Annotated in this window: 55 protein-coding genes (2 of these 55 only partly in view); 26 read left to right on the forward strand and 29 right to left on the reverse strand. The window is 66.9% G+C overall.

Annotated elements, in window-relative coordinates:
- On the reverse strand, positions 1 to 863 hold the 5' portion of the coding sequence (gene argE, locus BKM74_RS03905; RefSeq protein ID WP_086464380.1) for an acetylornithine deacetylase. The gene continues 310 nt to the left of window position 1, outside the view; only the first 863 of its 1173 coding nucleotides appear in the window; its start codon is at positions 861 to 863; its stop codon lies beyond the left edge, outside the window.
- A gap of 106 nt (positions 864 to 969) precedes the next feature.
- Positions 970 to 2199 (reverse strand): eCIS core domain-containing protein, encoded by a 1230-nt coding sequence (locus BKM74_RS03910; RefSeq protein WP_086464381.1) that lies wholly within the window; start codon positions 2197 to 2199, stop codon positions 970 to 972.
- A 178-nt stretch (positions 2200 to 2377) separates the two neighbouring features.
- Here BKM74_RS03910 and BKM74_RS03915 point away from each other — a divergent pair, with 178 nt between their 5' ends.
- Both BKM74_RS03915 and BKM74_RS03920 read left to right on the forward strand, forming a co-directional pair.
- Positions 2378 to 2632 (forward strand): hypothetical protein, encoded by a 255-nt coding sequence (locus BKM74_RS03915; RefSeq protein WP_086464382.1) that lies wholly within the window; start codon positions 2378 to 2380, stop codon positions 2630 to 2632.
- A gap of 95 nt (positions 2633 to 2727) precedes the next feature.
- Positions 2728 to 3411 carry a tetratricopeptide repeat protein gene (locus BKM74_RS03920; RefSeq protein ID WP_176342385.1) on the forward strand — a complete coding sequence of 228 codons (684 nt, stop codon included), beginning with the start codon at positions 2728 to 2730 and terminating at the stop codon, positions 3409 to 3411.
- Between the two features lie 79 nt (positions 3412 to 3490).
- Here the strand turns inward: BKM74_RS03920 and BKM74_RS18470 are convergent, their stop codons facing one another.
- Entirely contained in the window at positions 3491 to 3697 is a 207-nt protein-coding gene (locus BKM74_RS18470; protein WP_140056014.1) for a hypothetical protein, read from the reverse strand.
- 139 nt (positions 3698 to 3836) lie between these two features.
- Here BKM74_RS18470 and BKM74_RS03930 point away from each other — a divergent pair, with 139 nt between their 5' ends.
- The gene (locus BKM74_RS03930; protein WP_176342386.1) at positions 3837 to 4259 is read left to right on the forward strand and encodes a helix-turn-helix domain-containing protein; all 423 of its coding nucleotides are present in this window, start codon (positions 3837 to 3839) and stop codon (positions 4257 to 4259) included.
- A 60-nt stretch (positions 4260 to 4319) separates the two neighbouring features.
- On the opposite strand, the gene BKM74_RS03935 is transcribed toward BKM74_RS03930, so the two are convergent.
- From BKM74_RS03935 to BKM74_RS03965, 7 genes are all read right to left on the reverse strand, one after another.
- Entirely contained in the window at positions 4320 to 5783 is a 1464-nt protein-coding gene (locus BKM74_RS03935) for a cytochrome P450 (RefSeq protein WP_176342387.1), read from the reverse strand.
- Positions 5773 to 5985 (reverse strand): hypothetical protein, encoded by a 213-nt coding sequence (locus BKM74_RS03940; protein WP_086464387.1) that lies wholly within the window; start codon positions 5983 to 5985, stop codon positions 5773 to 5775. The genes BKM74_RS03935 and BKM74_RS03940 overlap by 11 nt, the downstream gene beginning before the upstream one ends.
- Positions 5986 to 6022: 37 nt before the next feature.
- Entirely contained in the window at positions 6023 to 6745 is a 723-nt protein-coding gene (locus BKM74_RS03945; protein ID WP_086464388.1) for an acyl-homoserine-lactone synthase, read from the reverse strand.
- A 104-nt stretch (positions 6746 to 6849) separates the two neighbouring features.
- Positions 6850 to 7641 carry a LuxR family transcriptional regulator gene (locus BKM74_RS03950; RefSeq protein WP_086464389.1) on the reverse strand — a complete coding sequence of 264 codons (792 nt, stop codon included), beginning with the start codon at positions 7639 to 7641 and terminating at the stop codon, positions 6850 to 6852.
- Between the two features lie 243 nt (positions 7642 to 7884).
- Positions 7885 to 8634, reverse strand: a complete 750-nt coding sequence (locus BKM74_RS03955) for a creatininase family protein (RefSeq protein ID WP_086464390.1) — start codon at positions 8632 to 8634, stop codon at positions 7885 to 7887.
- A gap of 131 nt (positions 8635 to 8765) precedes the next feature.
- Positions 8766 to 9269 carry a type III secretion system chaperone family protein gene (locus tag BKM74_RS03960; protein ID WP_086464391.1) on the reverse strand — a complete coding sequence of 168 codons (504 nt, stop codon included), beginning with the start codon at positions 9267 to 9269 and terminating at the stop codon, positions 8766 to 8768.
- A gap of 190 nt (positions 9270 to 9459) precedes the next feature.
- Positions 9460 to 9816, reverse strand: coding sequence for an accessory factor UbiK family protein (locus BKM74_RS03965; protein ID WP_086464392.1), 357 nt, complete (start codon positions 9814 to 9816; stop codon positions 9460 to 9462).
- Positions 9817 to 9989: 173 nt separating this feature from the next.
- On the opposite strand from BKM74_RS03965, the gene rfaD reads away from it, so the two are divergent.
- From rfaD to dgcA, 6 genes are all read left to right on the forward strand, one after another.
- Entirely contained in the window at positions 9990 to 10973 is a 984-nt protein-coding gene (gene rfaD, locus BKM74_RS03970) for an ADP-glyceromanno-heptose 6-epimerase (protein WP_086464393.1), read from the forward strand.
- 36 nt (positions 10974 to 11009) lie between these two features.
- Positions 11010 to 11822: a prolipoprotein diacylglyceryl transferase gene (gene lgt / locus BKM74_RS03975; RefSeq protein ID WP_086464394.1), complete on the forward strand. Its 813-nt coding sequence runs from the start codon at positions 11010 to 11012 to the stop codon at positions 11820 to 11822.
- The gene (locus tag BKM74_RS03980) at positions 11819 to 12928 is read left to right on the forward strand and encodes a class I SAM-dependent methyltransferase (RefSeq protein WP_086464395.1); all 1110 of its coding nucleotides are present in this window, start codon (positions 11819 to 11821) and stop codon (positions 12926 to 12928) included. The genes lgt and BKM74_RS03980 overlap by 4 nt, the downstream gene beginning before the upstream one ends.
- 43 nt (positions 12929 to 12971) lie before the next feature.
- Entirely contained in the window at positions 12972 to 13733 is a 762-nt protein-coding gene (gene pgeF, locus BKM74_RS03985) for a peptidoglycan editing factor PgeF (protein ID WP_086464396.1), read from the forward strand.
- A 120-nt stretch (positions 13734 to 13853) separates the two neighbouring features.
- Entirely contained in the window at positions 13854 to 14861 is a 1008-nt protein-coding gene (gene dgcN / locus BKM74_RS03990; protein WP_245825786.1) for an N-acetyltransferase DgcN, read from the forward strand.
- Positions 14861 to 15841 (forward strand): N-acetyl-D-Glu racemase DgcA, encoded by a 981-nt coding sequence (dgcA, locus tag BKM74_RS03995; protein ID WP_086464397.1) that lies wholly within the window; start codon positions 14861 to 14863, stop codon positions 15839 to 15841. Before dgcN ends, dgcA begins: the two co-directional genes overlap by 1 nt.
- A 201-nt stretch (positions 15842 to 16042) precedes the next feature.
- On the opposite strand, the gene BKM74_RS04000 is transcribed toward dgcA, so the two are convergent.
- The 8 genes from BKM74_RS04000 to BKM74_RS04035 all read right to left on the reverse strand — a co-directional run bounded on the left by BKM74_RS04000 (position 16043) and on the right by BKM74_RS04035 (position 23893).
- Positions 16043 to 17497 carry a peptidoglycan -binding protein gene (locus tag BKM74_RS04000; RefSeq protein WP_086464398.1) on the reverse strand — a complete coding sequence of 485 codons (1455 nt, stop codon included), beginning with the start codon at positions 17495 to 17497 and terminating at the stop codon, positions 16043 to 16045.
- The gene (locus BKM74_RS04005) at positions 17494 to 18624 is read right to left on the reverse strand and encodes a flagellar motor protein MotA (RefSeq protein WP_086464399.1); all 1131 of its coding nucleotides are present in this window, start codon (positions 18622 to 18624) and stop codon (positions 17494 to 17496) included. The genes BKM74_RS04000 and BKM74_RS04005 overlap by 4 nt, the downstream gene beginning before the upstream one ends.
- Before the next feature lie 150 nt (positions 18625 to 18774).
- Positions 18775 to 19815, reverse strand: a complete 1041-nt coding sequence (locus BKM74_RS04010) for an OmpA family protein (protein WP_086464400.1) — start codon at positions 19813 to 19815, stop codon at positions 18775 to 18777.
- Positions 19816 to 19991: 176 nt separating this feature from the next.
- The gene (locus tag BKM74_RS04015) at positions 19992 to 20798 is read right to left on the reverse strand and encodes an inositol monophosphatase family protein (RefSeq protein ID WP_086464401.1); all 807 of its coding nucleotides are present in this window, start codon (positions 20796 to 20798) and stop codon (positions 19992 to 19994) included.
- Between the two features lie 47 nt (positions 20799 to 20845).
- Complete coding sequence (efp, locus tag BKM74_RS04020; protein WP_086464402.1) at positions 20846 to 21412, reverse strand: elongation factor P; 567 nt, start codon at positions 21410 to 21412, stop codon at positions 20846 to 20848.
- Between the two features lie 291 nt (positions 21413 to 21703).
- Complete coding sequence (thiE, locus tag BKM74_RS04025) at positions 21704 to 22375, reverse strand: thiamine phosphate synthase (RefSeq protein ID WP_217895440.1); 672 nt, start codon at positions 22373 to 22375, stop codon at positions 21704 to 21706.
- Positions 22372 to 23301 (reverse strand): class I fructose-bisphosphate aldolase, encoded by a 930-nt coding sequence (locus BKM74_RS04030; protein WP_086464404.1) that lies wholly within the window; start codon positions 23299 to 23301, stop codon positions 22372 to 22374. Before BKM74_RS04030 ends, thiE begins: the two co-directional genes overlap by 4 nt.
- Positions 23302 to 23452: 151 nt before the next feature.
- Positions 23453 to 23893 carry a hypothetical protein gene (locus BKM74_RS04035; protein WP_086464405.1) on the reverse strand — a complete coding sequence of 147 codons (441 nt, stop codon included), beginning with the start codon at positions 23891 to 23893 and terminating at the stop codon, positions 23453 to 23455.
- 100 nt (positions 23894 to 23993) lie between these two features.
- On the opposite strand from BKM74_RS04035, the gene BKM74_RS04040 reads away from it, so the two are divergent.
- From BKM74_RS04040 to BKM74_RS04060, 5 genes are all read left to right on the forward strand, one after another.
- Positions 23994 to 25286, forward strand: a complete 1293-nt coding sequence (locus BKM74_RS04040; protein WP_086464406.1) for an MFS transporter — start codon at positions 23994 to 23996, stop codon at positions 25284 to 25286.
- 156 nt (positions 25287 to 25442) lie between these two features.
- A complete protein-coding gene (locus tag BKM74_RS04045; protein ID WP_086464407.1) occupies positions 25443 to 26648 on the forward strand; it encodes an ABC transporter substrate-binding protein in 1206 nt (401 codons plus the stop codon).
- Positions 26649 to 26680: 32 nt separating this feature from the next.
- Positions 26681 to 29356 (forward strand): methyl-accepting chemotaxis protein, encoded by a 2676-nt coding sequence (locus tag BKM74_RS18930; protein WP_086464408.1) that lies wholly within the window; start codon positions 26681 to 26683, stop codon positions 29354 to 29356.
- Positions 29357 to 29550: 194 nt separating this feature from the next.
- Positions 29551 to 29757, forward strand: coding sequence for a hemin uptake protein HemP (hemP, locus tag BKM74_RS04055; RefSeq protein ID WP_086464409.1), 207 nt, complete (start codon positions 29551 to 29553; stop codon positions 29755 to 29757).
- 258 nt (positions 29758 to 30015) lie between these two features.
- Positions 30016 to 30222 carry a cold-shock protein gene (locus BKM74_RS04060; RefSeq protein ID WP_086464410.1) on the forward strand — a complete coding sequence of 69 codons (207 nt, stop codon included), beginning with the start codon at positions 30016 to 30018 and terminating at the stop codon, positions 30220 to 30222.
- Positions 30223 to 30292: 70 nt separating this feature from the next.
- Here BKM74_RS04060 and BKM74_RS04065 read toward each other — a convergent pair whose 3' ends face one another.
- Positions 30293 to 31057 (reverse strand): transporter substrate-binding domain-containing protein, encoded by a 765-nt coding sequence (locus BKM74_RS04065; protein WP_176342388.1) that lies wholly within the window; start codon positions 31055 to 31057, stop codon positions 30293 to 30295.
- A gap of 730 nt (positions 31058 to 31787) precedes the next feature.
- Here BKM74_RS04065 and BKM74_RS04070 point away from each other — a divergent pair.
- The 3 genes from BKM74_RS04070 (at position 31788) to BKM74_RS04080 (ending at position 35801) form a co-directional block, all read left to right on the forward strand.
- Positions 31788 to 33062 carry a type III PLP-dependent enzyme gene (locus BKM74_RS04070; RefSeq protein WP_086464412.1) on the forward strand — a complete coding sequence of 425 codons (1275 nt, stop codon included), beginning with the start codon at positions 31788 to 31790 and terminating at the stop codon, positions 33060 to 33062.
- Positions 33063 to 33148: 86 nt separating this feature from the next.
- Positions 33149 to 34579 (forward strand): homospermidine synthase, encoded by a 1431-nt coding sequence (locus BKM74_RS04075; protein ID WP_086464413.1) that lies wholly within the window; start codon positions 33149 to 33151, stop codon positions 34577 to 34579.
- An 88-nt stretch (positions 34580 to 34667) separates the two neighbouring features.
- Positions 34668 to 35801 carry a type III PLP-dependent enzyme gene (locus BKM74_RS04080; RefSeq protein ID WP_086464414.1) on the forward strand — a complete coding sequence of 378 codons (1134 nt, stop codon included), beginning with the start codon at positions 34668 to 34670 and terminating at the stop codon, positions 35799 to 35801.
- Positions 35802 to 35849: 48 nt separating this feature from the next.
- Here BKM74_RS04080 and BKM74_RS04085 read toward each other — a convergent pair whose 3' ends face one another.
- Complete coding sequence (locus tag BKM74_RS04085; RefSeq protein WP_086464415.1) at positions 35850 to 37271, reverse strand: class I SAM-dependent RNA methyltransferase; 1422 nt, start codon at positions 37269 to 37271, stop codon at positions 35850 to 35852.
- An 85-nt stretch (positions 37272 to 37356) separates the two neighbouring features.
- Between BKM74_RS04085 and BKM74_RS04090 the strand changes: the two genes are divergently transcribed.
- Together BKM74_RS04090 and BKM74_RS04095 are read left to right on the forward strand one after the other, a co-directional pair.
- On the forward strand, positions 37357 to 37644 hold the full coding sequence (locus tag BKM74_RS04090; protein ID WP_086464416.1) for a type II toxin-antitoxin system RelE/ParE family toxin: 288 nt from the start codon (positions 37357 to 37359) through the stop codon (positions 37642 to 37644).
- Positions 37613 to 37954 (forward strand): HigA family addiction module antitoxin, encoded by a 342-nt coding sequence (locus BKM74_RS04095; RefSeq protein WP_086464417.1) that lies wholly within the window; start codon positions 37613 to 37615, stop codon positions 37952 to 37954. The genes BKM74_RS04090 and BKM74_RS04095 overlap by 32 nt, the downstream gene beginning before the upstream one ends.
- Positions 37955 to 37957: 3 nt before the next feature.
- Here the strand turns inward: BKM74_RS04095 and BKM74_RS04100 are convergent, their stop codons facing one another.
- The 5 genes from BKM74_RS04100 to BKM74_RS04120 are packed head-to-tail and all read right to left on the reverse strand — an operon-like array spanning position 37958 to position 45209.
- Complete coding sequence (locus BKM74_RS04100) at positions 37958 to 38428, reverse strand: YbaN family protein (protein WP_086464418.1); 471 nt, start codon at positions 38426 to 38428, stop codon at positions 37958 to 37960.
- On the reverse strand, positions 38425 to 40494 hold the full coding sequence (locus BKM74_RS04105) for a hypothetical protein (RefSeq protein ID WP_086464419.1): 2070 nt from the start codon (positions 40492 to 40494) through the stop codon (positions 38425 to 38427). Before BKM74_RS04105 ends, BKM74_RS04100 begins: the two co-directional genes overlap by 4 nt.
- 15 nt (positions 40495 to 40509) lie before the next feature.
- Entirely contained in the window at positions 40510 to 43263 is a 2754-nt protein-coding gene (locus tag BKM74_RS04110) for a DUF4159 domain-containing protein (RefSeq protein WP_086464420.1), read from the reverse strand.
- 1 nt (position 43264) lies between these two features.
- Positions 43265 to 44164, reverse strand: a complete 900-nt coding sequence (locus BKM74_RS04115) for a DUF58 domain-containing protein (RefSeq protein WP_086464421.1) — start codon at positions 44162 to 44164, stop codon at positions 43265 to 43267.
- 19 nt (positions 44165 to 44183) lie between these two features.
- A complete protein-coding gene (locus BKM74_RS04120) occupies positions 44184 to 45209 on the reverse strand; it encodes an AAA family ATPase (RefSeq protein ID WP_086464422.1) in 1026 nt (341 codons plus the stop codon).
- 106 nt (positions 45210 to 45315) lie between these two features.
- Here BKM74_RS04120 and BKM74_RS04125 point away from each other — a divergent pair, with 106 nt between their 5' ends.
- The 4 genes from BKM74_RS04125 to BKM74_RS04140 are packed head-to-tail and all read left to right on the forward strand — an operon-like array spanning position 45316 to position 48217.
- Positions 45316 to 46011: a DUF1285 domain-containing protein gene (locus tag BKM74_RS04125; protein ID WP_245825788.1), complete on the forward strand. Its 696-nt coding sequence runs from the start codon at positions 45316 to 45318 to the stop codon at positions 46009 to 46011.
- The gene (locus BKM74_RS04130) at positions 45966 to 46634 is read left to right on the forward strand and encodes a CoA pyrophosphatase (RefSeq protein WP_086464423.1); all 669 of its coding nucleotides are present in this window, start codon (positions 45966 to 45968) and stop codon (positions 46632 to 46634) included. Before BKM74_RS04125 ends, BKM74_RS04130 begins: the two co-directional genes overlap by 46 nt.
- A gap of 2 nt (positions 46635 to 46636) precedes the next feature.
- Positions 46637 to 46942, forward strand: coding sequence for a hypothetical protein (locus tag BKM74_RS04135; protein WP_086464424.1), 306 nt, complete (start codon positions 46637 to 46639; stop codon positions 46940 to 46942).
- Positions 46943 to 46957: 15 nt separating this feature from the next.
- The gene (locus BKM74_RS04140; protein ID WP_086464425.1) at positions 46958 to 48217 is read left to right on the forward strand and encodes a CCA tRNA nucleotidyltransferase; all 1260 of its coding nucleotides are present in this window, start codon (positions 46958 to 46960) and stop codon (positions 48215 to 48217) included.
- Positions 48218 to 48343: 126 nt separating this feature from the next.
- Here the strand turns inward: BKM74_RS04140 and BKM74_RS04145 are convergent, their stop codons facing one another.
- The 4 genes from BKM74_RS04145 to BKM74_RS04160 form a co-directional block, all read right to left on the reverse strand.
- Complete coding sequence (locus BKM74_RS04145; protein WP_086464426.1) at positions 48344 to 48673, reverse strand: 2Fe-2S iron-sulfur cluster-binding protein; 330 nt, start codon at positions 48671 to 48673, stop codon at positions 48344 to 48346.
- Complete coding sequence (locus BKM74_RS04150; RefSeq protein WP_086464427.1) at positions 48670 to 50361, reverse strand: FAD-binding protein; 1692 nt, start codon at positions 50359 to 50361, stop codon at positions 48670 to 48672. The genes BKM74_RS04145 and BKM74_RS04150 overlap by 4 nt, the downstream gene beginning before the upstream one ends.
- Positions 50362 to 50433: 72 nt before the next feature.
- Positions 50434 to 50757, reverse strand: a complete 324-nt coding sequence (locus BKM74_RS04155; RefSeq protein WP_086464428.1) for a HigA family addiction module antitoxin — start codon at positions 50755 to 50757, stop codon at positions 50434 to 50436.
- An 11-nt stretch (positions 50758 to 50768) separates the two neighbouring features.
- A complete protein-coding gene (locus BKM74_RS04160; protein WP_086464429.1) occupies positions 50769 to 51047 on the reverse strand; it encodes a type II toxin-antitoxin system RelE/ParE family toxin in 279 nt (92 codons plus the stop codon).
- A 228-nt stretch (positions 51048 to 51275) separates the two neighbouring features.
- Here BKM74_RS04160 and BKM74_RS04165 point away from each other — a divergent pair, with 228 nt between their 5' ends.
- The 3 genes in view from BKM74_RS04165 to BKM74_RS04175 are tightly spaced (each overlapping or abutting the next) and all read left to right on the forward strand, a layout consistent with a single transcriptional unit that may run on beyond the window.
- A complete protein-coding gene (locus BKM74_RS04165) occupies positions 51276 to 52121 on the forward strand; it encodes an FAD binding domain-containing protein (protein ID WP_086464430.1) in 846 nt (281 codons plus the stop codon).
- Entirely contained in the window at positions 52118 to 54901 is a 2784-nt protein-coding gene (locus BKM74_RS04170; protein WP_086464431.1) for a molybdopterin-dependent oxidoreductase, read from the forward strand. The genes BKM74_RS04165 and BKM74_RS04170 overlap by 4 nt, the downstream gene beginning before the upstream one ends.
- Positions 54898 to 55873, forward strand: partial view of a 6-hydroxynicotinate reductase gene (locus BKM74_RS04175; RefSeq protein ID WP_086464432.1) — the 5' portion only. It continues 512 nt past the right edge of the window; 976 of the gene's 1488 nt are visible here — the first part of the coding sequence; its start codon is at positions 54898 to 54900; its stop codon lies off the right edge, out of view. The genes BKM74_RS04170 and BKM74_RS04175 overlap by 4 nt, the downstream gene beginning before the upstream one ends.

Here is a 55873-nt window from a genome sequence, read left to right on the forward strand (position 1 = left end):
AGCAGCTTGGTCTCCACGAACGCGCGCACCTCGCCCAGCAGCTCCTCGGGGTCATCCTCCGGCAGGTGGCGGAACTCGAAATCGAAATAGCAGTCCTTCGGCACGATGTTCAGCGCCGTGCCGCCATGCATCAGGCCGGTATGGACGGTGGTGTGCGGCGGATCGAAACCGGGGTCGAACGGTCCTTCCGTCCGCTTGCGCTTCGCCATGCCGCGCAGATGCGTGACGATCTCGGCAGCGAACTCCACCGCGTTCACGCCGGTTGGCGCCAGCGAGGAATGGCATTCCAGCCCATGCACATGGCAGCGCGTGCTCTTCTTACCCTTGTGTGCAACGACGGGCTTCATCGAGGTTGGCTCGCCGACGATGCAGGCCGCCGGCTTCACCGGCTGCTTCTCCAGTATGTCGAGCAGGCGGCGCACGCCGATGCAGCCGACCTCCTCGTCATAGGAGAAGGCGAAATGGATCGGCGTCTTCAAGGGCTTGGCCAGGAATTCCGGCACGAAGGCGAGCGCGATGGCGATGAAGCTCTTCATGTCGCTGGTGCCGCGCCCGTAGAGCAGCCCGTCCTTCTCCACCACCTCGAACGGGTCGGTATGCCAGTCCTGCCCGTCGATGGGCACCACGTCGGTATGGCCGGACAGGCAGATGCCGCCTTTGTCCTTCGGGCCGATGGTGGCGTAGAGATTGGCCTTCTTGCCGGTCTCGTCATGGACCAGCGTGGAGTCGATTCCGAAGCCGGTCAGATAGTCCTGCACATAGGCGATGAGGTCGAGGTTGCTGTCGCGGCTGACGGTGGGTATGCCGATCAGCGTACGGATCATCTCCAGGCTGATCGGCTGGATACGGTCGGCTTCGGCCATGATGTCTCTCTGGTTTTATCGTATTGCGATAGGTGGTTGGCGAAATTCGATGGGATCGTGCGCCCGCCCTATCGGCTTGTCAACCGGGGGGCGGGAGGCAGGAAAGTCAGATGGCGTTGTAGAAGGCGCCGGGCCGGTTCACGAGGCTGCGATAGCGCCAGGTATTGACACCGGCCGCATTCAGGACATCCAGCGCCCAGGAGGCACAATTCGAGAAGGCATTGTAGGAGGGGCCGCCGCCCAAACCATAATCCTCATCCATCTCAAGGGCGCTATCCAGATTAAGCCGCCGGTCATGGTTCATCTTGTTCATGGCGCGGATAGCGCCTTCTTCCGTGATGTTCCATGTCTGCCGCTTCAGGCTGCCGTCCTTGAGGCTTTCATATTCGAGATAGATGCGGCCCGGCTGCCCAACCAGCGTGTCGATGAAATAGTTCATCATCCCACGCAGATCGTCCGTCGGCAGATCGCGCGGCGACAGGCCCATCGCCATGGTGACATAGCCATCCATCTGCAGAGTGATGAAAGCGTGCCCGACATCGAAGCGGCCATGCTTGTAGGCATTCAGCGTGATGCTGTATTGCGGCTGGATCTGTAGCATGTTGTTTGGCCGCCGCTGGCCCCGCCGGGCGACCCGTACATTGTGTCGCGCCCCCGGCGTGTCGCCGCTGATGTAATTGCCGAAAAGCGCTGACCCTATACCGATGGCGCCGATGCCGAGCAGGCCGAAGCCGGTCCCCGTCGCGATTGCCGTGCCGAGGACACCGGCGGCGATACCCCACCCCCAACTCGGCTGGGCAACGCCGCCCGCCGCACCCGGCCGCATCGGCACCGGCCCGGCCTTCATCTGGACTGGTGCGGCGGCACCCGCCGTCATGGCCGCCATCGCCGCCTTGATGCCGATGGCGTCGGCCTGCGCCTCCAACGCGCGGTCGCTGACCACGGCGATGCCGCTGCCGAACGGGTTGGGCACCCGGCCCTGGCGCTGCTGCACCACATGGGCGAGTTCGTGGCCCAGCAGCTGCAGCCCCTGCCGGCTGCCGGGATCGTAGCGGCCCGGCGCGAAATGGATGGTGGAGCCCATGGTGAAGGCGACCGCGCCCAGTGCGGAGGCCTCCGGCCCGACGCGCACGCGCACATCGCCCAGCGGCGCGCCGACCACGCCTTCCATATGGCGCTGGATCGCCGGCGGCAGCGGCTGGCCGCCCCCCGGAGCGCCAAGCCGCGCTGCCATCGTTGCCGGCACCTGAAACGCCTCGCCGCCGCCATGGCGCTGGATCACGGCGCCTGCCATTATCCCTTTGGGGAACCGGCCCTGGATCACCGAAGGACGCATGGTCACTCTCTCTTTGAGTGCATATAAATTTACTTATACAACCAAATTCGGAATTTCCCGAAGCGGTTTCTTGCCCGTTGACCGGCCCGGCCTGCATTTCCTTGCGTTACAGGGGCGGGGTTTTTGCAGTATTGTTGCGCCATCGCCGCACTGTGGTACCGCATCCGGGGGAACGGCCATGATTCGCTGCCTGACGATCCTTGCCAGCCTGGCGCTGTTGGGCGGCTGCGCGCTGACCGACGAGATCGCCGCCAGCCTTTCCCCGAAGAAGGAGACAGTGGCGGCCCCTGAGACTCCGGTTTACTGCTATCAGACGCTGGGACAGGTCGAGTGCTATCCGGCACCGCTGCCGCCGAGCCAAGCCGGCCGGCTGGTCGGCTATTATGGCAGCGCGCCACGCGCCCTGACCGGCAGCGGACCGGCAAGACCCTAGTCACCCTCCCGCCTTTCTTCATGGCCTGCTTTCCTGGAATGCCGCCTTTGACCCTGCCGCCCGCTCGTTTCGCACGCCGTCCCATGGCCCGTCCCATGGCCCGTCTTGTGGCGCTGGCCTTCGCCGCCGGTCTGCTCTGGCTTCCGCCGGTACAGGCGGCCCCACAGGCTACCGAGCCGCCCGCCGGCTATGCCTCGGCAATGCGCTGGTACGAGGAGCAGGCGAGGGCCGGCAATGCCAAGGCGCAGTTCCTGCTAGGCCTGTCGCATGAGCAGGGGCTGCGCGGTGCCGAGCCCGACGCGACCGAGGCGGCACGCTGGTACCGCAAGGCGGCGGAACAGGGACTGCCGGAGGCGCAGGCGAAGCTGGCGCTGGCGCTGCAGTTCGGGCGCGGAATCCCGGTCGATGTGGCCGAGGCGCGGCGCTGGTACGGCAAGGCCGCTGAGCAGGGGCTGGCCGAGGCGCAGTACAATCTCGCCTATCTGCTGGAGTCCGGGCTGGGCGGTCCGCGCGACACCTCACGCTCAATCTACTGGTATGAGAAGGCGGCAGAAGGCGGCGTGTCCCGGGCGCTGACGGCGCTGGGCAGCCTCTATACGCGTGGTGAGGGTGGGAAACAGAATTTGCGCGAGGCCTATAAATGGCTGACGCTGGCGGCCGAATCCGGGCAGCCGGGTGCTGCCGACCTGCTGCGCCGCCTGGCTGCGGAGATGAGCGAGGATGAGCGTCAGGAGGCCGAATCGGATGCCCGGCGCTGGCTGGCGGCGCAGGGGCGCTAGGGCGGCGCTAGGGGCGCGCTGAGGGGCCGCCCTTGACAGCGGCGCCATATGGACCATTGCTTATTTGTGATTTGTAACGCTAATGCAGCAAATGAGGCGGTTCGTCCGTTTCTTCGACGACGAGAATGGCGCGAAGGATTTCGATCCAGAACAGATACAGGTCGCTATTTCGATGGCGCAGCATGACAAGCGCCTGATCGGCGGCGAAAAGGGCGGCATGGCCAGGCATGGCCGCACTGAGTTTCTCGGCGCATTGCAGCAATTGTTCGCTGGGATGGGTCAGCATCGGGCGGGCGTCGGGTTCTGACGGCAACCGGCGGATGCAACCGAAATGAAGGGCAGATGCACTTCTGGACAACCTCGTGTAGTATGGATCATACAAGTTTAATCCGATGAAAATGGACCGAACCGCAAAGCCATCGCCGATGCCCCGTAAACCCCGCCGCACCGCTCAGGACCTTCTGATTGGCCGGCGCCTGCGCGACCGACGGAAATTTCTGAAGCAGAGTCTTCAGGAATTGTCGGCCCAGGTCGGCGTTTCCTACCAGCAGGTGCAGAAGTACGAGAGCGGGCAGGACCGCATTCCGGCGAGCATCCTGTTCAGCATTTCCAAGGCGCTGAACATTTCGCCGAATTATTTCTTCACCCGCACGCTCGAGGATGAGGTCCGCGAGGCCTATCCCGACATCACCAAGGAGGCGCTGTCCGAGGCGATGGCCTTCCTCTACTGGTTCCAGCGGATCGAGGACAAGCCGCTGCGCGACCAGTTGCGGGCGATGCTGGCGCATCTCGGCGGCCCGTCTGGTGCCACCGGAAGCGGCCAGGGAAGCAACAAGACCACGAAATAGGGCGCCGTCCCAGCCTCCCCTCTCCATCCGGACCACCTGCGGTACCCGGTTTCGCGACCGCTAGACCCGGGACCGGGCGGTGAAGTGAATGCCCTGCTTGGGCCTGAGCGAGATCATCGGCTCCGACTCCACCTCCTTGCTGGTCAGCAGCCTGAGGTCGAAGCGCTGCAGCATCTGCGCCACCATGATCTGCGCCTCGAACATCGCGAAATGATTGGCGATGCACTGGCGCGGCCCGGTGCCGAACGGGAAATAGGCATGCTTCGGCCGGTCGGCGCTGGCCTCCGGCGTGAAGCGGTAGGGATCGAACTTCTCCGGCTCCGGCCAGTAGTCCGGGTTGCGGTGCATCACATAGGGGCACAGCATGATCGTCGCCCCCTTGGGAATGCGGTAGCCGCGCACCTCGTCATCGGCCAGCGCCGCGCGGCTCATCGTCCAGAACGGCGGGTAGAGGCGCATCGTCTCCTGCGCCACCATCTTCACGAATTTCAGTTCCGACAGATCCTCGTAGGTCGGCTGCCGCCCGCCCAGCACCCGGTCAACCTCCGCCTGTGCGGCCGCCATATGGTCGGGATGGCGGCACAGCAGATAGAGGCACCAGGCGATGGAGACCGCCGTGGTCTCGTGCCCGGCCAGCACCATGGTCAGGAAATCGTCGCGCAGCCGGGACAGCGACAGCGGCTCGCCGGTTACCGGGCAGGCCGATTCCAGCAGCATCTGCAGCATGTCGGGGCCGGCCGGATCGTGCGACGAGCGCCCTTCCATCCGGTCCTTGATGACCTTGTAGAGCAGCGCGTCGAAATCGGCGATCGCCTGCAGCCTTTCGCTGCGCGCCCGGTTCGGCAGGTCGTGCAGCAGCTCGAACAGCGACCAGACGCGCTTCTCGCTCTGCACCATGATGGTGGTGATGATCTCGGTGAAGCGGTCCTTGTCCTCGGCCAGGTCGCAATTCATCAGCGTGCGGGTCGCCACGTTCAGTGCCGCGGCCATCACCTTGGGCACGATGTTGATCGGCTGGCCGTCCCGCGTCTCCGCCTCCACCACATCGCCTAGCGCAGTGCCACATTCCGCCATCACATCGCAGTAATGGTCGAAGCGGTGGCGCCGGAAGGAGGGCTGCGCCAGCGTGCGTTTGGAGCGCCACAATTCGTTCTCGGTCACCAGCATGCCGTCGCCGAACATCGCCTTCAGCCGATAGTAGAAGTCGCTCTTGCGGTAATTGCCGGCATTGGTCTGCATCACATGCTGGATGTAGTCCGGATGGTTCACCAGATAGAGCGGCTTGCCGGCGATGTCGAAGCCGACGATCTCGCCATATTCCCGCGCCATGCGCACGAAGAAGCTGGGCGGGTGCGGCTTGGAGGCGAACAGCACGCCGACGAAGGGCAGCAGCTTCGCCTTCGGCACGCGCCGGGCGGCCTTGAATTCATCCCGGCTGGTGAGGATACGCCTGGCTGCCTTACGCGGGCGCGCCGCTACCTCCGCGCTGACGGGGGCCGGCGCGAACTGGATATCAGTCGCCATCGGTCGAGGCCAGCACGGTGTAGGGGGAGATGCTGTCCGACCGCTCCTTGGCATAGATGGCGGCCGCCTTCAGCAGATCGCGCAGCACGATCTCCTTGTTGGCTTCCGCCTCCTCGGCCAGGAACAGCAGGCAGTTGGCGATGCCGCCCAGACTGTCGAGATCGGCGGCGGAATGGTTCAGAAGCTGGTCGCTGATACGCATGATCGTCTCCCTGGGTTTTGCTCGGTTTTGGCTGAAATCAGCCGATTGCGTTCCGCGATGGCGTGGCGGCCGGTTTATGCGCCGGGGCCAGCATGTCCACCGGTGTGTTGACGGGCACCACACCCGCCGGCGTGCTGATCGGCTGGCGTGCCCAGCGCGCCGCTGCCCGCCGCGCCGCCGCATGGTTTTCCGCATTTGTGTCCAGATAGCCGGCGACGCAATCCTCGACGCCGATGCGCATCGGCCCGGCGGTGCGGTGGCACTCGAAGCCCAGCACATGCAGCAGCCGCTCGAACTGCACATCGGTCACGCAGGTGACCCGGCGGATGCCGTCCTCCGCGCAGAGCGCGAACAGGCGGCCCAGCAGGGCGGCGGTGATGCGTACTGTCTCGGTGCGGAAAGGGCTGTCGGGTTCGGTGGGGATGATCGCCAGCCGGCTGATCTCCCACAGGCCGGGGCCACGCATCAGGGTGCCCCCGGCGGCGGCCGTCGCCATCAGGTCGGGGAAGCAGCTGTCCAGCAGGTGCGGGCGGTCCGTTGGCAGCAGCCGGAAGCAGCCGACCAGCGTGCCGTCATCCTCCAGCGCGGCGGCATAAAGCGTGCCGGCCCCGTCGAAGCGGTCGATCTCGCGACCGCTCTCCAGCGGCAGGTTCCAGCCGCGCAGATCGTTGAAATAGCGGGCGCGGAGCCGGAACATCGCGTCCAGAAGCCCGTCCCCGAAAGCTTCGCCACCTGTCGGCCGATTGACCAGAATCCGCACGTTCGTTCCCTTTCCCTGTTAGGGGAAAGGTGGCGGCGCGGGGCCTGTGCGGACTAGCTGGACAATTGTCTAGGGGTGGTGGTCGGGCGGTCTAAACCGGTGGTTTAGACCATGCGGTAGCCCTTGCTGCCGGTCAGTCCCGGCGGCTCCAGCAGGCCGAGATAGACCAGCTTGGCGATGGCATGGGGGGTGGAAAACACATCCAGCTTGGCGTGCGTGTTGTAGAGATGGAATTTCACCGTGTGCGGCGTGACCTTCAGGATGCCGGCGATTTCCTCGCGGGTCTTGCCGGCGGCGGCCCATTTCATCACTTCCAGCTCGCGGGCCGTCAGTTTCAGCGTCTCGATCTGGGCCGGGTCGTTGCCGATGCGCTGGCGCAGCGTCATGTGGAAATGGTTGGCGACCAGCGTGCAATCCCGCAGCAGGGCGGTATCGTCGAGCGGCCGGGCCGGGGTCTCCGGATCGGCGACGAAGGTGACCATGCCATATTCGCCGCTGACGCCGTAGATCGGCACCGAAATGCCGCGGTCGATACCGGCGTCGATGGCATCGTGCAGCAGCCGGCTCACCTCGGCAGCGGCCTCGGGCTCATAAGCGCGCACGTCCCAGCTCAAGGGCTGGCGCGTCGCGTTGCAGGCCGCGATCACCGGGTCGATGCGGGCCAGCTGCCCGCCCTGATAATGGGCGACCCAGTCATCCGGATAATCGCAGAGGATCAGCGGTGTCTCGGCGAAACCGCCGGGTCCCGGCAGGCTGGATGGCACCAGCCTGGCACTGATGTAGAAGATACGCTCGAATCCCATGGTGCGGGCGATGGTCTGGAGATGCGTCTTGAACTCCCCCGCCTCGCTCAACCCATGCAGATCGATCAGCCGCTGCTGCAGTAAATGGTCCATTCGCCGCCCCTTCCGGCCGGCCTTGCAAGTCTTTCCTCAATGCTCGCAGAGACATTGAGGGCAGCTCGCTTTGGAGGCTTGGCGGAACGCCAGCTTTCGCATTCCGCGACGCGCCTCTTCGGCACCGGCTCATTGTTCCTTTATTTGGAACGAGTATAAGCGGCTCCGCCGGAAATGCCTAACATGCAACTGCATGATGGGTATGCTATCGGATACCCCCTTGGGCGCTTCCGGCGGGCAGGATCAGTCGAGCGTCAGGAAGCGGCGGTAATCCTCGATCACGTCGCCGGCCGAGGCCTCGATCAGCCGGTGGCCGTGCTCCGGCCTTGCCAGCGTCGGGTCGGACCCGATGCGCCCGTCGGGATAGAGCTTGCGGTAATCGTCGGCATCGGCGAAGGCGCGCGGTGCGCGGCCGGCCTGCTTCATGTCCTTCTTCTTGATCGCCTCGGGATAGGCGGCCTGCGTCACCGACACCTCGCTGGCGGTGGCGTGCGCGCCATCCTTGTCGCCATAAAGTTCCTTGGACAGCGCCTGCACCCCCGGCGTGTCCCACCAGTTCTTCAGCACGCAACGCACCTGCGGCCGGTTGGATCCGGGCATGGCCATGCTGTAATCGGCATAGATTTCCGCGAAGGCGGCGCCGATGGTGGCGATGTTGCCGCCATGGCCGTTCAGGAAATAGAACCGCTCGAAGCCGTTGCGCGCCAGCGAGGCGACATAATCCTTGATGACGGCGATCAGCGTCGTCGGGCGCAGCGTGACCGAGCCGGAGAAGCCCAGATGATGCTGCGCGTTGCCGATCGAGATGGTCGGGCCGACCAGCGCGCCGGTGCGGTCGCCCACCGCCTTGGCGATCACCTCGGGGCAGATCGCATCGGTGCCGATCAGCCCGTTCGGGCCGTGCTGTTCGGTGGAGCCGATGGGGATGATGATGCCCTTGGAGGTGGCGAGGTAGCTATCCACCTCTTCCCAGGTGCTCAGATGCAGCTGCATGCCGGTCAATCCTTCCGTGCCGTAGAGATATCGGTATGGCCGATACTCTGGCACGGGGATATCAGCCTGTCAGCCGGCAGCGGCGCAGACCGGCAATGCAGCGTCAAAGCATGGAAACTGCGGGAGAAGCCTCAGGCCTCGCCGACCGTGTCCAGCATCGCCGCGTCGATCGCCTCGACGGCGGTCTTGCCGCCCCACAGCACGAACTGGAAGGCCGGGTAGAAGCGCTCGCACTCGGTGACCGCGACATCCACCAGATCCTCGACCTGCTCGACCGTGGCGCCGCGCGCGCCGCGCAACGGCACGGTATGGCGGAACATCGGCATCCCGTCCTCCGAACAGAGGTCGAAATGGCCGAGCCACAGCCGCTCGTTGGCCAGGGCCAGCAGGTTGCAGATTTCCGTGCGCTTGCCGGCACCCACCTTGGCGTCGAACACGCAGGAAAAATGCAGGGCGCTCATCTCGCCACGCCAGACGAAGAACAGGTGATAGTCGCACCAGCGGCCGGAAATCTCGACCGCCAGCTCATCCTCGCGTGACCGGTCGAAGGCCCACTCATTGGCCTCCACCAACTCTTCGATCAAATCGAGCGGATTGACGATGGCAGCTTCGTCAGAGGTCTCTATCTCGAGCATTGGACCTGCACCTCCTTGGCAGGAAGGGTTGCTGTGCAGGGTTGGTGTGGTTCCAATCGCGCCCAACATCTGGTGGGGCTATGGCCTTATCACCACCACGACCTGTAGCCTGCCAAATGCATATCGGCGACGCAACACAAGATTTCGTGTCACTCGCTAAATTATCGTGACGATCTGGTATGGGGGCGGGTCAGCTGGCCGGCGTCGGGCGCTTCGGACGGCGGCGGGGCGCACCTGGGGCCGTACCCGTGGCCGGGCCCGTTGCGGCAGGCTTGGCCGGTTTCGCGGCGGGCTTCGCCATCTTGGCAAGCTGGCCCTCCAGCGCTGCCAGGCGCGCGGCCAGCTCCTCATTTTCCGTCCGTGCCTTTTCCGCCATCATCCGCACCACCTCGAACTCCTCGCGGGTGACGAGGTCCATCTCGTGCAGCACGCGCTCCATCTGCTGGCGGAACAGCGCTTCCATCTCGCCGCGAATACCCGCAGCGGCGCCGAGCGCGCCGCTGGCGAGCCTGGCCATATCCTCGAACAGGCGGTTCTGGGACTGCATCGTCATGCTCCTCGGGTGGTGTCCTAGGGTGGTGTCCTGGGGCGGTGTCTGGCCATTGCCGGGGCGGCTCGCTTGCCGCTCCCCTCCTTGGCAACTATAACTCGCCAAACGAAAGATCAACACCCAGAGTGCGATCTCTGGCCCGCGACAAAAGGTTTCGGAAAGGTCTGCCCATGATCGTCGTCACCGGCGGCGCCGGCTTCATCGGTTCCAATCTCGTCGCTGCCCTGGAGGCGGCGGGCCAGCGCGATCTCGTGGTCTGTGACTGGCTGGGCCGTGACGAGAAGTGGCGCAACATCGCCAAACGCGACCTCGCCGACCTGATCGCGCCGGAAGAACTGTTCGATTTTCTGGATGCGCGCCGGGGCACCATCGAGACGATCTTCCATATGGGCGCCATCTCCGCCACCACGGAAACCGACGCCGATCTGATCGCCCGCACCAATATCGAGCTGCCGCAGCGCCTGTGGCACTGGTGTGCGGGCAACGGCGCGCGGCTGATCTATGCCTCCTCGGCCGCCACCTATGGCGACGGGTCGGCGGGATTCGAGGACAGTATGGGCGCGGCCGGCCTTGCGCGCCTGCACCCGCTGAACGCCTATGGCTGGAGCAAGCTGGCCTTCGACCGGCGGGTCGCCCGCTTTGTCGAACAGGCGGCCAAGCCGCCGCAATGGGCGGGCCTCCGCTTCTTCAACGTCTATGGCCCGAACGAGTATCACAAGGGCGGGCAGATGAGCGTGGTGCCGCAGATCTATAACCGCGTCGCGGCGGGACAGGCGGCACGGCTGTTCCGCTCGCACCACCCGGATTACGAGGATGGCGGCCAGCTGCGCGACTTCATCGCGGTCGAGGATTGCGTCGATGTGATGCTGTGGCTGCACGGCAACCCGACGGTCAGCGGGCTGTTCAATTGCGGCACCGGGGCGGCGCGCAGCTTCCGCGATCTCGCCGAAGCGGTGTTCCAGGCGCTGGGGCAGAGCCCGAATATCGAGTATGTCGATACGCCCGAGGCGATCCGCGCCAAATACCAGTATTTCACGCAGGCCGACATGGCGAAGCTGCGCCGGGCCGGCTATGACCGGCAGTTCACCGCGCTGGAGGCGGGGGTTTCCCGCTATGTGCTGGATTATCTCGCCGCCGAAGATCCGTACCGCTAGGCCGTATCGCTAGGCCCCACTGCCAGGAGTGTTCCCGTGTTCACCTTTCCCGCCATCGATCCGGTCGCGCTGGAGCTTGGCCCCATCGTCATCCGCTGGTACGCGCTGGCCTATATCGTCGGGCTGATCGGCGGCTGGCGCTATGCGCTGCTGCTGGCCAGGCGGGAGCCGGTGCGGTTCGAGCCGCAGCTGCTGGACGATTTCGTGGTCTGGGCGACGCTGGGCGTGGTGATTGGCGGGCGGCTTGGCTATGTGCTGTTCTACCGGCCGGACTATTACATCACCGATCCGCTGCAGATCCTGATGGTCTGGAAGGGCGGCATGGCCTTCCATGGCGGGCTGCTGGGCGTCCTCGCCGCCACCTTCCTGTTCGCGCGCAGATACAAGGTGCCGCTGCTGTCGCTGGCCGACATCGTCTGCGCCGCCGCCCCCATCGGGCTGTTCTTCGGCCGCATCGCCAATTTCATCAATGGCGAGTTGTATGGCCGCGTGACCGATGCTGCGCTGGGCATGGTGTTTCCGCATGGCGGGCCGCTGCCGCGCCATCCCAGCCAGCTCTATCAGGCCGGCCTCGAAGGGCTGGCGCTGTTCGTGCTGATGGCGGTGCTGATCTTCGGCTTCAACGCCAAGAACCGGCCGGGCCTGCTGGCGGGTGCCTTCTTCGCTGGCTATGGCGTGGCGCGCTGCATCGGCGAATTCTTCCGCGAGCCGGACGCTTTCCTGGGTTTCCTGTGGTTCGGCGCGACCATGGGGCAGCTGCTCTCCCTGCCGATGATCCTGCTCGGGCTGTATCTCGTCCGCCGGGCGCTGGCTGTCGAACCGTCCGGCGATACGCCAAAGCGGACATGAGTCCGCTGGCCAATCCCCTGGCCGACCTGCTGGCCAGGCGCATCGCCGCCAACGGGCCGATCACGGTCGCCGACTATATGGCCGAGGCGCTGGGCCATCCGGTGCATGGCTATTACCGCAGCCGCGACCCGCTGGGGGCGGCGGGCGACTTCACCACCGCGCCGGAAATCAGCCAGATGTTCGGCGAGCTGATCGGCCTGTGGGCCGCCGTGATCTGGCAGCAGATGGGCAGCCCCGACCCGGTGCGGCTGGTCGAGCTGGGGCCGGGGCGCGGCACGCTGATGGCGGATTTCCTGCGCGCCGCGCGCATGGTGCCGGGCTTCAAACAGGCGATCCGCCTGCATCTGGTGGAAACCAGCCAGCCCTTGCGCGACCGGCAGAAACAGGCGCTGGAAGCATTCGGCGTGCCGGTCGCGTGGCATGACGACGTCGCCTCGGTGCCGGACGGGCCGATGATCCTCGTCGCCAACGAATTCTTCGACGCGCTGCCGATCCGCCAGTTGCAGCGCCTGCCGGATGGCTGGCACGAAAGGCTGGTCGATCTCGATGAGGCAGGGACGGGCTTCCGCTTCGTGGTCTCGCCGGGGCGCTCCTCGGGGGCGGCGCTGCTTGACCCCGGCGTGCGGGACAATGCCCCCGCCGGCGCTATCGCGGAAATCTGCCCGGCAGGATTCGCCATAGCCGCCGCCATCGGCGCGCGGCTGAAACAGCAGGGCGGGGCGGCGCTGCTGATCGATTACGGCACGGCACGGAGTGCGCCGGGCGACAGTTTCCAGGCGCTGAAGGCGCATAAGTTCCACGATCCGCTGGCCGACCCTGGCGCGGCGGATCTGACCGCCCATGTCGATTTCCAGGCGCTGGCCCGCGCCGCCGTGGAGGCCGGTGCCGTGGCGCACGGGCCGGTCGGGCAGGGGGCTTTCCTGACGGCGCTGGGGATCGTGGCGCGCGCCGAAACCTTACGGCAATCTGGTGCGCGTGATGTCGATACGGCGCTGCGCCGCTTGATAGATGATCAGGAAATGGGCAGTCTGTTCAAACTATTGGCGTTGACCGGCCCGACCCTCGCTGGCTCCCTGCCTGGCCCGTTGCCGGGTTTCGAGGGCTGATCGGGCAACGGCGCGCCGGCTGGAATGTTGAAAGGCCGCCCGCTTGATCGTCCTGGACGAGCTGGAAATCCCCGGTATCCGCCACGCGTTTTTCACGCGGCGCGGCGGCGTTTCCGGCGGGCTGTACAGCTCGCTCAATTGCGGGCTGGGGTCGGACGACAAGCCGCAGGACGTGATTTCCAACCGCACCCGCGCCATGGCGGCGCTCGACCTGCCGCTGGAAGGGCTGATCACCTGCCACCAGATTCACAGCGCCGAGGCGGTGACGGTGCACGAGGTCTGGGCGCCTGGCGACGGCCCGAAGGCGGACGCCATGGTCACCTCCGTGCCGGGCATCGCCCTTGGCGTGCTGACCGCCGATTGCGCGCCGGTGCTGCTGGTCGATCCCGACGCCAAGGTGATCGGCGCGGCGCATGCCGGCTGGAAGGGGGCGAAGGGCGGCGTGCTGGAGGCGACGGTGCGCGCGATGATCGAGCTGGGCGCCCGGCCGGACAATATCCTCGCCGCCATCGGCCCGTGCATCGGCGTGGAGTCCTACGAGGTCGGCCCGGAATTCCCCACACCCTTCCTGGAGGAGGACCGCTCCAACGCGCTGTTCTTCTCGGCCGGCAGGACGGAAGGCAAGTTCATGTTCGATCTTGGCGGCTATGTCGCGCGGCGGCTGTCGCGGCTGGCACTGGGCGAGGTGCTGCGGCTGGACCGCGATACCTGCGCCGATCCGGTGAATTTCTTCAGCTACCGCCGCGCCTGCCTGACCGGCGAGAAGGATTATGGCCGTGCGCTGGCCGCCATCGCGCTGGTGTAGAAGTCTTACGCAGCCGATTGAAGAGTCCGTCATCCTGCGGTAGTTGTTTCATCCGCTTACAAGCGGGTCGCGGCGCTGTGCCGTGACCACCAACCTTTTTCTGCAAGAAGGATCAGGCCCGTGTCCGCCATCGAAGCGCCGTATCTCATGTTCCTGGGCGATGCGCCCGACCAGCTGGCCGCCAAGACGGCCTTCGGCGTGAAATTCTGGAGCCCGGAGAAATGCCTGGGCCAGTTCCGCCTGCCGGGCTGCAAGGCCGATCTCGGCCTGCCCGACATGACCATTGAGGAGGCCGCCAAGGCCGGGGTGAAGACCATCATCGTCGGCGTCGCCAACCGCGGCGGGCTGATGGGGCAGAGCTGGATCGACCCGCTGAAGAAGGGGCTGGATCTGGGCATGGACATCGCGTCCGGCCTGCACCGCAAGGTCGCCGACGTGCCGGCGCTGAAGGAAGCCGCCGCCGCCAATGGCCGGAAGATCACCGATGTGCGCCACCCGACGCGCGATTTCGATGTCGCCAGCGGCATCAAGCGTCCGGGCAAGCGCCTGCTGACCGTCGGCACCGACTGCTCGGTGGGCAAGATGTTCACCTCTCTCGCCATCGAGGCGGAGATGAAGAAGCGCGGCCTGAAGGCCGATTTCCGCGCCACCGGCCAGACCGGCATCTTCATCGTCGGCGACGGCGTGTCGGTCGATGCGGTGATCGCCGATTTCATCTCCGGTTCGGTCGAATGGCTGGCCCCGGCGAACGATCCCGACCATTGGGATGTGATCGAGGGCCAGGGCTCGCTGTTCCACGCCTCTTATGCCGGCGTGTCGCTGGGCCTGCTGCATGGCGCGCAGGCTGACGTCATCGTCATCGGCACCGAGGCCAACCGCCCGCATATGCGCGGCTTGCCGGGCTACAAGCTGCCCAGCCTGAAGGACACCATCGAGTTGAACCTGCGCGCCGGCAGCCTGACCAACCCGGCGATCAAGGCCGGCGGCGTCACCGTCAACACCTCCATGCTGTCCGAGGCCGAGGCCAAGGACACGCTGAAGAAGATCGAGGACGAGACCGGCCTGCCGGCGACCGACCCGGTCCGTTTCGGCGTGGAGAAGCTGGTCGATCACGTCGCCAAACTGTGATGCGCCAGCTTTCCATCCAGCGGGAGAGCTTCCCGATCCGGGGCGTGTTCCGCATTTCGCGCGGGGCACGCACCGAGGCCCATGTCGTGACCGTGAAACTGTCCGAGGGCGGCGTCACCGCGCAGGGCGAATGCGTGCCCTATGCCCGCTATGACGAGACCATCGAGAGCGTCATCGCCGAGATCGAGGCGGCGCGGCCGCTGATCGAGTCCGGCATTGGCCGGGAAGAGCTGCTGACCGTCATGAAGAATGGCGCGGCGCGCAACGCGGTCGATTGCGCGCTATGGGACCTGGAGGCGAAGCAGTCCGGCAAGCGGGTCTGGGAACTGGCCGGCCTGCCGGCGCCGAAGCCGCTGGTCACCGCCTATACGATCAGCCTGGATGAGGCGGAAGCCATGGGCCGCAACGCGGCGGAGAATGCCGACCGCCCGCTGCTGAAGCTGAAGCTGACCGGCGATGGCGATCTGGAGCGGGTCGAGGCGATCCACCGCAACGCGCCGAAGGCCCGGCTGATCGTCGATGCCAATGAGGGCTGGAGCCTGGAGCAGTATCTGCGCTATGCCCCGGCGCTGGTCGATCTCGGCGTGGAGATGATCGAGCAGCCGCTGAAGGCCGCCGAGGATGCGCCGCTGGCCGGCGCCGAGCATCCACTGCCGGTCTGCGCCGATGAGAGCTGCCACGATCTGCGCTCGCTGGAGCACATGGTCGGCAAGTACGAGATGATCAACATCAAGCTCGACAAGACCGGCGGCCTGACCGAGGCGCTGCGCCTGAAGGCGGCGGCGGAGAAGGCCGGGCTGGGCGTCATGGTCGGCTGCATGATCGGCACCTCGCTGTCCATGGCGCCGGGCATCATCGCCGGCCAGGGGGCGAAGGTCGTCGATCTCGATGCCCCGCTGCTGCTGGCCGAGGACCGGCCGGGCGGCCTGACCTATGAGGGCAGCATCGTGTACCCGCCGAGCCGGGAGCTGTGGGGCTGAGCATTTAGCGGTCTGATGCTTCGGGGCACTGAGTGGGTTTTTCTCTCTACCGTCATTCCCGCACTTGTTGCGGGAATCCAGGGTTCAGCCTGCCCGTCAGACATCCAGTGAGCGGAAGCCTGGACCCCCGGCACGGGGGGCGGGGGTGACGGTCTGGGGAAGAATGTCCAATTCATTGTGCCATCCCCATGCGTTGAGACTCTACCGCTGGGTCAGCTTCAGCTCGATCCGGCGGTTCTGCCGGCGGCCGGAATCGGTCGCGTTCGGCGCGATCGGATAATTGTCGGCATAGCCGGCAGCAGCCAGCCGCTTGGCCGGAATGCCGGCGGCCATCAGCTGGCGCACCACCTGGATGGCGCGCGCCGCCGACAGCTCCCAGTTGGAGGGGAACTGCAAGGTCGCGATCGGCACATTGTCGGTGTGCCCCTCTACCTGCAGCACCCAGTCGATATTGTCGGGAATCTGTTTCGAGATATCCAGGAGCACGCCGGCCAGCTGGGTCAGCTGCGTCTGGCCTTCCAGCCCCAGCGTGGCGGATCCCGAATCGAAGAACACTTCCGACTGGAAGATGAAGCGGTCGCCGACGATGCGGATGTTCTGCCGGTCGGCCAGCACCTCGCGCAGCTTGCCGAAGAATTCCGAGCGATAGCGCGCCAGCTCTTCCACCTTGCTGGCCAGCGCCAGATTCAGCCGGCGGCCGAGATCGACGATCTGCACCTGCTGTTCTTCCGACTTGGCCTCGGAAGCGGCAAGCGCGGCGCTGATCTGGGCCAGCTGCTGGCGCAGGGCGAGCAGCTGCCGGTTTAGCAGCTCGACCTGGCGCTGGGCCTCGGTGGAGATTTCCTTTTCACTGTCGAGTTCCCCGCGCAGCGCGGACAGCCGCGTCTCGCGCTCGTCGATCTGCTTCTGCGCCAGTGCGGTGCGCTCTTCCGATGTGCTGAGCTGCGATTCCAGCTCCTTCGTGCGGTCGCGCGCCACCGTCAGATCGGCGATCAGCGCCTGGATGCGCGCTTCCTTCTCGGCGGCGCTGATCTGCGCCTGCTGGGCCAGATCGACGCTCTTCTCCTCGGCCGCCTTCAGCGCGGCGGCAAGCTCGGTCACCCGGCCTTCCAGCTGTTCGCGGGTCTTGCGCAAGGTGGCGATGTCGCGGTTCAGCCGCTCCAGGTCGCGCAGCTGCGCCTCGATGGTCTCCTTGTCGGCACGGATCGTCTTATAGGCCTCTTCCAGCCCGCTCATCGCCTGGCTGCGCTCGCGCTCGGCGCTGTCCAGGCTGGTGCGCGCGCCGGCCAGATCGGCCAGCGCCGTGGCCAGCCGGCTTTCCATCGTGTCGCGCTGGTCGGTCAGCTGGCTGATCCGCGCGGTCAGATCGTCGCGCGCCGCCACCGAGCCCTGCAGATCCGCCGACAGCTGGGCGATGTTCAGTTTCAGGTCGGCGTTGCTTTCGCGCTCCAGCGCCAGCAGGTCGGTCAGTTCGACGATCTGCCGTTCCAGCCGCTGCAGGGCCTGCTCCCGCCCGGACAACGCCTGGGTCAGGTAGAATTGCGCGACAACGAACACCATCAGCAGGAACAGGATCACCGCCAGCATCGCGCCCAGCGCATCGACGAAGCCCGGCCAGATATCGAGATGCCGGCGCTGGCGGCGGGCCATGCTCATCGCTGGCTTTCTTCGGCAATGGCGGCGATGGTGCGGGCCAGCAGGCGGATCTCGCTGCGGATCTCCTCGATGGCCTGGTTGCGGCCGCTGGCGCTATCCTCTAGCAGGCGGGCGAGATACAGCTCCATATTGCGGATATGCGCGCGGGTCTGCTCGTCGGAACCGATGCCGCCATCGGCCAGCCGGACCAGCACAGGCTTCAGCTCCATCTGCCCTTCGGCGATCTTCTGCATCAGCGATTGCTCGACCCGCATCTGGTCGGTCAGCATGCTCAGCTTCTCGGTCAGCGCGATCAGGTTGGTATTGGCGCCGCGCCGGCTTTCCTCGCCGCGCTCGATGGTGCGTTGCAGCCGGTCCAGCGTGTCGGCGCTCTGCTCCAGCAGTGCCTGCACATAGGCCGGCACGGAGGCCTCGCCATCGCCCACCGGGCCGGCGGAGCCCAACCGGGTGATGCTGGACAGCCAGTCCTCAAGCTCGTTGTAGAAGCGGTTCTGCGCCTGGCCCGCCTGCAAATCGAGGAAGCCCAGGATAAGCGAGCCCGACAGGCCGAACAGCGAGGAGCTGAAGGCCGTGCCCATGCCGCTCAGCGGCGATTCCAGCCCGGCCTGCAATTCCTGGAACACGGTGCCGAGGTCGCCGCTGGCGAAGGACAGGTTGGCGATCACCTGGCCGACCGAGTCGATGGTCTGGATCAGCCCCCAGAAGGTGCCCAGAAGGCCGAGGAAGATCAGCAGCCCGACCATGTAGCGCGACAGGTCGCGCGATTCGTCGAGCCGTGAGGAAACGCCGTCCAGCAGCGAGCGCAGCGTCATCGCCGACAGGCTGACGCGGCCCTGCCGTTCGGTCACCAGATTGGCGATCGGCCCCAGCAGGCGCGGCTGGCGCTGCACCGTGGTGCTGGCCCCGCCACGCCGGTAGGATTCGATCCAGGCGGCTTCCGGCCCCAGCATCAGCACCTGCCGGAAGATATAGACGATGCCGACCAGCAGCACCGCGATGATCATGCCGTTCAGGATCGGCGCCGCCAGAAACGCGACCTGCAGGGCGGGGAACAGCAGCCCCACCGCGACCAGCACCGCAACCAGGAAAAGCGCCATGCGGGTCAGGAAGCGTTTGGGCGTACTCATCGTTTACAGCCTTTCGCGCCGCGGCGACGGCGACCAGATGCAGAGGAGACGGTGCAGCGCCGGGGAAGGGCAGCTAACAGCCGGAATTGGGCGGGGTCATGGCGGCTTGCTTTGCCCCGCCCGAAAGTTGAGAAACGTCAGCGATCCCTTTTAGCGATCGATGATGCGGATATCGACCCGGTCGTCGGGCCCGTCCTTGCCGGTATCGCCGAGCGCGCGCACATCCATGCGGGTGCTGCGGATGCCCTGTTCGATCAGGTGCGAGCGCACGGCCAGCGCGCGCGACAGCGACAGCCGCCGGGCCTGGCTGGAGGACACGCCCTCGCCGCCGGCATAGGCCAAAAGCTGCACGCGCAGCGACTCATTATCCTGCAGGCGCTTGGTGACGCCCTGCAACTGCGCGCGCGCCGCCTCGTCCATCTCCGCCTGGTTGAAGCCGAAGGACAGCCTTGTCACCCCGGCGGGGGCGGGCTGGCTCGGGGCGCTGTCTTTCGGCGGCAGCGCCGCGACCTTCTGCTCGGCTGGCTTCGGCTCTGCCTTTGGCGTTGCGGAAGCGGGCGGCGTTGAGGAAGCGGGCGGCTTCACCGGCTCGGGCTTGGCCGAGGGCAGGGCGGCGGTGCGCTGTGTTGCATTGGCCGGCTTTTCGGTGCTGGCAGCCGGTGCCGCCGGCTTCGGCGTCTCGGCGGGTTTCGGCGCGGCGATTTGCGGGCGCTCAACCTGGGGCGCGGCCACCTTTGGGGCTGCAGGCTTCTCAGGCTGCAAGACCGTCGGCGCGCGCACCGCGGGAGCGCTGGGGGCGGACGCACTTGGCATTGCCGGGGGCATTGCCGGAGGTGTTATGGGGCGCATGGCGGCCGGCGGAGTCAGCTGCGGTGCGGCGGCCATGGCTGCTGGTTTGGCGGGCTGCGCGCCGCGCATCGAGGCCGGCGGCCGGAGCACGATGCGCTCCTGGCTTTCGCGCGGCGCATTCGGCATCAGCAGGATGCGGCCATCGCTGCCCGGTGTCGTGAGACGCCCGCCGGTGCGGCCATCGATCACATCCATGTTCACGGTGACGGAGGAGCCGCCATCGCCGCCGATGACGATCTGCGCCATCACCGGCTTAACGAGGGCAGGCGTGACGAGCGACAGCGCGAAACCTGCCGCCGCCGCCATGAGTGCAGGTTTCAAAGCGTGTTTGCGTTGGTCCATGCGTCAGTGTCCCCCTCTGCCGTCGGCCCCTGCATTTGTCGCCGGGCACGCGGATGACAAGCCGCTCCTGCAAGCGGCCCGCTGCCGGCTGCAGCGACCATATCGCATGGCACGGGGGAGGACAACTCGCTTGCCCGCCAGTGGCGGCGGGAAAAGCGGTATCGAGATAGGCTGACTCAGGCCTCGCGCACGATCTTGCCGAGCGGGGCGTGCAGATCGCGGTTGGCGGCGAGGATATTGCCGCTGTCCAGCGGGTCGCCGGTGCCGGAGATGGTGGTGACGATGCCGCCCGCCTCCTTCACGATGACGATGCCGGCGGCGATGTCCCAGGCATTCAGCCCGGTTTCCCAGTAGCCGTCATAGCGCCCGGCGGCGACATAGGCGAGGTCCAGCGCGGCAGCACCGAAACGGCGGATGCCCGACGACACCTTCATCACGGCGGCCATCTCGGTCAGCAGCTTCTCGTGGCCGGGCCGGCCGGCGAAGGGAATGCCGGTGGCGAACAGCGCCTCGTGCATGTTCTGCCGGGCGGAGACCCGCAGGCGGCGGTCGTTCAGGAAGGCGCCCGCACCCTTCTCGGCCCAGAACAGCTCGTCGCGCACCGGCTCGTAGATCACGCCGGCGACGATCTCGCCACCCTTCTCCGCGCCGATGGAGATGCAGAAATGCGGAAGCCCGTGCAGGAAGTTGGTGGTGCCGTCCAGCGGATCGACGATCCAGCGGCCTTCCGGCTCCTGGCCTTCGCCTACGGAAGCGGCGGTGACGCCACTTTCCTCCATCAGGAAGGAGAAGCGCGGCCGGGCCTTGCCCAGCTCCTGCTTCAGCACCTTCTCGGCCTTCAGGTCGGCGGTGGAGACGAAGTCGGCCACGCCCTTGCGGGAAACCTGCAGCTGCTCGACCTCCCCGAAATCGCGGACCAGCCCGCGCGCCGCCTTGTAGGCGGCGTTGACCATGACATTGATGAGGGGGGAACGAACGGCCATGATATCCTGAAATCTTTAAGCGGAAAGAGAAGGGTGGCGAAGGGGGGTCAGCCCTTCGCGCGCTCCACATAGGTCTGGTCTTCGGTGCGCACAACGATGCGGGTGCCGCTTTCGACATGCGGCGGCACCATGACGCGCACGCCATTCTCCAGAATCGCCGGCTTGTAGGAAGAAGCGGCGGTCTGCCCCTTCACCACCGGGTCGGCCTCGACGATGGTCATGATGACGGTTTCTGGCAGCTGCACCGACAGCGCCTCTTCGTCATAGAATTCGACCACGCACTTCATGCCGTCCTGCAGGAACACGGCGGGATCGCCGACCAGCTCGCGGGCGATGGAAACCTGCTCGTAGGTCTCCATGTCCATGAAGGTCAGGATGGTGTCGTCGCCGAAGATGTACTGCATGTCCTTCTGGTCGAGCCGCACGCGTTCCACCGTGTCGGCGGAGCGGAAGCGCTCGTTCAGCTTGGTGCCGTCGCGGATGTCCTTCAGCTCGACCTGCATGTAGGCGCCGCCCTTGCCGGGCTTCACATGCTGCGTCTTCACCGCCACCCACAGGCGGTTGTTGTATTCGATGACGTAGCCGGGGCGGATGGCGTTGCCGTCGATTTTCATCGCTTGGATTCCATTAGATGTTCGGGTTGTACCCGGTAAAAGGCGCGCGGAAGCTATCAGCTTGGCCTGATAAGGGCAAGCGTGCGGGCGGGCGGCGGTGATTCGGGGGGAATTTCGGCCTGGCGCTTGGTTTTCCCGATTCGTCATTCCCGCACTTGTTGCGGGAATCCAAGCCTCGGCTTGCTTCGGCCTCGCCTGAGTAGGCTGAATCCTGGACCCCCGGTACAAGACCGGGGGTGACGATCTGAGTATAAAAGGCACCGTCACCCCACCGCTATGGCGGCTAGGCGGCTATTTCCGCGCCTTGCCGCCCTTCGCCTCTGCGACCTCGTCGAACAGGCGGTTGAAGCTGGCGACGGCGGCGGCGGGGCCGTCCTTGTGGTTCCACACCCCGCCGATCACGGCCAGGAAATCCGCCCCGGCCTCGACCAGCGGCCGGCAGTTCTCGACCGTGATGCCGCCGATGGCGACCACCGGCACTTCCATCAGATCGGCCCACCAGCGCAGCAGCTCGATATCGGCCTGGGTCTTGGCCTGCTTGGTGCTGGTCGGGAAGAAGGCGCCGAAGGCGACGTAATCGGCGCCCTGTTCGGCGGCACTCATGGCGAGATGCCGCGAATCGTGGCAGGTGACGCCGACGATGGCGTCCGGCCCGACAAGCTGGCGGGCCTCGGCATAAGGCGTGTCGTCCTGGCCGACATGCACGCCATCGCAGCCAAGCTCGGCGGCAAGCGCGGGATCGTCGTTCAGGATCAGCGCCACATCGTGATTATGGCAGATCGGGCGCAGCCGCTCGACCGCCTTGCGGATCACGGAATCGTCGGCCGGGATATCGCCGGTCTTCAGCCGGAGCTGCAGGCAGGCGACATCGCCCGCCTCCAGCGCCTGACTGAGCCGGTCGGGGAACGCCGCCAGATCGATCTCCGGCGGCGTTACGAGATACAGCCTGGTGCGAATGGTCAGGCCTTCCCCTGATAGATCTTCACGATGCTGTCCAGCATCGCCAGCGCTTCGGCGCGCGGACGCTGGAAAGTGTTGCGGCCGATGATCGAGCCGGTGCCGCCGCCATCGCGGATTTCGCGGATTTCGTTGTACAGACCGTCCAGATCCTTCGCCTCGCCGCCGGAGAACACCACCAGACGGCGGCCGTTGAAGCAGGACTGCACGACGTGGCTGACCCGCTCGGTCATGGTGGCGATGGGGATCTTCTTGCTCTCATAGACCTTCTTGGCGGCCTCCAGCTCCAGCGCTGACGTCGGCGGCTTCACCTTGATGATGTGGGCGCCGAGCAGGGTGGCCATATGTGCCGCGTAGGCGCAGATATCGACCGCCGTCTCGCCCGGCTTGGACAGGTTGCCGCCGCGCGGATAGGACCACATGACCACGGCGAGGCCGACCGACTTGGCTTCCTCGGCCAGCTCGCGGGCCTCTTCCATCATGTCGAAGGCAACGTCGGAGCCCGGATAGATGGTCAGGCCGATGGCCGAGCAGCCGAGCTTCAGCGCATCGCCGATGGAGCCGGTGACGGCCTGGTCCGGGGCGTCCTTCTCGCGCGACAGCGAGTTGGAGGAATTGACCTTCAGGATGGTCGGGATCTGGCCGGCAAAGGTATCGGCGCCGGCTTCCAGCATGCCCAGCGGCGCGGCATAGGCCGACAGGCCGGCATCGATGGCCAGCTTGAAATGGTAATGCGGGTCATAGGCCTCGGGGTTCGGCGCGAAGCTGCGCGCCGGGCCGTGCTCGAAGCCCTGATCGACCGGCAGGATGACCAGACGGCCGGTGCCGCCCAGCTTGCCCTGCATCAGGATGCGCGCGAGGTTGGCCTTGGTCCCCGGCGAATCGGATTCGTAATTATCGAGGATCTTCTTGACGCGCTGGGTCATCTTCATCGGGCGAAATCCTTTCGGGATGCTGCTTCTTCGGGCGCGTCGCGGCCAGTATCTGACACGAGCTTTCGGCGCGACGGCGGTATCGCGCCCACGAAATAGCCGATACGCCCCGCTTTTGCAATCTGGGCCGGCGTGTCGGGCGGGAGACGCATCAGCGATTTGCGGGCCGTTCTCCTGCCAGCCAAACGCGCAGATCGGCGGGCTTGTTCCGGCCGGCGGCGGGGTCGAGGGCCGGCGGTGCCTGCTCCAGGATGGTGGCGCCCTGCCTCTCGGCGATGCCGCGCAGCCGCGCCAGGGTTTCGGGATTGCCGGTGAAGACCAGCGCCTTCGCCCCCTGACGCAGGGCCGCCAGCGCGAAGCCGGGCCAGGGGCCGCAATCCAGCAGCGCTGCGAAGCGTGCATCCGGGCGTTCTTCGGCGGCGGCCGCGACCAGCGCCTGCCAGAAGCCGGCCCCCATCGTGCCGGCGGCGCCCGGCGGGCTCAGCAGCGTTACCGCGACGCCTGCCTCGCCGGCCGCATCCAGCACGGCCAGCGCCTCGGCCAGGGTGCGGACGATGACGGCTGTTTGTTGCTGGGGAGAGGGGGGCGTCATGATCTGCGCAGGGTAGCTGATATACGGTCTTGCCGCTTTGTCTTTAGGACCTGGCCCTGCTAGCGTCGAGACAAAACAAGAAGCGGGAGGAAGGGCCGGCATGGCCGATCAAGCTGCGGAAACCAGCATCGAGCGGCCCTATGGCTGGCTGGTCGTCATCGCCTCAATGGCGATGGTGTCGATGGCGTTCGGCGCGATGTACCTGATTGTCGTCGGCATGGTGCCGGTCAGCCAGGAGATGGGCTGGCCGCGCAGCGTGCCGTCGCTGGCGAACGGGCTGAACTGGGCCGGCGCCGGGCTGGGCGGCGTGCTGATGGGCTGGTTCGCCGACCGCCACGGGCCGGGGCGCAGCGCCATCATTGGCGGCTTCTCGCTGGCTGCCGGCTGCATTCTCGCCGGCAGCATGCAGGGCGAATGGTCGCTTTATACCGCACATTTCCTGCTGCTCGGCATCTTCGGCAAGGGCGCCCTGATGGTGCCGCTGCTCAGCAACGCGACGCGCTGGTTCGACCGCAATCGCGGCTTCGCGCTGGCCGTGGTCGGCAGCGGCCAGTCGATTGCCGGCATGGTGCTGCCGCCGATCTTCCGCTACGCCATGGACGAGGCCGGCTGGCGCAATGTGATGATCGGCTATGGCATCGCCTGCCTCGCCGTCATCCTGCCGCTGTCGCTGCTGCTGCGCCGATCCGCCCCGGCCGCGCCGTCCGAGGCTGGCGGTGATGCGGTGGCCGTGCCGCTGTCCACACCGCTGGCCACCCCGCTACCGGGAGACGATGCCGTTGCCTTCGTGCGGCGCGCGGTGCCGTCGCTCAATCTCCTGCATGTGCTGCTCTGCCTGGCGATCATCGGTTGCTGCGTGGCGATGGCGATGCCCATCGTGCATCTGATGTCGCACGCCATCGATCTTGGATTCTCCGCCGCGCGCGGGGCCGAGATGCTGTCGCTGCTGCTGGCCGGCGGCTTCGTCAGCCGCCTGGGTTTCGGCCTGCTGGCGGACCGTATCGGCGGGCTGCGCACCATCCTGATCGGCTCGATCGGGCAGGCCGCCACCCTGTCGCTGTTCATCTGGATCGACGGCTTGACCGGCCTGTATCTATCGGCGCTGGCCTTCGGCCTGGCCTTCGGCGGGCTGGTGACGACCTACTCGCTGGTCGCCCGCGAGCTGTTCCCGCTGGGCGAGGTCGGCTGGCGGATTGGCGTGATCCTGCTGTGTGGCACGCTGGGCATGGCCGGCGGCGGCTATCTCGGCGGGCTGGTCTATGATCTGGCCGGCAGCTACCGCATCGCCTTCCTGACCGGCGTCATCTTCAATCTGGGCAATCTCGTCATCGTGCTGGGGCTGCTGTTCCGGCTGCGCCCGCTGGCGTCCGGCGCGATGGAGCGGGCAAGCTGAAATACCCTGCCCAAATCCCCCCATGCTCGAATACGTATGTGCATAAATAATAAGATAAAAATTGAAGGTTAATTTCCCTAAATGGAAGCAAAGAGTAACCTCTTTTTAAAGGTGAGCGAATAAGGTTAAAAACCAGAAGAGATCAAGGAGGGGTTCATGCGCGTCGTTTCGAAAGCTGCCGCTACCGTTCTGGGTACGGTTCTGGGCACGGTTCTGGGGCTGGGGTTATTCGCCGCCAGCCCGGCGCCTGCCCTTGCCGCGGCCTCCGGCGTCTATGCCGATCGGATCGTGGTCGGGCAGAGTGCCCCGCTGAACGGCACGGTCGCCGAACTGGGGATGGCGATGCGCGAGGGGCTGCTCGCCGCCTTCAAGGAAGCGAATGACGCGGGCGGTATTCAGGGCCGCAAGATCGAGATGCTGACGCGGGACGATGCGTATCGCGCGGACCGGGCGCTCGCGAATGCCGAGGAACTGATCCTGACCGAGGGCGTCTTCGCGATGATCGGCTCGGTCGGCACGGCGCCATCCATGGCCGCCATGCAGCTGGCGAATGACATGGGCATTCCCTTTATCGCCCCCTTCACCGGGGCGCCCGCGCTGCGCCAGCCGGACCTCGATTACGTGATCAATATCCGCGCTTCCTACGATCAGGAAGCCGAGGCCTGGATCGAACGGCTGACCGCCGATCTCGACACCAAGCGCATCGCAATCCTGTATCAGGATGACGCTTTCGGAATTTCCGGCGTGATGGCGGTGCGGAAGGCGATGGAGAAGCGCGGCCTCTCGCTGGTCGCGGAAGGCAGCTACTACCGCAACACCACGGCGGTGAAGACGGCGCTGCTGAGCCTCCGCAAGGCTGATCCGGAGGCGGTGCTGATCGTTGGCGCCTACCGTCCGGCGGCGGAATTCATCAAGCTGGCGCGCAGCCTGGGGATGGACCCGCGCTTCCTGACCTCCTCCTTCGTCGGCGGCGAGGTGTTCTCGCAGGCGCTGGCCGCGCAGCGCACCGGCGTGATCGTCACGCACGTCATGCCGTTGCCGCAGGACGAGACACTGCCCCTGGTGCAGCAATATCAGGCGGCCCTGAAGGCGATGAGCGAAAAGGCGCGGCCCGATACAGTGTCGCTGGAAGGTTATGTCGCCGGCCGGCTGTTCCTGGAGGTGCTGCGCAACATCGAGGGCGAGCCGACGCAGCGCGCCTTCATCGATACGCTGTACAAGGTCGGCAGCTTCGATCTGGGCGGTTTCACGCTTAGCTTCGGGAAGGGTGACAATCAGGGGTCGGATGCGGTCACGGTGACCGTGATCCAGGATGACGGGATGCCGCGGCAGGTAGAAAACCTGGCCGGTGCCGGCGGCTGACGGAACAGTCTAGTAAGGACGGGAAGCGGGTCATGACGGAAACGCACGAAAACAGGAATGGCGAGATGGAAGCCGAGACCGTGGAAAATGCCGAGACGGCTGCCGAAACCTCGCCCCGCAAGCGAAGCCGCGGGCTTGGCATCCGCGAGAAGCTGCTGCTCGCCTTTGGCGGTGCCGCGATCATGACGGTGCTGGCCGGCGGTGTCGCCTGGCTGTCCTTCGAGCGGGTGAAGGTCAGTCTGGCGACCATCACCGAGGAAGCCGTGCCGATGTCGGAAAGCGCGCTGAAGATCGCCGCCGACGTGAACGGGTTCCTGGCGGTGGCGCCGGCGCTGCAGGCCGCCGATACGGAGGCGCGGCGGCAGGAGGCGCGGGCCGCGCTGGACGAGCGAACGAACCTGCTGAATTCCGATATCATCGATCTGGCACGGGTGCTGGGCGAACCCGGCGAGGAGCAGGTCCAGGGGCTGCGCACCAGCGTCGAGACGCTGGCCAGCCGGCTGCACAAGATCGACCAGATCGTGAAGGACTCGCTGGGCATCCAGCGCAAGCGGATGGACATGGTGGACGAGGCCAACCTGGCCCATAGCGGCATCCTGTTCGATGTCGATCCGAAGGTGGAAAAGGCCCGCACCGGACTGGTCGCCGCCGCCGAGGAGGCGACCACGAACAGCGGCAAGACGATCACCGACCTGCTGGAAAACCAGGTTGGTGCCTTGCGCGCCGCGCTGGAGGTGAAGGCCGAGGTGAACTCGCTGCTCGGCATCTATACGCAGGTGGCGACGGCGCAGGACGCCACCCATCTGCGCCCGCTGCGCGACCAGTTCGACGCCACGGCGCGGCGGATCGCGCCCAATCTGGAAAAGCTGTGGGATCTGGGCAGCGGCGCCAATGTGGTGATGCTGGTCGAGGAGCTGATCGCCAAGGGCAAGGACGCCAACGGGCTGTTCGAGAGCCGCACCAAGGAACTGACCGGCTCCGATTTCCAGGAGCTGGAGGCGATGCGCAGCCGGCGTGTCGAGCTGATGCGCGAGCTGCTGGAACTCTACGAGAATCTGACCCTGGCACTGGTCACGCTGGTCGATGATACCGGCTTCGACCTGGTGCTGAGTTCCGAGGTCACGATCGCGGATAACAGCTTCATCATCACCCGGCTGATGGAGAAGGATGTCGGTATCCTGCGCGCCCTGCTGTCGATCCAGGGCGAGGCCAATCTGCTGGCCGGCGTGCTGGCGGCGGCGTCGAACGAAACCCGGCTGTCGGAAATCGACACGCTGTCGGGCCGGTTCTCCGGCGCGGTATCGCGCGTGAACGGCTATCTGGAGGAGCTGGAGAAGGGCGAGCAGGACGTCTCCATGCTGTCCGGTACGGTCGAGATGCTGGTCGATCTCGGTGCCAGCGAGAATAATCTGTTCGAGCTTCGCCGGCAGGAGCTGGAACTGGCCAACCAGGCGGTGGAGGCGTTCGAGGCGGCGAAGGTCCAGGCGACCGCGTTGCAGTTCGCCGTCGATGCGCTGGTCACTGAAGCCTCGGCAAAGATCGAGGATGCGAAGGCGGCCACCAACGAAGTGATCATGGCCAGCACGACGGCGATGCTCGTCATCGTCGCTGCCAGCATCATCGGCGCCGTGCTGCTGGGGTGGCTCTATGTCGGCCGCGCCGTCGTCGGCCGGCTGCTGCGCCTGACCGGCGCGATGGAATCGATCAGCCAGGGCGACCTGTCGGCCGAGATTCCGAATACGGGCCGGGATGAGATTGCCCGCATGGCGGCCGCGCTTGCGGTGTTCCGAGACAATGCCCTGGCGCTCGAGGAAAGCCGCACCGCCGCCGACCGGGAGCGCCGCGAGGCGGCCGAGGAACGCCGGCAGATGATGATCCAGCTGGCCGACGATTTCGAGGAGAAGATCGGCGATGTCGTGAAGGCGGTATCGACAGCCGCCAACGGCCTGAAGAATTCGGCCGAGAGCATGGCCCACACGGCGGAGGAGACCCGCACCCAGGCAACCACCGTCGCGGCGGCCTCGGAAGAGGCCTCCAGCAATGTGCAGACCGTCGGCGTGGCGGCCGAGGAACTGTCCAGCTCGATCAGCGAGATCGGGCGCCAGGTCAGCGAATCCGCCACCATCGCCCAGCGCGCGGTCAGTGCGGCCGAGCGCACCAATGGCACAGTGCAGGAACTGATGAAGGCGGCGCAGCAGGTCGGCGAGATCGTGCAGCTGATCCGCGGCATCGCCGAGCAGACCAACCTGCTGGCGTTGAACGCCACCATCGAGGCGGCCCGCGCCGGCGAGGCCGGCAAGGGCTTTGCCGTCGTGGCCTCGGAAGTGAAGAACCTCGCCAACCAGACCGGCAAGGCGACCGAGGATGTGTCCGGCCAGATCGAGGTGATGCAGGGCACCACGGAAGATGCGGTGAACGCGATCACCGAGATCGCGACCATCATCAGTGAGATCAACGAAATCTCCACGGTCATCGCCTCGGCGGTTGAGGAGCAGAATGCCGCCACCCAGGAAATCGCCCGCAATGTGCAGCAGGCGGCGTCCGGTACGCAGGAAGTCAGCTCCAACATCGTCGGCGTCAGCACTGCGGCGGAACTCAGCGGCACCACGGCGCACGAGGTGCTGAACTCCGCCAACGACCTGATGTCGCAGAGCGAGCGGCTGCGCAATCAGGTCGATCAGTTCCTGGCGCAGGTGCGCACCGGCTGACCGGTTCCGCCCTGGACCACGACCAAAAAGCCCTCCCGGCAGCACCGGGAGGGCTTTTTCTTATGGTGTGATCGGGCGTTGACAAGCCCCGCTTTAGCCTGCAGTCTTGCTATTGCGAGTTATTCGCAAGTAAAGTTCGAAACGCACACCCTGCGAAACCTACATTCTGCGAAACCTACACAAGGAGACAGGCTATGAGCGTCATGCGCCACGCTTCCGTGCCGGGGCCGGCACAGCCCGGCCTCGAAGGCTACCGGCCGGTCCAGACGATTCCGGCAACCCAGCGCGTCCTCGACAGCGGCGATCTGTTCACCGCTGGCCGCGAGGTGCTGATCCAGCATGCCGAGGAATTCTACCGGCTGCGGCTGACGCGCAAGGGCAAGCTGATCCTGACGAAATAGGTTTCGTCACCGATTCCGGAGTCGGAATGGCTCTGCCTGTCAGGCCCGGGCTTGTTGCGGCCGGGGGTGGCGGATTGCGGTGCCGCGCCGCGTTGATTGCGCGGGGTATGCTTTGCGCATAGAATAAAGCGGTTATGTGGAGCGGCGAAGACGTTTGGCCGCCGTTGAGTGACGCAGATTTACCTTCGTTCCCGACGAGTCCGCATGCACTTGCGAAGGTGTATCGTCGCGGACGCGCGGCGATGAAGGAGAATGATTATGAGTACTGGCATTGTGAAATGGTTCAACCGCACCAAGGGCTACGGCTTCATCCAGCCGGATGATGGCGGGGCTGATGTGTTCGTGCATATCAGCGCGGTTGAGCAGGCCGGGTTGGCCGATCTGCCCGAAGGGCAGCGTCTCAAATACGACCTGGAGCAGGGCCGCAACGGCAAGATGTCGGCGGCTGCCCTCAGCCTGGCCTGACGTCGGGAACATATCTGTACCGGGAAGGCGGGCCATCGGGCCCGCCTTTTCTGTTCAGGACCCGTCCTTTTCAGGGCTCGCTCAGCCCGTAGCCGCGCAGTACATCGCGGAAATCCGGCGCGCGCATGGTGTCGAGCAGCAGCCGGCCGATGGCGTTCACCATCTCGGCGCGCCGGGCATTGCCGATGACGGTCTGGCTGTAGCGCTGGTCGGGCGTCTCGCCGATCAGCAGCGTCTCCTTCATCTCCGGCACTTCGGCCAGCAGCCGTTTCAGGAACACATCGTTCAGCACGGCGATTTCGGCTTCGCCGTCGAGCACCGCCTGCAGGCCGTCGCCCGGCTCCGCCGTCTCCAGAATGTCAAAACGGCGCGTCGCGCCGTTCGTCCCCATGCCGGTGAAGCCGTAATGGAAGCCGCTGACGATGGCGATGCGGCGCTTGGCCAGATTGGCGAAGAAGCTCTGGTCGCGGTCGGGCTGCGCCAGCGCCACATAGATTTCACTGCCCTCATGCAGCGTGTCGCCGGTGGCGATATTCCCGCGTGGCCAGCCCCAGTCCGGACTTTCGAAGGCGATCAGGTCGAATTTGCCGCCGCTGAGGCCACTATAGCGCTGCTCCGCGACGGTCGGCACGAAGTCCAGCCGGTAGCGCGTCTGCGCCTTGTTGGTTGCGGCGATCAGGTCGAGGGTCAGGCCGCCTGGCTGGCCGTCGATGACCTCGACGAAGGGCGGAAAGGGATAGCCGCCGATGCGGATGGTCTCCGCGGCCAGGGCGGTCGTCGCAGAACCGGACAGCCCGAGAAAAGTAAGCAGCGCTATCCGCGGAATGATCGTCATGGCTCCAAGGCTCTTGCGTCCCGTTGCTGTAACCGTACCCATCATGCGCGAATTCTATTGCGTTGGCGATAGGGGGGCGTTGGCGACGGGGCGGCGATCGGCTGCCCCCGATTGTTACAAGGCATCGGGAAAAATTTCATATTTTTGCTTTCAATAAAAAATCCTGCGAAAAAATTACCGGAAAAAGGCATTGAATCAGATAGTTGGTGATTAATTTCGCTGAGCGTTCGAACAGTCGGCGGCAGATCTGCCGGTTCCCGGCTAAGTATCGGGCCTTACAGGGAAAATTCGGGCTTGCGTGGGGGCATGGTTGGGCATATATGACCCCCCAGAGCGTATTCGCACGTACCAATGGCCCACCGTGGTTAAGTAACGACGTAACGCGTCTCTTTTGGCTCATCTGGCGGCTTTGCCGCTCTGGTCCGAAGGGGTCCTGTTATGATTGCGTCCTGTACCACCGGGGGCTGAGACACCCCCCTGAAAAACGAACCTTGAGCGGTCCCACAGGCCTCCCGCGGAGGGAAGCCGCTGAACCCGCCAAGCACGTCTCACTTCATAGGCTTTCGATAACGCTGCCGTCTCTTGTCTGAGGCGGGAGCGGGCGAGCTTTCGTCGTGACCTGTCCCGCTTGCGGGCAGGCCAGCGGGCTGTTGCACCTTTCCGGTGTGCCGGTTCCGCGCGTGTTTTTGGTGTGTCCAGCTGGGCGCAATTGCTTTTGGGAGTTGGTGCGATGTTCCTTGGTTTCGAAGCGAACCGCGAAATTGCCGGCCTCACGGTCGATGACGTCATTGCCGCCGCCCGCCCGGAAGAGCCGGTGCTGTGCCTGCGTCCGGGCCTGATGGAGGAGACCGCGCGCACCTTCGTGTCGCTGTTTCCGGGCCGCGTCTTCTATGCCGTGAAGTGCAATCCCGATGTCCAGGTGCTGGCCGCGCTGGCCGCCGGTGGCGTTGCCAATTTCGACGTCGCCTCGCTGACCGAGATCGAGACGGTGCGCCGGCTGCTGCCGGACGCGCGCCTCGCCTACATGCATCCGGTGAAGCCGCGCGCCTCGATCCGGGCCGCCTATGCCCAGCACGGCGTGCGCGACTTCTCGCTGGATTCGGTGGAAGAGCTGGCGAAGATCGTGACCGAAACCGGCCATGCCGAGGATCTGGGCCTGTTCGTGCGCCTGCAGCTGCCGAAGGGCAGCGCGGTCTATGACCTGTCCGGCAAGTTCGGTGCCCCGGTGGAGCAGGCGGTCACGCTGCTGCGCGCCGCCCGCGATGCCGGCCAGCGCGTCGGCCTGTGCTTCCATGTCGGTTCCCAGTGCCTGGACCCGTCGGCCTATGAGCGCGCCATCGAGATCGCCGGCGAGGTCATCCGCCTGTCCGGCGTGACGCCCGACGTGCTGGATGTTGGCGGCGGTTTCCCGGTTGCCTATCCGGACGTCGCCCCGCCGGCGCTGTGGCTCTACATGGCGTCGATCAACCGGGCGTTCCGCCGGCTGAATCTCGCGAACTGCGAGCTGTGGTGCGAGCCGGGCCGTGCGCTGGTTGCCGCCGGCACCTCGCTGGTCGTGCAGGTGCAGCATCGCCGCGGGCAGGAGCTGTTCATCAATGACGGCGTGTACGGCACGCTGTCCGATGCCGGCGTGCCGGCCTTCCGCTTCCCGGTGCGGCTGATCCGCGCCGGTGCTGAAGTTGCGTCGACCGAGACGCTGCCCTACGCCTTCTTCGGCCCGACCTGCGACAGCGCCGACCGAATGGAAGGCCCGTTCTGGCTGCCCGCTGACATGCGCGAGGGCGACTGGATCGAGATCGGCCAGCTGGGCGCCTACGGTGCCTGCCTGCGCACCCAGTTCAACGGCTTCGACCGGATCGGCCGGGCGGATGTCACCGACGCGCCGCTGCTGGCGACCGCCGGTCATCCGAATATGGGCCGGGTTGCACCGGGGCAGGTTCAGGCCGCGCCGCGTGTGGCGTCCCGGCCGGCGCGCCGGCGGGCGAAGCTGCGCGCCGTCGCTTGAGTTGGAAACAAAAGTCAGCGCTTATGTGCGGCGGGGCCGGGAACAGGAGCCGGCCCGCATCGAAACTGAACGGAGTATGACAAAGAATGACGGATTATAAGCGCCATACCGCCTTCGGCGGACGCATCGTGATGATCGGCTTCGGCAGCATTGGCCAGGGCGTGCTGCCGCTGATCCTGCGGCATATCGACATGCCGAAGGACAAGCTTGTCATCATCACCGCCGAAGAGAAGGGCAAGGACGTTGCCGAGGCGTATGGCGTGGAGTTCCGGGTCGCCCCGGTGACGCGCGAGAATTACCGCGATCTGGTGGGCAAGGAGATCGGCAAGGGCGATTTCCTGCTGAACCTGTCGGTCGATGTGTCCTCGATCGCGCTGGCCGAGCTGGCGCGCGACAAGGGTGCGCTCTATCTCGACACCTGCATCGAGCCCTGGGTCGGCGGTTATACCGATACTTCGCTGCCGCCCTCGCTGCGCTCGAACTACGCGCTGCGCGAGGAATTCCTGGCGAAGCGCCGGCCGGGCCAGAAGGATCCGACGGCGGTCATCACCCATGGCGCCAATCCGGGGCTGGTGTCGCATTTCGTGAAGCAGGCGCTGCTGAACATCGCCAAGGACACCGGCGTGAAGGCCGATGTGCCGGCCGACCGCGCCGGCTGGGGCAATCTCGCCAAGAGCATCGGCGTGAAGGTCATGCACATTGCCGAGCGCGACACCCAGGTCTCGAACAACCCGAAGAAAGTGGGCGAGTTCGTGAATACCTGGTCGATCGACGGCTTCGTCTCGGAAGGCTGCCAGCCGACCGAGCTGGGCTGGGGCACGCATGAGAAGCATTGGCCGTTCAACGCCAGCCGCCACGCTTTTGGCTGCGATGCGGCGATCTTCCTGAACCGTCCGGGGGCCAGCACCCGCGTGCGCACCTGGACGCCGACCGAAGGCCATTTCCACGGCTTCCTGATCACCCATAGCGAGGCGATCTCGATTGCCGACTATTTCACGGTGACCGAGGACACCGGTTCGGCCAGCGCCGTGACCTACCGGCCGACCGTGCATTACGCCTACCACCCGTGCGACGACGCGGTCATGTCGGTGCACGAGCTGGCGGGCAAGAACTGGGTACAGCAGAAGAGCCAGCGGCTGATGGTTGACGAGGTCGTCAGCGGCATCGACGAGCTTGGCGTGCTGCTGGCCGGCCACAAGAAGAATGCCTACTGGTACGGCTCGCAGCTCTCCATCGAAGAAGCGCGCAAGCTGTGCCCGCACAACAACGCCACCTCGCTGCAGGTCACCGTCGCCGTTCTCGGCGGCATGGTCTGGGCGATGGAGAACCCGGAACAGGGCATCGTCGAACCCGACGAGATGGATTTCCAGCGGGTTCTGGAAGTCTGCATGCCCTATCTCGGCCCGGTTGTCGGGGTCTATAGCGATTGGACCCCGCTGCAGGGCCGTGGCGAATTGTTCGCGGAAGATATCGACCGTGACGATCCGTGGCAGTTCAAGAATGTGCTGGTCGTCTGACCGATAAGGCAGCGACCCGTACACCAGAGTTGTCAACCTGAACCGTACTTTATATGCCGCCTCACCAGCGGTTTGGGAGAGTAGAGAGATGAACGAAAAGATTGCCCGCTTCCTCGCCGAGCGACGAGTCGAGACCCCGTTCCTGGTCGTCGATCTGGACGTCGTGGAGGAAAATTACCGCGCCCTGGCCTCGGCTCTGCCGAACGCCAAGATTTTCTATGCGGTAAAGGCCAATCCGGCGCCGGAGATTCTGAACCGGCTGACCGGGCTGGGGTCGAATTTCGACACGGCGAGCGTGGTGGAAATCGAGGACGCCCTGGCGGCGGGCGCCTCGCCGTCGCGCATCTCCTACGGCAACACCATCAAGAAGGAGACGGACATCGCGCGCGCCCATGCGCTGGGTGTCCGTCTCTTCGCCTTCGACAGCGAGGCGGAGCTGGAGAAGATTGCGCGCGCCGCACCGGGTGCCCGCGTGTTCTGCCGCATCCTGACCTCGGGCGAGGGCGCCGACTGGCCGCTGTCGCGCAAGTTCGGCTGCGAGCCGGAAATGGCGTTCGACCTTCTCCTGAAGGCGGCGGAGAAGGGCGTCATCCCCTATGGCATCTCGTTCCATGTCGGCTCCCAGCAGCGCGATCCGCAGCAGTGGGACGCGGCCATCGCCAGCTGTGCCCAGCTGTTCCAGGATCTGGAGCATCGCGGCATCATGCTGCGCATGGTCAATCTCGGCGGCGGCTTCCCGACCCGCTACATGAAGGACATGCCGACCCCGGCCGATTACGGGCAGGCCATCGATGAGTCGCTGCGCCGCCATTTTGGCAACCGCATCCCGGAAACCATTGTCGAGCCGGGCCGCGGCATGGTCGGCAATGCCGGTGTCATCGAATCCGAGGTGGTGCTGATCTCGCGCAAGTCGGCGACCGACACGAAGCGCTGGGTCTATCTCGACATCGGCAAGTTCGGCGGCCTGGCCGAGACCATGGACGAGGCGATCAAGTACCCGCTGGGCTTCGACCGCGAGCTGACCGCCGAGGGCGAGTCCGTGGTGCTGGCCGGTCCGACCTGCGACAGCGCCGACGTGCTGTACGAGAAGGAGGAGTACAAGCTGCCGCTCGATCTCGCGATCGGCGACCGCATCCGCATCGGCTCCACCGGTGCCTACACCACCACCTACTCGGCGGTGGCCTTCAACGGCTTCAAGCCGCTGGCCTCCTACTACATCTGAGGCAACTGAACGAGAAACCCCCTCGCTGGCGGCAGCGAGGGGGTTTTCTTATGTGCGCCGGAACACCGCCACCAGCTCCAGATGCGCCGACCACAGGAACTGGTCGATGGGCGTGATCCGCTCCAGCCGGTAGCCGCCATCGAGCAACAGCCGCATGTCTCGCGCGAAGGTGGCCGGGTTGCAGGACACCGCGACGACAACGGGCACATTGCTTTTCGCCAATGCCACCGCCTGTGAGCGGGCGCCGGTGCGCGGCGGGTCGAACACCACCGCCTCGAAACGGTCCAGCTCCGCGCCGCTCAGCGGGTCGCCGGCGAGGTCGCGTTTCTCCGTGGTCAGCTTCAGGGCAGCGCCGGCCTTGCGTCCCGCTGCCGCCAGTGCCTCAAGCGCCGGGGCATGGCCCTCGACCGCATGGACGGCAGCACCTTCGGCTGCCAGCGGCAGGCTGAAAGTGCCGCAGCCGGCATAGAGATCGGCGATGCTCTTCGCTTTGCCCACGCCGGCCAGCACGGCATCGCGCAGCGCCGCCTCGGCCTCGGCTGTCGCCTGCAGGAAACCGCCCGGCGGCACGGCTACCGGTATGCCGGCGAAGGAGAGGGTGGCGGCGCGGCGCTCGGCCAGCAGTTCCGGCGTGCCGCCCTCGATGGTGATCGACAGGCGGGCGAGATCGGCAGTTTCCGCGAAGCCGGCCAGCGCTTCGCGCCCGGCGAGGTCCGGCGTCTCCGGCAAATCCAGCAGCAGATCGACGCCGCCATCGAGGCTGAGCAGCGTGGCGCGGGCATTGCCAGCGGCCGGCAGCAGCGCGTCGAGCAGCACGCGCAAGGGCGGCAGCACATCCTGCAAGGCCGGGGCGAGGACCGTGCAATCCTCGATATCGACGATGAAATGGCCGCGATGCTCGTGGAAGCCCAGCACCGTGCCCTGCGCCAGCTTGCGTGCCACCAGGATGGCCCGCCGGCGGCTGCGCGGCGGCACCGTCACCAGTTCGGCGATCAGTTCGGGGTCGATGCCTTCGCGCGCCACCGCTTCCAGCAGCAGCGCCTGCTTGTAGGCGCGGTAGGAATCCTCCGTCATGTGCTGCAGGGTGCAGCCGCCGCAGCGCCCGAAATGGCCGCAGGGCGGCTCGCGCCGGTCCGGCCCGGGCTCCAGCATTTCCAGGATTTCCGCGCGGATGCCGTCGCCGGTTTCCTCGACCGGGCGGACCAGCAGCCGGTCGCCCGGCACGGTCAGCGGCACGAAATAGCGCTTGTTGTCCAGCTGCGCGACACCATCGCCGCGCACGCCCAGCGTCTCTACGGTCAGTTCGAGGGGCGGCGTGTTGGCCGGCAGCTTGCGCGCGGCGCGCGCCGGCTTCCGCCCTGGGCGGCTCTCAGGACGCTTTTCGAATTGGCGTGCGGGAGCACCGGCGGAGCGGGACGGCTGGCCCGATTGCTTGCCCAGTGGATTACGGGGTGGCTGGCTGCGTTTCATGGGCGGAGATATGCGGCCTTCCTGTCTGCCCCGCAAGCGGAAAGGCGTATTTGCAGGCCATAACGAGATTCGTTATAGTCTGCCCATGATCCTGAGCTTCGCCGACAGGGAAACAGAACAGGTCTGGCACGGCTTCAGGAGCCGGAAGCTGCCGCCGGATATTCAGCCGCGCGCCCTGATCCGGTTACGCCTGCTGAATCAGGCGAAAGTGCTGGAGGATTTGCGGATTCCGCCGGGCAATCGTCTTGAACGGCTTTCTGGCGATCGTGCGGGGCAGTACAGCCTGCGGATCAACGATCAGTGGCGGATATGCTTCCGCTGGACGGAAGGAGGAGCGAGCGATGTCGAAATCACCGACTACCATCGCGGCTGAGGCGGCCAGAGATGCGCTGGGTGAGCTACTACCCAACCCCCATCCTGGCGTTATCCTGCTGCAGGAGTTCCTGGAGCCGATGGGCCTCAGCCAGACGCGGCTGGCGAAGGCGGTGGGCGTGCCGCCGCGCCGGATCAACGAGATCGTGCTTGGCAAACGGGGTGTCAGTGCCGACACCGACCTGCGGCTGGCGCGGTATTTTGGCCTGTCGGAAGGGTTCTGGCTGGGGCTTCAGGCGGATCACGACCTGATGGAACGCCGCCGGGAAATCGCCCGCGAGATTGCGGCCATCACGCCATACGCCGCGTAGGCGTCACTCCACCGGCACACGGCTGGGGCGGGTGCAGACATAGAGCCCGATCAGCATCATGGTGCCGCCCATCAGCGCCGGCTTCAGCCAGTCGTCGAACACGAAGATGACGGTCATCAGCCAGCTGGCGGCCATGCCGCCGACGGCGTAGAGCTTGCCCTTCAGCGGCACGATTCCATGCTGGAACCAGTTGCGGATCGGCGGGCCGAAGGTCGGATGGGTATAGAGCCAGTGGTGGAAGCGCGGCGAGGAGCGCGAAAAGCACCAGACCGCCACCAGCAGGAAGGGCACGGTCGGTACTACCGGCAGGAAGGCACCGATCAGCCCCAGCGCGGCGAAGATGCAGCCCAGCGCGTAGAGCGTTACCCGCAGCAGCCGGTTCCCGATCAGCCCGGCCTCGTGTGTGCCGGGCGGTTCCGCCGCGGTGGGCGGTCCGCTGGGCGGTCCACTGGGGGTGTTCTCCTGCACGCTCATCGCGCCTCACGCAGCCAGCCGCCGATCAGCGCGCCCAGCATCAGCAGCAGGGTCAGCAGGGCGGGCAGCAGCGGCACCTCCAGCACGCCGGTGACGATATAATCATTGTTGGCGCGCAGGCCAATCCAGTTGCGGCCGGCGGCGCGGCGGTCGGCATCGACGCGGCGCAGATCGGGCATTCCTCCATCGCTCAGCCAGGCGGTGCTGCCGCCCGATGTCTCCGCGACCGTGGCGAGCTTTGCGTCGGTCGCGCGCACATCGGCATATTCGACGGGGTTGACCGCGCCGACCGTGACCAGGCGCGTGCGCTCCCCGTCGGACAGGCGATAGAGGCCCGGCTCGTCCACCGTCAGCGTGGCGGTCGCGCGGCCTTCGACGGACTCGGCCAGCGGCACGGAGATGGTCTCGCCGGACGGGCCAGTAACCTCCACCGTTTCCGCCGCCGGTTCCAGCGAGCGGCGCTCGATCTCCATGCGGTCGCCGCGCACGGTGGCGCGCAGATCGTTCTCCTCCAGATCCGGCTCCTTCATCAGCCAGTGCGCGACCCGGCGCAACAGCTCGGCCTGCGGGCCGCCGCCCTCGAAGCCGCGCGTCCACAGCCACATATGGTCGCTGTTGATCTGCGCCACGCGGCCCTCGCCGACGCGGTCCAGCACCACCAGCGGGCGGGCGCGCTCATCCTGCATGACCACGGTACCGCTGCGCGGCTGCGTATCGACCAGCCGGAACCAGCGGCCCCAGTCCGGCACGCCACCTTCCGGCCCGGCACCGGACAAATCGGCGGTCACCGGGTGGCGGCGGCCCATCGCGGTCAGTGTCGGGCGGTAGCCATCCTCATGCACGTCGCCGCTGGGCTCGGCCGGCAGGATCTCGCCAATGGGCGTCTGGTACAGGCTGACCGGCGAGGCGAAATCCGGCCCGACGGCCATCAGCAGCGCGCCGCCCTTGCGCACATATTCAGCGATATTGCCGAGATAGAGCCGGGGCAGCACGCCACGCCGCTTGTAGCGGTCGAAGATGATCAGGTCGAATTCGTCGATCTTCACCTCGAACAGCTCGCGGATCGGGAAGGAGATCAGCGACAGCTCGCGGATCGGCGTGCCGTCCTGCTTCTCCGGCGGCCGCAGGATGGTGAAATGCACCAGATCGACCGACGGATCGGCCTTCAGCAGATTGCGCCAGGTGCGCTCGCCGGCATGCGGCTCGCCGGAGACCAGCAGCACGCGCAGCCGGTCGCGCACGCCATTGATGCTGACCACCGCGCGGTTGTTGATCAGCGTCAGTTCCTGCTCGCCGGGGGCGGCCTCGATCTCCAGCACGCTCTGGCCGCCGCGATCCAGCGTGAAGGCGATCTCCTCCTCAGCATTGGCGGGCACGGCGATCACTTCCTCGCGCTCGCCATTCAGGCGCAGCCGCACGGAGACCGGCGTGCCCTCGGCGACGCTGTCATCCTCGACCGCCAGCCGGATTGTCACTTCCTTGCCAACCATGCCGAAGCTGGGGGCCTGGCGGATCACCAGGCGGCGGTCCTGCTCGCCCTTCTCGCCGGTGATCAGCGCATGGAACGGTGCCGGCAGGGTTTCGGACAGCGTGTCGGCATCGTGCGCCTGCCCGTCGGTCACGGCGATCACTCCGGCCAGCCGGCGGCGCGGGATGTTGGACAGTGCCTGCTGTGCCGTGCCCAGCAACTGCGTGCCCTCGCGGTTGGCGCCGGCCGGCTCGACCGTGACCTCACGCACCTCCAGATTGGGCTGGCGGGCAAGTTCGGCGCGCAGTTCCGCCAGTGCCGCGTCGGTCTGCTGCGGGCGCTCGCCGATGCGCTGGCTGGGCGACCGGTCGATCAGCAGCAGCGCGATGTCGCTCTGCGTCTCGCGCTGCTCGGCGATGATCGCCGGGTTGGCCAGCGCCAGCAGCAGCACGGCAGCCGCCGCCGCACGCAGCCAGATGCCGCGCGCCCGGCGCCACAGGCCGGCCGCCAGCACCAGCACGGAGAATGCTGTCAGCGCCGCCAGCGCCCAGAGCGGCAGCATCGGCGCGAAGGCGATATCGAGGCCCGACGGGATCATCTTATCGCTCCCATCTCATTGCCCCAGCCGTTCGAGGATCGAGGGGATATGCACCTGGTCGGCCTTGTAGTTGCCGGTCAGCGCGTACATGACGAGGTTCACGCCGAAGCGGTAGGCCCATTCGCGCTGCACCTCGCCGCCCGGCACCGCCGGGAACATCGGGCGGGAGGAGGAATCCTGCGCCCAGGCGGCGGCCCAGTCATGCCCCCCGATGATGATCGAGGAAACCTCGTCATTGCCGCGCCGTGCATCGGCGCGCTCCACCCAGACCGTGCCGCCGGTCCAGCGGCCGGGGAAAGAATCCATCAGGTAGAAGGCCTTGGTCAGCACATGCTCGGGCGGCACCGGCTCCAGCGGTGGGATGTCGAGGCCGCGCGCCAGCACGCGCAGCCGCTCGATGCCGGGCGTGGCGCCGCCGATGCCGACCTCGCCCTGGTCGCGGGTGTCGAACAGGATGGTGCCGCCGGTCTTGACGTAATTGTTCACGCGGGCGATGGCGGTCTGGCTCAGCGGCTGCTGGCTGGTGCCGATCGGCCAGTAGAGCAGCGGGAAGAAGGCCAGATCGTCGCGCTCCACATCCACGCCCATCGGCTGCCCCGGCTCGACGGCGGTGCGCCGCTCCAGCATGCGGGTCAGCCCGGCGAGGCCGGCCTCGCTGGTGCTGTCGAGCTGGCGGTCGCCGGTGCGCACATAGGCCAGCCGCGTGCTCAGGCTGGCGGCCATGGCGAAGCTGTCATTACCCTGCTGTGCCTGGGCAGCGCCGGGGATCGCGGTGGCGAGGCCTGCCGCCAGCAGCAGGGCCACCGCTGTCCCGCCGGCCCGCCGCGTCCCGGACGGGATCAGCCCGCGTAGCAGCATGGAGATAATCAGGTCGGCCAGCAGCAGCAGCAGCGCGCCGGTGAACAAGGCGGGCCGCAGATCGACTTCCTCGCCCTTCTGATAGCCGGTCAGCGCGACGCCGGAGGGCATTGCCCCCATCGGCCGGAAATCGGCGATGGCAGGGGCCAAATTCACCGCCACGCGGGATTGTTCGGTGCCGTAGAAGCCGGGCGGCAGGGTGGGGCCGGGACGGATTGGCTCTTCGCCCGGACCGGTACTGGGCGGCAGGGCCTGCGCGCTGTTCGGCGGTGTCACCAGCCGTCCAAAGCCGTCCAGCGTCTCCACCGGCGGCAGCGGCTGGTCGCCGCGCCCGCCCCGCACACCCTGGCTCAGCGCCACGATCCGTTGCAGCATCTGCACGAACAGGCCGGACAGCGGCAGGTTGCTCCAGTCCGGGTTGGCGGTGGTGTGGACCAGCACGACCCAGCCATCGCCCTCGCGCGCTGCCGTCACCAGCGGCGTGCCATCCTCCAGCGTTGCCCAGCTGCGATCCGCCAGATCGAGGGCCGGCTGCGCCAGCACCTGGCGCTGCACCGCGACGTCAGGCGGGATTTCGAGGCCGGCGAACGGGCTTTCCGGCGGAAAGGCGGCGAGCCGCGCCGGCTGGCTCCAGGACAGGGCGCCGCCCAGCAGCCGTCCGCCCTGGCGCAGCGGCACCGGAATCAGCGCCGTGTCGGACGGTTCGGCGGCAGCGAGGATCGGCCCGGCGAAGCGCAGCAGCACGCCGCCGGCTTCGACCCAGCCGCGCAGTGCCGCCTGCTCGGAGACGGACAGCGTGCCGCTGTCGGGCAGCAGCATCACCGCCAGCTCGCGCGCCATCAGCATCTCCAGCGGGCCGCGCCGCACCTCGCTGAACGGGCTGAGGGCCTGATCCAGATAATGCAGTTCGGAAAGCAGCGGCTGCGAGTCGCTGAAGCTGGTCTGCGACACCAGTCCGACCGGACGGCGGCGCCAGCGTTCGTCGATCAGCGCCACGCCGCCGGCGGTCGCCTGATCCTCAATCTCCAGCCGGGCGATCTCGTTGCGCAGCTCGCTGGGCAGGATGATGCGCGTCTCGGCGCGGCTCTCGCCATCCTCGAAGCGCACCGCCTCGCGCGCCAGGATGCGGCCATCGGCGGCCACCGCGCGCACCGCGCCGTCCAGCACGCCGCGGTCGTCGGCGCGGGCGAGGCTGGCGGTCAGCCCGTCGATCTCGCTTTCCGGCGGGAAGGCGATCTGTGGCACGGTCGAGGGCGGCACGCTCATCACCGTCAGCGCGCCCAGCCTTTGCAGGGTTTCAGCCAGCGCCAGCGTACCCGGCCCGCCCAGGCCATCGGAGAGCCAGAAGCTCTCCGCGCTGGCCGGCAGCGCCTGCCTGTTGAGCCAGCCGAGCAGTGCCGCCCGGTCGCTGGCCCAGGGTTTCGGCTGTAGCGCCTGTACGAGGCTGCGGGCCTCGGCGGCGCGCAGCGGCGACAGCCGCTCCGGCAGGCCGGTGGCGGCGGGCGCGGTGGTCAGCAGCAGCACGGGCCGGCCGGCGCGCTCGGCCTGGTCCAGCAGCTCCTCGGCGGCCTGCTGGCGCTGCGGCCAGTCGCGCGCCGCCGCCCAGCCATCGTCGATCACCAGCACCAGCGGCCCGCCGCCGATCAGCTGGGCGCGCGGATTCAGCAGCGGATGCGCCAGCGCCAGCACGATGAGGGCGGCCAGCAGGACGCGCAGCAGGATCAGCCACCAGGGCGTGGTGGAGGATGTCTCGTCGCGCGGCTTCAGCCCGTAGAGCAGCCGGATCGCCGGGAAAGCGATACGGCGCGGCGCCGGCGGCACCACGCGCAGCAGCCAGATCAGCACCGGCAGCACGGCAAGCGCCAGCAGGATCCAGGGGGCAGCGAAGGCGAGCGGGCCGAGTGTCAGCATGTCAGCCCCTCACGCTGTCGCGGTAGCTGCCGGTGCCGGCTGGCTGCGACAGCCCGACATAGAGGTCGAGCAGTGCCTTCTCAGGCGGCTGGTCGGTCTGGTGCAGGGCATAATGCCAGCCGGCGGCGCGCGCCAGATGACGCAGCGCGGCCTGATGCTCGGCGAAGCGCCGGTGATAGTCGGCGCGCACATTATCGACCCGGCTGATCAGGGTGGAAGCCTCGCCCTCCATGCCATCGAAGCGCACCCGGCCGCGGAACGGCAGGCCGGCCTCCGCCGGGTCCACCACCTGCAGCAGGAAGCCGCGCACGCCGCGCCCGACATGGCGGGCGATGCGTGCCTCGATCTCCGCGACCGGTGACAGGAAATCGCCGATCCAGACGGTGGCGCCATGGCGCGGCAGTGGAATGGCGGGCGGCAGGCTGGTGGCGACATCGACCGCATCACGCGTGCGGTCCAGTTCGCCGATCAGCCGGGGCAGGGTGTTCTGTCCGCGCAGGGGCGCATGCACGCCGCCCAGCAGCGCCACCTGTTCGCCGCTGCCGGCCAGCAATGCTGCCAGCGCCGCCAGCAGCAACTCCGCGCGCTCCAGCTTCTCCGGCAGCTTGCGGTCCGAGCGGTAGCGCATCGAGGCTGAGGCGTCGCGCCACAGCCACACGCTCTGCGCCGCCTCCCACTCGGTCTCGCGGACATAGACATGGTCGCCCTTGGCGGATTGCCGCCAATCGACGCTGCGCACCGAATCGCCGAAAGTGTAGTGCCGGAACTGCCAGAAACTGTCGCCCTGGCCGACGCGCCGCCGCCCGTGGACGCCCTGCGCCACGGTCGAGGCTACCCGCTCCGCCGCGACCAGCAGCGGCGGCAGGGTGGAGGCGAGTTGTTCGGCGCGCTGGCGCTGCATGCGGTCCCGATCCGCCGGCTCAGCCCAGCGGGGCGGCGATGCCGTCCAGCACCGCGTCCAGCGTGACGCCCTCGGCGCGGGCGGCGAAATTCAGCGCCATGCGGTGGCGCAGCACCGGCTTCGCCATCGCCAGCACATCGTCGATGGAGGGCGCGAACCGGCCGTCCATCAGCGCGCGGGCGCGGATCGCCAGCATCAGCGCCTGGCTGGCGCGCGGTCCTGGCCCCCAGGCGACATGCTCGCGCACGGCGGCGATCGGGCTTTCCTCGGGCCGGCCATTGCGCACCAGCGTCAGGATGGCGTCGATCACGCTGTCGCCAACCGGGATGCGGCGCAACAGGCGCTGGCCGTGCAGCAGATCGTCGGCGCTCATCACCTGGATGGCGCGTTCTTCCTCGGAACCGGTGGTGGCGATCAGCATCTGGCGTTCGGCGTCGCGGTCGGGATAGCCGACATCGATCTGCAGCAGGAAACGGTCGAGCTGGGCCTCGGGCAGCGGGTAGGTGCCCTCCTGCTCGATCGGGTTCTGCGTCGCCAGCACATGGAACGGGGCCGGCAATTCGTGATACTGGCCGGCCACCGACACCCGGCGTTCCTGCATTGCCTGCAGCAGCGCCGACTGGGTGCGCGGGCTGGCGCGGTTGATCTCGTCGGCCATCAGCAGCTGCGCGAAGATCGGCCCCTGGATGAAGCGGAAGGCGCGCTTGCCGCCCTCGCCCTCCTCCAGCACCTCGGAGCCCAGAATGTCGGCGGGCATCAGGTCGGGCGTACACTGGATGCGCTTCTCACCCAGCCCGAAGACCGTGCCCAGCGTCTCGACCAGCTTGGTCTTGGCCAGGCCGGGCACGCCGATCAGCAGGCAATGGCCGCCGCCCAGCAGGGTGATGACGGCCTGATCGACCACATGTTCCTGGCCGAAAATGACGCGGCCGACCCGCTCGCGCACCAGGCGCAGCCGCTCGGCCAGGGTCTCGATCTCGGCCACCAGCTTGTCGTCGGCTGTACCGGCATTGCCGGAAAAAGGGGTGGGATCGGTCACGCTCATGCCAATATTCTCCCTAAGCTGTTGGCGCCGAAGCTGCCGCAAACCGTTGACGCCCATTGGCGCGGCGCGCCGACCAGACAAAAAGGCCAGACAAGAAGGACAGGAAATGACTGGCGCGAAACCCAACCCTGCCCGTCCGATACCGCCGTCCGATGCCGCCCGGCCGGAAAACACGCCCGCCGGAAGTGCGGCCCCTCATGAGATACTTAGGCATCTGGGGGCGTCGCTGACAGGCCCGGGCAGCGAAAAAGCATCAAACACCGCGAACCAATCGGGCAGCAAAAAGCCCGGTGCCTCGCCGAAGGGCGACGGACCGGAGGAAAGCTGCGGAGATTTCGGCATTCGGATCGCCCGCGATGGCACCTGGTTCTATCTTGGCTCGCCAATCGGGCGGAAGCCACTGGTAAAGCTATTCTCGACGGTATTGCGGCGAGAAGATGACGGCAGCTACTGGCTGGTCACGCCGGTCGAGCGCGGGCTGATCGAGGTTGAGGACGCGCCCTTCACCGCCGTGGAACTTCAGGTCGAGGGCACCGGCAGGGATCAGACCTTACGCTTCCGCACCAATCTCGACGATTGGGTCGAGGCCGGGCCGGATCATCCGATCCGGGTGGATACTAATCCGGCGACGGGCGAGCCGAGCCCCTATATATTGGTGAGGGACAGGCTTGAGGCCTTGATCTTGCGGCCGATATTCTACCAGCTTGTCGAGATCGGCGAGGAAACCGAGGAGGGCGGAACACCGCAACTGGGCGTATGGAGCAAGGGAATATTCTTCACGCTGGGCAGCCTGGCCGGCTGACCGTCGATGCGATCCGGCTGCGCGCGCTGTTCGGCGGCGGCGTGCGGCATGGCGGGCTGCTGACCGGCGACGGCGATATGAGCCCCGGCCTGCCCGAGACCGCGCCCGGCTACATTCCCGGCCGTCCCGCCGCCGTGCTGGTGCCGCTGGTGCAGCGCCCCGGCGAGATGTCCGTGCTGCTGACCAAGCGCACCGACCATCTCTATCACCATCCGGGCCAGATCAGCTTTCCCGGCGGGCGCATCGAGGAATGCGACATCGATCCTGTGTGCTGTGCGCTGCGCGAGACCGAGGAGGAGACCGGCATCACCCGCGAGGTGGTGGAGGTGATCGGCAGCCTGTCGCCCTACCGCACGCGCACCGGCTTTTCCGTGGTGCCGGTGATCGGCCTGCTGACCCCGCCCTTCGAGACGCGGCCCGACCCGTTCGAGGTGGCGGAGATTTTCGAGGTGCCGCTGTCCTTCATCCTGGACAGGGCAAACCATCAGGTGCACAGCCGCGAGGGCGATGGCATGAAGCGCTCCTTCTACGTGCTGCCCTACCAGGATTATTACATCTGGGGCGCCACGGCGGCGATGCTTGTGAACCTGGCCAATATCGTGCTGGGCACGAGCGAGGAATAATCATGCTGCGCATCGCGCTGATGGTGCTGCTGCCGATCCTGACGCCGACCATCCTGTATTTCCTGTGGTTCAGCCATGCCCGCCGCAAGGCGATCGCCGCCGGCACGCCGGAGGCGGCACCGGCGTTGGGCGATGCGCCCTGGGTCTATCTGGCCGCGTTCGGCGTCGGCTTCATGGTGCTGGTGCTCGGCGCCAGCGCGCTGTTCTTCCAGGACAGCGGCCATCCCGGCGATGTCTATACCCCGCCGAAGCTGATCGACGGGCAGATCGCGCCGGGACATAACGATCCCGCGCCGCCCAGCCGCTGACGCGCGGCGCGGACCATGCAGCCTGTCCGGCGCCTTGAAACCCTGCCCGACTGGGTATCCGATCCGGCGGTGGCCGCGATCATGCAGGCCGCCATGGCGGGCGGCGGGCGGGCGCGCTTCGTCGGCGGCTGCGTGCGCAACAGCCTGATGGGGCTGCCGGTTGCCGATATCGACGTCGCCACCGATGTGCCGGCGGAAGAGATCATGCGCCGCATCGAGGTCGCCGGCATCCGCGCCGTGCCAACCGGGCTGGACCACGGCACCGTCACGGCGGTGCAGGGCCATGTGAAGGTCGAGATCACCACGCTGCGCGTCGATGTGGAGACGGATGGCAGGCGCGCCCGCATCGCCTATACCGACGATTGGGCGGAGGATGCGAAGCGCCGCGACCTCACCATGAACGCGCTGTTCCTCGATCCCGACGGCACGCTCTACGACCCGGTTGGCGGGCTGGCCGATATCGAGGCCGGACGGGTGCGCTTCGTCGGCGCGGCGGAACAGCGCATCCAGGAGGATGTGCTGCGGCTGCTGCGTTTCTTCCGCTTTCACGCGCATTACGGGCGGATGGCGCCGGACGAGGAGGGGCTGGCCGCCTGCAAGCGCTTCGCGCCGCTGCTCTCCAACCTGGCGGGGGAACGGGTGCGCGACGAGCTGCTGAAGCTGCTGGCGGCACGCGATCCCGCGCCGACCTTCTATCTGATGCGACAGGCCGGCGTGCTGTCCCACGCCCTGCCGGCGGCGACACATCTGCGGCGGCTGGCGGCGCTCACATTACTGACCGGCGAGATGGAGGAGGCGACGCCCGATCCGCTGCGTCGGCTCGCCTCCATTCTGCCCGACGCAAAGGCGGGGAAGGAGGAGGCCACGCGGTTGCGCCTGTCCAATGCCGACCGCGACCGGCTGATCGCCATGCTGAAACCGGCGGCCGATATCGATCCCGCTGCCGACTCGGCGGGCCGCCGCCGGCTGCTTTACGCCACCGGGGATGAAACCTACCGCGATCTCGTGCTGCTGGACTGGGCGCGAAGGCTGGCCGACCAGCCGGGCGCAGTGCCGGCCTGGGTGGAGGCGGGCTACCGCGTGCAGCTTGCCGCCGCCGATGGCTGGGTCCGCCCGAAGCTGCCGGTCAATGGCGCGGATGCGATGGCGCTCGGCCTCCCCACCGGGCCGGCGGTCGGAAAACTGCTGAAGCAAGTGGAAGGCTGGTGGATGGACGCCGATTTCCGTCCCGACCGGGATGCCTGTCTGGCGAAGCTTAAGGAATTGGCGAGGTAGGCTTCTCCTTTGTCACCCCCGGACTTGACCCGGGGGTCCAGGGGCGACGCTTTGCCTGATACGTTTCGGCTTGCCGCCCTGGATTGCCGGGTCAAGCCCGGCAATGACAACGAGATGAGTGTACGCCTACTCCAGCCGCTCATCCGGCGGGGCGATCTCGGTGACGAGGTCGCGGATCAGCGCCTTGTTGGGCAGCGGTGTCAGGTGCATGTCGCCCTCGCGCAGCCGCTCGGTGCAGGCATAGATCACCTTGCCGTCCAGCTGCATCATGCATTCCTTGCAGGCATTGGCGTTGATGCAGGAGAAACGGAAGGCAAGCGCCGGGTCACGGTGGGCGCGGATCCAGCGCAGGCCATCCAGCACCGACTGGCCGGGTTCGAACGGCACGTCATGGGTCTCGTCGCGGGACTCCCCGGCGGTGCCGCGCTGGACGGTAAGGCGGGCGGTCTGGCTCACGAGGCGGCCTCCATTTCCTGGCGCACGACCGCGCGGCGTTCAAGATTCAGTTCGCCTTCCGTCAGCCGGATGATCTGGTTCAGCTCCCACGCCGGATCGAGGCCGGGGAAGTCCTCGCGCTGGTGCGCGCCGCGGCTCTCGGTGCGGGCCTGGGCGGACAGTGTCACCGCCTCGGCGATGACCAGCATGGTGCGCAGGTCGAACCAGTCCAGCCGCTCGGAATCATAGGCAGCGTCGCTGCCGAAGGGCGTGTCGCCGAGATCGACCTTCATGCGGCGCAGCTCGGCCAGCGCGTGGGCGAGCTTTTCCGCCGTGCGGAACGGGCCGACATAATCCTGCATCAGATCTTGCAATTCGGCGATCAGGGCGGCGCTGTTCGGCGCATCCGCCGGGCCTTCAGCCTGCAGCAGCGCCAGCCCCTCGGCCGCATCCGCCGCGATGTCGCCTGCCGGGCCGGTGTCGGCCGCCCGCGCAGCAGCGTTGCGTCCGGCGACGAAGCCGAAGGCGATGGCCTCGGTGATCGCATTGCCGGACAGCCGGTTGGCGCCGTTCGCCCCGCCCACCGCCTCGCCGGCGCAATAGAGGTTCGGCACCTCGGTTTCCATATCCACGCCGACGCGCACCCCGCCCATGTGGTAATGCGCGATGGGCGCGACCTCGATGGCGGTTGTCGTCAGGTCGATGCCGTTCTTTGCCAGCTTGTCGATGATCGGTCCGAACGCCTTGCGCAGTTCCGTCTCCGGCACATGCTCAAAGCTGAGATAGGCGCCGCCCGCCGGGCTGCCGCGTCCGGCCTCGACTTCCTTGGTGATGGCATAGGTCGCCTGGTCGCGGGTGATCTGGTAACGACCGCCATCGGCGACGCCATAATTCTGGGTGAATTCCTCGCGGTTGCCGTTCAGCAGCCTGCCACCCAGCTTGTAGCGGAACGGGTCCCACATGATCGGGTCCATGCCGATGAGCCGCGGCGCCAGATGGCCGATCGGGAAGAACTGCACGAATTCCATGTCGATCAGGCTGGCCCCGGCGCGCAGCGCCATGGCATAGCCGTCGCCGCTCATGTTCAGCGAGGCGCTGTTGCGCCGGTACAGCCGGGTCAGCCCGCCGGTGGCGATGATGGTGGCGGGGGCGGAAATCAGCACCGGCTCGCCGGTGTGCAAATGCACGCACAGCACGCCGATGGCGGCGCCGTCGCGCCGCACGATATCCACGGCATAGAGATCGCCGACCCGGCGGATCAGATCATGGCGGATGACCTGCGTGCGCAGGGTCTTGGAGACGGCCGGGCCGGTGTTCAGGAAGTCGACATAGACGCAGCGCGGCCGGTCATGTCCCGGTGCCTGCACCTGCTTCAGATGGCCATCGTCGGCGGCCCAGCCGACCTTCCAGTCCTGCAATTTGCGGATGGCGGCGACGCCCTCCTCGCACAACAGCCGGGCGAGGCGCTCGTCGCACAGCCCGCGCCCGGCGGCCAGCGTGTCCTTCAGATGGTGCGTCCAGTGATCCTCGGTCTGCTCGCCGACGGCGGCGGCAACGGTCATCTGTGCCATCACCGTGGCGCCGCCGCGTCCGATCAGGCTGCGGTCGATGAGGATGGAGCGGCTGCCCGCTTCCGAGGCGGCGATGGCGGCGGCCATTCCGGCCCCGCCTGCACCGATGATCGCGATGTCGGTTTCAAGTGTGCGCATAAATGTATGATGGCGGGCTTCGACGCACTGCACAACATGCTGCTGATGCAAGGCCGCATGCGTGCGCGGGAATCAGGCGGCTTTATGTGCCTTGATCCGGCGCGCCTCTTCCTCGCCCAGCGCGCGCTGGGCCAGTTTCAGATCGTACTGGGATTGCAGGTTCAGCCAGAATTCCGGGCTGTTGCCGAAATACAGGCCGAGCCGGAGTGCCGTGTCGGCGGTGATGCGGCGGCGGTCGTTCACGATCTCGGCGATGCGGTTGGGCGAGATACCGATGGCACGCGCCAGCGCGTTCTGCGACAGGCCATATTCGGCGAGAAACTCCTCCTTCAGCACATCGCCGGGCGTGACGATGGCGAAAGCGTCCCTGGTGGCTGTGGCGGTGGCAGCGGCCATTCTCGGTCTCCTTAATGATAATCCACGATCCGGACATCGAAGGCCTTACCCTCCGACCAGCGGAAGATCAGCCGCCACTGGTCGTTGATCCGGACCGAATGGAAATCCTTCAACTCGCCCTTCAGCCGTTCCAGCCGATTGGAGGGCGGTACCGTCATATCCTCCAGCCGCGCGGCGGCGTGCAAGGCGGTCAGCTTCAGCTTGGCGCGCCGGGCAATCGCCTCGAAGGCCGGCACGCGCTCATCGGCGAAAAGCTGCTCCGTCGCCTTGTCGCCGAAAGATGCGATCATGCGGAGAGCATATACCGCATACCGGTATAAGGATAGACCGATTTTCCGCCCTTGACGGGCAGGGGCAGGCGGTCTCACTATGCTTGAAAACGTATGTACACGTATGAATAGCTGATCGGGATCAACCCGGCGGCGAAAAAGATAAAAGACAGGGCAACAGGGCTTCCTGGCAGCGAGCGTCCCGACACCGGTAAGGGTGGGGGGCGGCCAGCGGATTGGGAGAAGAAGGTGAGCGACGGCCAATATCTACGCCCGGAGCGGCTTGAGGATGCGGTTGCGGCACTGCGCGACGGCGCCTGGACGCTGCTCGCCGGCGGCACCGATCATTATCCGGCGCGCGTCACCGTGCAGCGTTCCGAAGATATTCTCGACATAACCGGTCTCGCCGGGCTGCGCGGCATCAGCGATGCCGGCGATCATTTCCGCATCGGCGCGCTGACGCGCTGGTCGGATATCGCCGAGGGCGATCTGCCGCCCTGCTTCGACGGGCTGCGCCGCGCGGCGCGGGAGGTTGGCGGCATGCAGATCCAGAATCGCGCGACGCTTGCCGGCAATCTCTGCAACGCCTCGCCGGCTGCCGATGGCGTGCCGCCGCTGCTGACGCTGGACGCCTCGGTCGAGCTGGCCTCGGCGGAGGGCGTGCGAACCCTGCCGCTTGGCGAGTTCATCCTCGGCAACCGCAAGACCGCGCGCCGCTCGGACGAGCTGATGACCGCCATTCTGGTGCCGAAGCCGGCATATCCCGCCCGCAGCGCCTTCCTGAAGCTGGGCGCACGGAAGTATCTCGTCATCTCCATCGTCATGGTGGCCGGCGTGCTGGAAGTGCGGGACGGCACGGTCGCCGCCGCACGGATCGCGGTCGGTTCCTGCTCCGCCGTGGCGCAGCGCCTGCCGGCGCTGGAAGCCGCCTTGCTCGGGCAGCGCGCCGGTCCCGGCCTTGCCGGACTGGCGGCCGAGGAGCATCTGGCCGGACTGGCACCGATTGACGATATCCGCGCCGATGCCGGCTATCGCCAGGACGCGGCGCTGGTGCTGGTGAAACGCTGCCTTGCGGAACTGGGAAGCACCGTATGAATGCCCCTCTGATCGAGAACCGCATCCGCCTGACGGTGAACGGAACGCCGGTGACGCTCTCCGTGCCGCCGGGGCGGCGGCTGACGCGGGTACTGCGCGATCATCTGGGCCTGACCGGCACCAAGGTTGGCTGCGATGCCGGCGATTGCGGTGCCTGCACCGTGCTGATGGACGGGCGGCAGGTCTGCGCCTGCTTGGTGCCCGCCGCACAGGCCGACGGAACGGCGATCGTCACGGTCGAAGGGTTGGCGGGCGAGGGTCTGGCCGGGGAAGGCCGGCTGAACGGCTTGCAGCAGGCCTTCCACCGCCATGGCGCGGCGCAGTGCGGCATCTGCACGCCGGGCATGCTGATGGCGGCAAGCGAGCTGCTGGCTTCCGTGGCCAAGCCGGACCGCCAGCAGGTCGAGGATGCGCTGGGCGGCGTGTTGTGCCGCTGCACCGGCTACCGCAAGATCGTCGATGCCGTGCTGGATGCCGGCGGGTCCGCGGCGCCGGTGAAGGTCAGAAGCGGCGCCGCCGTGGGCGCGCGCATTGCCCGCAAGGACGGTATCGCGAAGCTGACCGGCGAGGAGAAATTCGGCGCCGACGAGGCGCCCGCCGAGGCGTTATGGCTGCGTGCTATCCGCTCGCCCCATGCCCATGCGCGCTTCACGCTGGGCGATCTGGATGCCTTCCGGAAAAACCATCCCGGCATCGAGCGCATCTTCACCGCCGGCGACGTGCCGGGCAGCAACAGTTTCGGCATCTATCCCGATCTGAAGGACCAGCCGGTGCTGGCCGATGGTTATGTGCGCTTCCGGGGCGAGGCGGTGCTGGCGCTGGTCGGCGAGCGCGCGGCGCTGGAGGCGGTGGCCGAGGCGGATATTCCCATCGACTGGCAGGAACTGCCGGCGCTGGTGGGCACCGCGGCCGCGCTGGTCGGGGGAGCCGCGCAGCTGCATGCGGGCAGCGCCGGCAATGTGCTGATCGAGGGCCGCGTCGCCTGCGGCGATCTGGAAGCCGGTTTCGCCAAGGCGGCGGCGCGCACGGCGCGGCGCTTCGAGACCAGCTATGTCGAGCATGCCTATATCGAGCCGGAGGCCGGCTTCGCCCGGCGCGTCGGCGAGCGCATGGAGATCACCGCCTGCACCCAGACGCCCTATATGGACCGCGACGAGGTCGCGCATGTGCTGGGCATCGCGAAGGACGCTGTGCGGATCATCCCGACCGCGACCGGCGGCGGCTTCGGCGGCAAGCTGGACATGTCGGTGCAGCCGCTGCTGGCGACGGCTTCCTGGCTGCTGGACCGGCCCGTGCGCATGATCTATCACCGGCCGGAATCCATGGCCTCGACCACCAAGAGGCACCCGGCGACCATCGCGGTGGAGGCCGCTGCCGATGCCGGGGGCCGGATCACCGCCTTCCGCTTCCATGGCGATTTCGACACCGGCGCCTATGCCTCCTGGGGGCCGACCGTGGCGAACCGCGTGCCGGTGCATGCCACGGGCCCTTACAAGGTGGGCGCGGCGCTCTGCACCAGCCGGGCGGTCTATACCAACGGCACGCCTTCGGGCGCGTTCCGGGGTTTCGGCGTGCCGCAGGCCGCCATCGCGCATGAGGCGGCGATGGACGATCTGGCGCTGGCGCTCGGCATCGACCGGCTGGAATTCCGCCATCTGAACGCGTTGCGCGCCGGCGAGGCGACACATTGCGGGCAAATCATCGAACACTCGGTCGGCATGGCCGCTTGCTTGGAGGCGCTGCGTCCGCGCTGGCGCGCGCTGGTCGGTCAGAACATGGCCTTCAACGCGGCGGAAAAGGCGAAGGGCGGGCCGCTGCGGCGCGGCGTCGGCGTGGGCTGCATGTGGTATGGCTGCGGCAATACCTCGATGTCGAACCCATCCACCATGCGTATCGGCCTGAAGGCCGATGGGCGGCTGACGCTGTATAATGGCGCGCACGATATCGGCCAGGGTAGCTACACCATCATGGCGCAGATCGCCGCCGACGCGCTGGGCCTGCCGGTCGATCTGGTCGAGCAGGTTTACGCCGATACCGACCGCACGGCGGATGCCGGCAAGACGTCGGCCTCGCGCCAGACCTTCGTGTCCGGCAAGGCGGCGGAGCTGGCGGGGCTCGACCTGCGCGCCAATATCCTGCGCCTCGCCAATGCCGGCCCTGAATCGGTGCTGTCGCTGGACGGGCCGGTGCTGACCGTGGCCGAAGGGGTCGTGGTGCGCCGTATCGATTTGCGCGAAATCCCGGTGGAGGGGCCGGAGGGCGATGTGCTGCTGGGCGAGGGCACCTTCGATCCGCCGACCAGCCCGCTGGACGAGAACGGCCAGGGCGTGCCCTACGCCACCTATGCCTTCGCCGCGCAGATCGCGCAGGTTGAGGTGGATATCGAACTGGGCACGGTAAAGCCGCTGCTGATCGCCGCCGCGCATGATGTCGGCCGCTCGATCAACCCGATGCTGGTGGAAGGGCAGATCCAGGGCGGCATCGCGCAGGGGCTGGGCCTGGCGCTGATGGAGGAATTCATCCCCGGCCGCACCGAGAATCTGCACGATTACCTGATCCCCACCTTCGGCGACGTGCCGGATATCGAGATGCATCTGATCGAGGATGCCGAGCCGCTCGGCCCCTATGGCGCCAAGGGCATCGGCGAGCCGGCACTGGTGCCGACCGCGCCGGCCATCCTGGGGGCGATCCGCGACGCCACGGGGGCGGTGGTCACCAAGGTGCCGGCGCTGCCGCACCGGGTGCTGAAGGCGATCCGAGAGGCGGAGGCCGCGCGATGAACGACGCCGCGCCGAAGACGCCGGAGCAGGATGAGGGCGAGATCGTCCGCTGCGATGCCTGCCCGGTGATCTGCCGCATCCGCAAGGGGCGCAGCGGGGCGTGCGACCGCTATGGCAATGTCGATGGCGAGCTGGTGCGGCTCGACCCGCTGGTGGTCACGCAGCAGGTGGCGGCGGAGAAGGGGGCGGTCGTGCCCTTCCTGAAGGACGCATGGGACGGCTCGCTGGTTGCCGGCGCACCGACCTTCCTGACCGGCATCGGCTCCGGCACCACCTATCCCGATTACAAGCCGGCCCCGTTCATCGTCTCCACGCAGCATCGCGGCGTTGATACGGTGACCGTGGTGACCGAGGGCATCTTCAGCTATTGCGGCGTGAAGCTGAAGATCGACACCGACCGCTATCTCGGGCCGGAACAGGCCGCCGTACGCCATGAGGGCGAGGCGGTGGGCCATGTGACGACCGCCGAATATGGCTCGCAGATGCTCTCGCTGGGCGGCGTGCATCATCTGACCGGCGGCTCCAAGAAGGAAGGCAACGCCACCTGTGCGGCGCTGCTGGCGCTGTGCAACAAGCAGGCGGTGGAGCTGACCGTCGATGGCGGTTCTTCGCTGATCGTCCAGGCCGGCAAGCCGCCCATCGTCGATGGCAAGCAGGAACAGCGCATGCGCGTCGGCTGCGGCTCCGCCACCATAGGCATCTTCGCCAAGCAATGGCACGAACATGCCGACGAGGTGATCGTGGTCGATGACCACATCACCGGCGTGTTCACCGAACATCAGGCCGGCAAGTATCTCGATGTGCGGGCGGCGGGTATTCGCGTGCGCGGGCGGCGCTCCACGCCGGGGCGCTATTTCCAGGTCGCCAGTCCGGGCAGCGGCTGGGGCGGCACCGATGTGACCGACCCGCTGTCGATCATCGACAGGATCGACCCCAAGACCGCCTGGCCCGGCCTGCGCCTGCTGATGGTCT

The sequence above is a fragment of the Oceanibaculum nanhaiense genome (assembly GCF_002148795.1).
GTDB classification, from domain to species: Bacteria; Pseudomonadota; Alphaproteobacteria; order Oceanibaculales; family Oceanibaculaceae; genus Oceanibaculum; species Oceanibaculum nanhaiense.

Coding starts and splice junctions, on each gene's coding strand:
- BKM74_RS03910 (WP_086464381.1), bottom strand. CDS start 2,199: ATGCGTCCTTCGGTGATCCAGGGCCGGTTCCCCAAAGGGATAATGGCA.
- BKM74_RS03915 (WP_086464382.1), top strand. CDS start 2,378: ATGATTCGCTGCCTGACGATCCTTGCCAGCCTGGCGCTGTTGGGCGGC.
- BKM74_RS03920 (WP_176342385.1), top strand. CDS start 2,728: ATGGCCCGTCTTGTGGCGCTGGCCTTCGCCGCCGGTCTGCTCTGGCTT.
- BKM74_RS18470 (WP_140056014.1), bottom strand. CDS start 3,697: ATGCTGACCCATCCCAGCGAACAATTGCTGCAATGCGCCGAGAAACTC.
- BKM74_RS03930 (WP_176342386.1), top strand. CDS start 3,837: ATGCCCCGTAAACCCCGCCGCACCGCTCAGGACCTTCTGATTGGCCGG.
- BKM74_RS03935 (WP_176342387.1), bottom strand. CDS start 5,783: ATGGCGACTGATATCCAGTTCGCGCCGGCCCCCGTCAGCGCGGAGGTA.
- BKM74_RS03940 (WP_086464387.1), bottom strand. CDS start 5,985: ATGCGTATCAGCGACCAGCTTCTGAACCATTCCGCCGCCGATCTCGAC.
- BKM74_RS03950 (WP_086464389.1), bottom strand. CDS start 7,641: ATGGACCATTTACTGCAGCAGCGGCTGATCGATCTGCATGGGTTGAGC.
- BKM74_RS03955 (WP_086464390.1), bottom strand. CDS start 8,634: ATGCAGCTGCATCTGAGCACCTGGGAAGAGGTGGATAGCTACCTCGCC.
- BKM74_RS03960 (WP_086464391.1), bottom strand. CDS start 9,269: ATGCTCGAGATAGAGACCTCTGACGAAGCTGCCATCGTCAATCCGCTC.
- BKM74_RS03965 (WP_086464392.1), bottom strand. CDS start 9,816: ATGCAGTCCCAGAACCGCCTGTTCGAGGATATGGCCAGGCTCGCCAGC.
- rfaD (WP_086464393.1), top strand. CDS start 9,990: ATGATCGTCGTCACCGGCGGCGCCGGCTTCATCGGTTCCAATCTCGTC.
- BKM74_RS03980 (WP_086464395.1), top strand. CDS start 11,819: ATGAGTCCGCTGGCCAATCCCCTGGCCGACCTGCTGGCCAGGCGCATC.
- dgcA (WP_086464397.1), top strand. CDS start 14,861: ATGCGCCAGCTTTCCATCCAGCGGGAGAGCTTCCCGATCCGGGGCGTG.
- BKM74_RS04000 (WP_086464398.1), bottom strand. CDS start 17,497: ATGAGCATGGCCCGCCGCCAGCGCCGGCATCTCGATATCTGGCCGGGC.
- BKM74_RS04005 (WP_086464399.1), bottom strand. CDS start 18,624: ATGAGTACGCCCAAACGCTTCCTGACCCGCATGGCGCTTTTCCTGGTT.
- BKM74_RS04010 (WP_086464400.1), bottom strand. CDS start 19,815: ATGGACCAACGCAAACACGCTTTGAAACCTGCACTCATGGCGGCGGCG.
- BKM74_RS04015 (WP_086464401.1), bottom strand. CDS start 20,798: ATGGCCGTTCGTTCCCCCCTCATCAATGTCATGGTCAACGCCGCCTAC.
- efp (WP_086464402.1), bottom strand. CDS start 21,412: ATGAAAATCGACGGCAACGCCATCCGCCCCGGCTACGTCATCGAATAC.
- BKM74_RS04030 (WP_086464404.1), bottom strand. CDS start 23,301: ATGAAGATGACCCAGCGCGTCAAGAAGATCCTCGATAATTACGAATCC.
- BKM74_RS04035 (WP_086464405.1), bottom strand. CDS start 23,893: ATGACGCCCCCCTCTCCCCAGCAACAAACAGCCGTCATCGTCCGCACC.
- BKM74_RS04040 (WP_086464406.1), top strand. CDS start 23,994: ATGGCCGATCAAGCTGCGGAAACCAGCATCGAGCGGCCCTATGGCTGG.
- BKM74_RS04045 (WP_086464407.1), top strand. CDS start 25,443: ATGCGCGTCGTTTCGAAAGCTGCCGCTACCGTTCTGGGTACGGTTCTG.
- BKM74_RS18930 (WP_086464408.1), top strand. CDS start 26,681: ATGACGGAAACGCACGAAAACAGGAATGGCGAGATGGAAGCCGAGACC.
- hemP (WP_086464409.1), top strand. CDS start 29,551: ATGAGCGTCATGCGCCACGCTTCCGTGCCGGGGCCGGCACAGCCCGGC.
- BKM74_RS04060 (WP_086464410.1), top strand. CDS start 30,016: ATGAGTACTGGCATTGTGAAATGGTTCAACCGCACCAAGGGCTACGGC.
- BKM74_RS04065 (WP_176342388.1), bottom strand. CDS start 31,057: ATGACGATCATTCCGCGGATAGCGCTGCTTACTTTTCTCGGGCTGTCC.
- BKM74_RS04070 (WP_086464412.1), top strand. CDS start 31,788: ATGTTCCTTGGTTTCGAAGCGAACCGCGAAATTGCCGGCCTCACGGTC.
- BKM74_RS04075 (WP_086464413.1), top strand. CDS start 33,149: ATGACGGATTATAAGCGCCATACCGCCTTCGGCGGACGCATCGTGATG.
- BKM74_RS04080 (WP_086464414.1), top strand. CDS start 34,668: ATGAACGAAAAGATTGCCCGCTTCCTCGCCGAGCGACGAGTCGAGACC.
- BKM74_RS04085 (WP_086464415.1), bottom strand. CDS start 37,271: ATGAAACGCAGCCAGCCACCCCGTAATCCACTGGGCAAGCAATCGGGC.
- BKM74_RS04090 (WP_086464416.1), top strand. CDS start 37,357: ATGATCCTGAGCTTCGCCGACAGGGAAACAGAACAGGTCTGGCACGGC.
- BKM74_RS04095 (WP_086464417.1), top strand. CDS start 37,613: ATGTCGAAATCACCGACTACCATCGCGGCTGAGGCGGCCAGAGATGCG.
- BKM74_RS04100 (WP_086464418.1), bottom strand. CDS start 38,428: ATGAGCGTGCAGGAGAACACCCCCAGTGGACCGCCCAGCGGACCGCCC.
- BKM74_RS04105 (WP_086464419.1), bottom strand. CDS start 40,494: ATGATCCCGTCGGGCCTCGATATCGCCTTCGCGCCGATGCTGCCGCTC.
- BKM74_RS04110 (WP_086464420.1), bottom strand. CDS start 43,263: ATGCTGACACTCGGCCCGCTCGCCTTCGCTGCCCCCTGGATCCTGCTG.
- BKM74_RS04115 (WP_086464421.1), bottom strand. CDS start 44,164: ATGCAGCGCCAGCGCGCCGAACAACTCGCCTCCACCCTGCCGCCGCTG.
- BKM74_RS04120 (WP_086464422.1), bottom strand. CDS start 45,209: ATGAGCGTGACCGATCCCACCCCTTTTTCCGGCAATGCCGGTACAGCC.
- BKM74_RS04125 (WP_245825788.1), top strand. CDS start 45,316: ATGACTGGCGCGAAACCCAACCCTGCCCGTCCGATACCGCCGTCCGAT.
- BKM74_RS04130 (WP_086464423.1), top strand. CDS start 45,966: ATGGAGCAAGGGAATATTCTTCACGCTGGGCAGCCTGGCCGGCTGACC.
- BKM74_RS04135 (WP_086464424.1), top strand. CDS start 46,637: ATGCTGCGCATCGCGCTGATGGTGCTGCTGCCGATCCTGACGCCGACC.
- BKM74_RS04140 (WP_086464425.1), top strand. CDS start 46,958: ATGCAGCCTGTCCGGCGCCTTGAAACCCTGCCCGACTGGGTATCCGAT.
- BKM74_RS04150 (WP_086464427.1), bottom strand. CDS start 50,361: ATGCGCACACTTGAAACCGACATCGCGATCATCGGTGCAGGCGGGGCC.
- BKM74_RS04155 (WP_086464428.1), bottom strand. CDS start 50,757: ATGGCCGCTGCCACCGCCACAGCCACCAGGGACGCTTTCGCCATCGTC.
- BKM74_RS04160 (WP_086464429.1), bottom strand. CDS start 51,047: ATGATCGCATCTTTCGGCGACAAGGCGACGGAGCAGCTTTTCGCCGAT.
- BKM74_RS04170 (WP_086464431.1), top strand. CDS start 52,118: ATGAATGCCCCTCTGATCGAGAACCGCATCCGCCTGACGGTGAACGGA.